The sequence below is a fragment of the Ochrobactrum sp. PL_is501 genome (assembly GCF_055816895.1).
The window spans coordinates 222,805-280,475 of record NZ_JBVPGR010000035.1; the positions used below are offsets into that span (position 1 = coordinate 222,805).

At 54.7% G+C, this 57,671-nt stretch carries 49 protein-coding genes, 1 pseudogene and 1 riboswitch (2 of these 51 only partly in view); of the genes and pseudogenes, 32 read left to right on the forward strand and 18 right to left on the reverse strand.

The annotated features are described in order from the left end of the window. Positions 1 to 33, forward strand: partial view of an RHE_PE00001 family protein gene (locus AC0TOF_RS12390; protein ID WP_473768465.1) — the 3' portion only. Its footprint begins 1,041 nt before the window's first position; 33 of the gene's 1,074 nt are visible here — the last part of the coding sequence; its start codon lies beyond the left edge, outside the window; it ends in the stop codon at positions 31 to 33. Here AC0TOF_RS12390 and AC0TOF_RS12395 read toward each other — a convergent pair. Next, entirely contained in the window at positions 30 to 935 is a 906-nt protein-coding gene (locus AC0TOF_RS12395; protein WP_473768466.1) for a hydrogen peroxide-inducible genes activator, read from the reverse strand. The two genes, AC0TOF_RS12390 and AC0TOF_RS12395, sit on opposite strands and share 4 nt — an antisense overlap. A 162-nt stretch (positions 936 to 1,097) precedes the next feature. On the opposite strand from AC0TOF_RS12395, the gene AC0TOF_RS12400 reads away from it, so the two are divergent. Continuing rightward, positions 1,098 to 1,652, forward strand: coding sequence for a peroxiredoxin (locus AC0TOF_RS12400; RefSeq protein ID WP_006469087.1), 555 nt, complete (start codon positions 1,098 to 1,100; stop codon positions 1,650 to 1,652). Positions 1,653 to 1,738: 86 nt separating this feature from the next. Continuing rightward, a complete protein-coding gene (gene ahpD, locus AC0TOF_RS12405) occupies positions 1,739 to 2,266 on the forward strand; it encodes an alkylhydroperoxidase, AhpD family (RefSeq protein ID WP_473768467.1) in 528 nt (175 codons plus the stop codon). Positions 2,267 to 2,334: 68 nt separating this feature from the next. On the opposite strand, the gene AC0TOF_RS12410 is transcribed toward ahpD, so the two are convergent. Further along, the gene (locus AC0TOF_RS12410) at positions 2,335 to 3,612 is read right to left on the reverse strand and encodes an MFS transporter (RefSeq protein WP_122001908.1); all 1,278 of its coding nucleotides are present in this window, start codon (positions 3,610 to 3,612) and stop codon (positions 2,335 to 2,337) included. 241 nt (positions 3,613 to 3,853) lie between these two features. On the opposite strand from AC0TOF_RS12410, the gene AC0TOF_RS12415 reads away from it, so the two are divergent. The 3 genes from AC0TOF_RS12415 (at position 3,854) to sodC (ending at position 6,594) form a co-directional block, all read left to right on the forward strand. Next, positions 3,854 to 4,279, forward strand: coding sequence for a hypothetical protein (locus AC0TOF_RS12415; protein ID WP_473768468.1), 426 nt, complete (start codon positions 3,854 to 3,856; stop codon positions 4,277 to 4,279). 58 nt (positions 4,280 to 4,337) lie between these two features. Next, positions 4,338 to 5,951 carry a multicopper oxidase CueO gene (gene cueO / locus AC0TOF_RS12420; protein ID WP_473768469.1) on the forward strand — a complete coding sequence of 538 codons (1,614 nt, stop codon included), beginning with the start codon at positions 4,338 to 4,340 and terminating at the stop codon, positions 5,949 to 5,951. A gap of 121 nt (positions 5,952 to 6,072) precedes the next feature. Continuing rightward, entirely contained in the window at positions 6,073 to 6,594 is a 522-nt protein-coding gene (sodC, locus tag AC0TOF_RS12425) for a superoxide dismutase [Cu-Zn] SodC (protein ID WP_473768470.1), read from the forward strand. Positions 6,595 to 6,609: 15 nt separating this feature from the next. On the opposite strand, the gene AC0TOF_RS12430 is transcribed toward sodC, so the two are convergent. After that, positions 6,610 to 7,938, reverse strand: a complete 1,329-nt coding sequence (locus tag AC0TOF_RS12430; protein ID WP_473768471.1) for an NAD(P)/FAD-dependent oxidoreductase — start codon at positions 7,936 to 7,938, stop codon at positions 6,610 to 6,612. A gap of 210 nt (positions 7,939 to 8,148) precedes the next feature. Between AC0TOF_RS12430 and AC0TOF_RS12435 the strand changes: the two genes are divergently transcribed. The 5 genes from AC0TOF_RS12435 (at position 8,149) to AC0TOF_RS12455 (ending at position 15,382) form a co-directional block, all read left to right on the forward strand. After that, the gene (locus tag AC0TOF_RS12435; RefSeq protein WP_473768472.1) at positions 8,149 to 9,243 is read left to right on the forward strand and encodes an ABC transporter ATP-binding protein; all 1,095 of its coding nucleotides are present in this window, start codon (positions 8,149 to 8,151) and stop codon (positions 9,241 to 9,243) included. A 113-nt stretch (positions 9,244 to 9,356) separates the two neighbouring features. Then, positions 9,357 to 10,373, forward strand: a complete 1,017-nt coding sequence (locus AC0TOF_RS12440; protein ID WP_473768473.1) for a Fe(3+) ABC transporter substrate-binding protein — start codon at positions 9,357 to 9,359, stop codon at positions 10,371 to 10,373. A gap of 69 nt (positions 10,374 to 10,442) precedes the next feature. Continuing rightward, positions 10,443 to 12,122: an ABC transporter permease gene (locus tag AC0TOF_RS12445; RefSeq protein ID WP_473768474.1), complete on the forward strand. Its 1,680-nt coding sequence runs from the start codon at positions 10,443 to 10,445 to the stop codon at positions 12,120 to 12,122. Positions 12,123 to 12,282: 160 nt separating this feature from the next. Further along, a complete protein-coding gene (locus AC0TOF_RS12450; protein ID WP_473768475.1) occupies positions 12,283 to 14,643 on the forward strand; it encodes a bifunctional diguanylate cyclase/phosphodiesterase in 2,361 nt (786 codons plus the stop codon). Between the two features lie 394 nt (positions 14,644 to 15,037). Then, positions 15,038 to 15,382 (forward strand): hypothetical protein, encoded by a 345-nt coding sequence (locus AC0TOF_RS12455; RefSeq protein ID WP_122001899.1) that lies wholly within the window; start codon positions 15,038 to 15,040, stop codon positions 15,380 to 15,382. Positions 15,383 to 15,451: 69 nt separating this feature from the next. Here AC0TOF_RS12455 and AC0TOF_RS12460 read toward each other — a convergent pair whose 3' ends face one another. Continuing rightward, complete coding sequence (locus AC0TOF_RS12460) at positions 15,452 to 15,796, reverse strand: protein tyrosine phosphatase family protein (protein ID WP_473768476.1); 345 nt, start codon at positions 15,794 to 15,796, stop codon at positions 15,452 to 15,454. Positions 15,797 to 15,909: 113 nt separating this feature from the next. Here AC0TOF_RS12460 and fdhD point away from each other — a divergent pair, with 113 nt between their 5' ends. Next, a complete protein-coding gene (fdhD, locus tag AC0TOF_RS12465; RefSeq protein ID WP_473768477.1) occupies positions 15,910 to 16,731 on the forward strand; it encodes a formate dehydrogenase accessory sulfurtransferase FdhD in 822 nt (273 codons plus the stop codon). Positions 16,732 to 16,750: 19 nt separating this feature from the next. On the opposite strand, the gene AC0TOF_RS12470 is transcribed toward fdhD, so the two are convergent. Further along, positions 16,751 to 17,227: a 6,7-dimethyl-8-ribityllumazine synthase gene (locus AC0TOF_RS12470; RefSeq protein ID WP_122001896.1), complete on the reverse strand. Its 477-nt coding sequence runs from the start codon at positions 17,225 to 17,227 to the stop codon at positions 16,751 to 16,753. A 76-nt stretch (positions 17,228 to 17,303) separates the two neighbouring features. Further along, positions 17,304 to 17,464, reverse strand: a riboswitch (FMN riboswitch). 580 nt (positions 17,465 to 18,044) lie between these two features. Here AC0TOF_RS12470 and AC0TOF_RS12475 point away from each other — a divergent pair. The 5 genes from AC0TOF_RS12475 (at position 18,045) to AC0TOF_RS12495 (ending at position 24,412) form a co-directional block, all read left to right on the forward strand. After that, complete coding sequence (locus AC0TOF_RS12475) at positions 18,045 to 19,310, forward strand: ABC transporter substrate-binding protein (RefSeq protein ID WP_122001895.1); 1,266 nt, start codon at positions 18,045 to 18,047, stop codon at positions 19,308 to 19,310. Between the two features lie 282 nt (positions 19,311 to 19,592). Further along, positions 19,593 to 20,474 carry a carbohydrate ABC transporter permease gene (locus AC0TOF_RS12480; protein ID WP_473768478.1) on the forward strand — a complete coding sequence of 294 codons (882 nt, stop codon included), beginning with the start codon at positions 19,593 to 19,595 and terminating at the stop codon, positions 20,472 to 20,474. Beyond that, positions 20,471 to 21,352, forward strand: a complete 882-nt coding sequence (locus tag AC0TOF_RS12485) for a carbohydrate ABC transporter permease (protein WP_473768479.1) — start codon at positions 20,471 to 20,473, stop codon at positions 21,350 to 21,352. Before AC0TOF_RS12480 ends, AC0TOF_RS12485 begins: the two co-directional genes overlap by 4 nt. 6 nt (positions 21,353 to 21,358) lie before the next feature. Then, positions 21,359 to 22,474, forward strand: a complete 1,116-nt coding sequence (locus AC0TOF_RS12490; RefSeq protein WP_473768480.1) for an ABC transporter ATP-binding protein — start codon at positions 21,359 to 21,361, stop codon at positions 22,472 to 22,474. Positions 22,475 to 22,975: 501 nt separating this feature from the next. Then, the gene (locus AC0TOF_RS12495) at positions 22,976 to 24,412 is read left to right on the forward strand and encodes a DHA2 family efflux MFS transporter permease subunit (protein WP_473768481.1); all 1,437 of its coding nucleotides are present in this window, start codon (positions 22,976 to 22,978) and stop codon (positions 24,410 to 24,412) included. Positions 24,413 to 24,414: 2 nt separating this feature from the next. Here AC0TOF_RS12495 and AC0TOF_RS12500 read toward each other — a convergent pair whose 3' ends face one another. From AC0TOF_RS12500 to AC0TOF_RS12525, 6 genes are all read right to left on the reverse strand, one after another. Beyond that, complete coding sequence (locus AC0TOF_RS12500; RefSeq protein ID WP_122001890.1) at positions 24,415 to 25,137, reverse strand: RlmE family RNA methyltransferase; 723 nt, start codon at positions 25,135 to 25,137, stop codon at positions 24,415 to 24,417. Positions 25,138 to 25,139: 2 nt separating this feature from the next. Then, a complete protein-coding gene (locus AC0TOF_RS12505; RefSeq protein WP_473768482.1) occupies positions 25,140 to 26,681 on the reverse strand; it encodes a Ppx/GppA phosphatase family protein in 1,542 nt (513 codons plus the stop codon). Positions 26,682 to 26,901: 220 nt separating this feature from the next. After that, a complete protein-coding gene (locus tag AC0TOF_RS12510) occupies positions 26,902 to 27,663 on the reverse strand; it encodes an amino acid ABC transporter ATP-binding protein (protein ID WP_473768483.1) in 762 nt (253 codons plus the stop codon). Then, entirely contained in the window at positions 27,660 to 28,340 is a 681-nt protein-coding gene (locus AC0TOF_RS12515; RefSeq protein ID WP_122001888.1) for an amino acid ABC transporter permease, read from the reverse strand. Before AC0TOF_RS12515 ends, AC0TOF_RS12510 begins: the two co-directional genes overlap by 4 nt. Before the next feature lie 176 nt (positions 28,341 to 28,516). Then, entirely contained in the window at positions 28,517 to 29,290 is a 774-nt protein-coding gene (locus AC0TOF_RS12520; RefSeq protein WP_122001887.1) for an amino acid ABC transporter substrate-binding protein, read from the reverse strand. Between the two features lie 272 nt (positions 29,291 to 29,562). Continuing rightward, positions 29,563 to 33,186 (reverse strand): hydantoinase B/oxoprolinase family protein, encoded by a 3,624-nt coding sequence (locus AC0TOF_RS12525; protein ID WP_473768484.1) that lies wholly within the window; start codon positions 33,184 to 33,186, stop codon positions 29,563 to 29,565. A gap of 139 nt (positions 33,187 to 33,325) precedes the next feature. Here AC0TOF_RS12525 and AC0TOF_RS12530 point away from each other — a divergent pair, with 139 nt between their 5' ends. The 6 genes from AC0TOF_RS12530 to AC0TOF_RS12555 all read left to right on the forward strand — a co-directional run bounded on the left by AC0TOF_RS12530 (position 33,326) and on the right by AC0TOF_RS12555 (position 40,939). Then, the gene (locus tag AC0TOF_RS12530) at positions 33,326 to 33,934 is read left to right on the forward strand and encodes a winged helix DNA-binding protein (RefSeq protein ID WP_473768485.1); all 609 of its coding nucleotides are present in this window, start codon (positions 33,326 to 33,328) and stop codon (positions 33,932 to 33,934) included. 13 nt (positions 33,935 to 33,947) lie between these two features. Further along, complete coding sequence (locus tag AC0TOF_RS12535) at positions 33,948 to 35,783, forward strand: ABC transporter ATP-binding protein (RefSeq protein WP_473768486.1); 1,836 nt, start codon at positions 33,948 to 33,950, stop codon at positions 35,781 to 35,783. A gap of 36 nt (positions 35,784 to 35,819) precedes the next feature. Continuing rightward, complete coding sequence (locus tag AC0TOF_RS12540) at positions 35,820 to 37,349, forward strand: ABC transporter substrate-binding protein (protein ID WP_122001884.1); 1,530 nt, start codon at positions 35,820 to 35,822, stop codon at positions 37,347 to 37,349. Positions 37,350 to 37,413: 64 nt separating this feature from the next. Then, positions 37,414 to 38,337 (forward strand): ABC transporter permease, encoded by a 924-nt coding sequence (locus tag AC0TOF_RS12545; protein WP_122002253.1) that lies wholly within the window; start codon positions 37,414 to 37,416, stop codon positions 38,335 to 38,337. Between the two features lie 5 nt (positions 38,338 to 38,342). After that, complete coding sequence (locus tag AC0TOF_RS12550; protein ID WP_473768487.1) at positions 38,343 to 39,197, forward strand: ABC transporter permease; 855 nt, start codon at positions 38,343 to 38,345, stop codon at positions 39,195 to 39,197. Next, complete coding sequence (locus AC0TOF_RS12555; protein WP_473768488.1) at positions 39,194 to 40,939, forward strand: peptidase M14; 1,746 nt, start codon at positions 39,194 to 39,196, stop codon at positions 40,937 to 40,939. The genes AC0TOF_RS12550 and AC0TOF_RS12555 overlap by 4 nt, the downstream gene beginning before the upstream one ends. Here the strand turns inward: AC0TOF_RS12555 and AC0TOF_RS12560 are convergent. The 6 genes from AC0TOF_RS12560 to AC0TOF_RS12585 form a co-directional block, all read right to left on the reverse strand. Further along, positions 40,936 to 41,694, reverse strand: coding sequence for an iron ABC transporter ATP-binding protein (locus tag AC0TOF_RS12560; protein WP_473768489.1), 759 nt, complete (start codon positions 41,692 to 41,694; stop codon positions 40,936 to 40,938). The two genes, AC0TOF_RS12555 and AC0TOF_RS12560, sit on opposite strands and share 4 nt — an antisense overlap. Next, the gene (locus tag AC0TOF_RS12565; protein WP_473768490.1) at positions 41,691 to 42,644 is read right to left on the reverse strand and encodes an iron chelate uptake ABC transporter family permease subunit; all 954 of its coding nucleotides are present in this window, start codon (positions 42,642 to 42,644) and stop codon (positions 41,691 to 41,693) included. The genes AC0TOF_RS12560 and AC0TOF_RS12565 overlap by 4 nt, the downstream gene beginning before the upstream one ends. Then, positions 42,637 to 43,599 carry an ABC transporter permease gene (locus AC0TOF_RS12570; RefSeq protein ID WP_473768491.1) on the reverse strand — a complete coding sequence of 321 codons (963 nt, stop codon included), beginning with the start codon at positions 43,597 to 43,599 and terminating at the stop codon, positions 42,637 to 42,639. Before AC0TOF_RS12570 ends, AC0TOF_RS12565 begins: the two co-directional genes overlap by 8 nt. 182 nt (positions 43,600 to 43,781) lie before the next feature. Further along, on the reverse strand, positions 43,782 to 44,711 hold the full coding sequence (locus tag AC0TOF_RS12575; protein WP_473768492.1) for a siderophore ABC transporter substrate-binding protein: 930 nt from the start codon (positions 44,709 to 44,711) through the stop codon (positions 43,782 to 43,784). A gap of 70 nt (positions 44,712 to 44,781) precedes the next feature. Next, complete coding sequence (locus AC0TOF_RS12580; RefSeq protein ID WP_473768493.1) at positions 44,782 to 45,678, reverse strand: alpha/beta hydrolase; 897 nt, start codon at positions 45,676 to 45,678, stop codon at positions 44,782 to 44,784. A 62-nt stretch (positions 45,679 to 45,740) separates the two neighbouring features. Continuing rightward, positions 45,741 to 47,981: a TonB-dependent receptor domain-containing protein gene (locus tag AC0TOF_RS12585; RefSeq protein WP_473768494.1), complete on the reverse strand. Its 2,241-nt coding sequence runs from the start codon at positions 47,979 to 47,981 to the stop codon at positions 45,741 to 45,743. A 123-nt stretch (positions 47,982 to 48,104) separates the two neighbouring features. Here AC0TOF_RS12585 and AC0TOF_RS12590 point away from each other — a divergent pair. Beyond that, positions 48,105 to 48,344: pseudogene (locus AC0TOF_RS12590) on the forward strand (helix-turn-helix domain-containing protein); the annotation flags it as partial. A 66-nt stretch (positions 48,345 to 48,410) separates the two neighbouring features. Here AC0TOF_RS12590 and AC0TOF_RS12595 read toward each other — a convergent pair. Then, positions 48,411 to 48,635 carry a hypothetical protein gene (locus tag AC0TOF_RS12595; protein WP_473768625.1) on the reverse strand — a complete coding sequence of 75 codons (225 nt, stop codon included), beginning with the start codon at positions 48,633 to 48,635 and terminating at the stop codon, positions 48,411 to 48,413. On the opposite strand from AC0TOF_RS12595, the gene AC0TOF_RS12600 reads away from it, so the two are divergent. The 8 genes from AC0TOF_RS12600 to AC0TOF_RS12635 form a co-directional block, all read left to right on the forward strand. After that, the gene (locus AC0TOF_RS12600; protein WP_473768614.1) at positions 48,612 to 49,607 is read left to right on the forward strand and encodes a glycosyl transferase family protein; all 996 of its coding nucleotides are present in this window, start codon (positions 48,612 to 48,614) and stop codon (positions 49,605 to 49,607) included. The genes AC0TOF_RS12595 and AC0TOF_RS12600 overlap by 24 nt on opposite strands. Before the next feature lie 196 nt (positions 49,608 to 49,803). Further along, complete coding sequence (locus AC0TOF_RS12605) at positions 49,804 to 50,844, forward strand: isopenicillin N synthase family dioxygenase (protein WP_473768615.1); 1,041 nt, start codon at positions 49,804 to 49,806, stop codon at positions 50,842 to 50,844. Between the two features lie 427 nt (positions 50,845 to 51,271). Beyond that, a complete protein-coding gene (locus AC0TOF_RS12610; protein WP_473768616.1) occupies positions 51,272 to 52,894 on the forward strand; it encodes an amidohydrolase in 1,623 nt (540 codons plus the stop codon). 144 nt (positions 52,895 to 53,038) lie between these two features. After that, a complete protein-coding gene (locus tag AC0TOF_RS12615; protein ID WP_473768495.1) occupies positions 53,039 to 54,634 on the forward strand; it encodes an ABC transporter substrate-binding protein in 1,596 nt (531 codons plus the stop codon). A 93-nt stretch (positions 54,635 to 54,727) separates the two neighbouring features. Beyond that, positions 54,728 to 55,663, forward strand: coding sequence for an ABC transporter permease (locus tag AC0TOF_RS12620; protein WP_122001871.1), 936 nt, complete (start codon positions 54,728 to 54,730; stop codon positions 55,661 to 55,663). A gap of 4 nt (positions 55,664 to 55,667) precedes the next feature. Continuing rightward, entirely contained in the window at positions 55,668 to 56,489 is an 822-nt protein-coding gene (locus AC0TOF_RS12625) for an ABC transporter permease (protein WP_122001870.1), read from the forward strand. Then, complete coding sequence (locus AC0TOF_RS12630; protein WP_473768496.1) at positions 56,486 to 57,466, forward strand: ABC transporter ATP-binding protein; 981 nt, start codon at positions 56,486 to 56,488, stop codon at positions 57,464 to 57,466. Before AC0TOF_RS12625 ends, AC0TOF_RS12630 begins: the two co-directional genes overlap by 4 nt. Then, positions 57,459 to 57,671 carry the beginning of an ABC transporter ATP-binding protein gene (locus tag AC0TOF_RS12635; protein ID WP_473768497.1) on the forward strand. Its footprint extends 774 nt past the window's final position, so only the first 213 of its 987 coding nucleotides appear in the window; its start codon is at positions 57,459 to 57,461; its stop codon lies beyond the right edge, outside the window. Before AC0TOF_RS12630 ends, AC0TOF_RS12635 begins: the two co-directional genes overlap by 8 nt.

Below are 57,671 nucleotides of genomic sequence, written 5' to 3' on the forward strand. Positions count from 1 at the left end.
CGAGGGCGTTTCCGGGCCTGGGGAATTTTTTAGCCGGTTTTCATGCATTTTCCGCGAAGGTGGTCTGCGAAAAGCTGAAATTCATTGCGGCGGGCGGCGTTGGAGCGCCAGACGAGAACCAGCGACCGGTAGTTGTTTTTGCCATCATAGGGAACGATGCTCAGTTCCGTTCCGCGTGTCGCTCCAGCTTTAACGGCGACCTCCGGCAGCAGGGTAATTCCCATCCCGAAATCCACCAATTGCACCAATGTCATTATGGATGTGGCGTGAACATCGCCGCTTGCTTGTGCTGGTGTGGAACCTATGGCGGCCATGACGTGTTCACGAAGACAATGCCCGGTTTCCAGCAGGAGAAATGGCTGGTCCTGCAAATCCTCGGCATCGACTCGGTCGCGGTTGGCCAATGCATGGTCGCGTCGTACTGCCAGATAGAAGGGGTCCCGCCCAAGCTCTGCGACCTCGAACTCGTCAAGATCGTAAGGGTGGGCCACGAGTGCAACATCCAGCGATCCGGAACGCAAACTTTCAAGCAGCGAGCGCGTAAGGCCTTCACGAATGGTAAGCTGGAGTTCGGGAAAAGCTCTGGACGTGGCAGGCAGAACTTTTGGCAGGAGAAAAGGCGCTATCGACGGGATAACGCCCATCCGCAATCTCGTCGTCAGTGGGCGTTCTGCCTGCCGGGCATGTTCAGGTAGTTCTTCGATGAGCGCTACGATAGCACGGGCTCGCTCCATAAAATCTTCCCCCGCCGGGAGAAGCTGCATTCGTCTGCCTGAGCGGTCGATCAACGCTACGCCAAGTTCTGTCTCAAGGGACTGAATGGCCGCACTCAAGGTCGATTGGGTTACGCCCACGACTTCGGCCGCTCGCGAAAAGGAACCCACTTTGACGAGGGCCATGAAATAGTGGAGTTGACGGACACTGATATTGAGCATTGAAGCTTCAGACCCTACTCCATCGTTAAAATCGATGGAATTTATCGATATTATCGCTTTGACCGATTTGGCAAGAAACCCTATATACGAGTCGCAGGATGGAAAATTCTGAAAATTCAGAAATTTCCGCATAACCATTGAATTTTTACAGGCAGGTATAAGATGCTCGGTATCGGCGACAAGCTTCCCTCCTTCAAGGTCACCGGCGTAAAGCCCGGTTTCAACCATCATGAAGAGAATGGCGTTTCGGCATTTGAGGAAATCACCGAAGCAAGCTTCGCGGGCAAGTGGAAGGTTATCTTCTTCTACCCGAAGGATTTCACCTTTGTTTGCCCGACCGAAATCGCCGAATTTGCGCGCCTTGCTTCGGATTTTGAAGACCGTGACGCGGTCGTTCTGGGCGGTTCGACCGACAATGAATTCGTGAAGCTCGCATGGCGTCGCGACCATAAGGATCTCGACAAGCTGCCGATCTGGTCGTTTGCTGACACCAATGGCTCGCTGGTAGATGGTCTCGGCGTTCGTTCGCCGGATGGCGTCGCATATCGCTACACCTTCGTTGTCGATCCAGACAACACGATCCAGCATGTTTACGCGACCAACCTTAATGTTGGCCGTGCTCCCAAGGACACGCTGCGCGTTCTCGATGCGCTGCAGACCGACGAACTCTGCCCATGCAACCGCGAAGTCGGTGGCGAGACGCTCAAGGCGGCCTGATTGGCCCCCTGATTATCGACGAAAAGGCGGGTTCAGGCCCGCCTTTCTTTTATTGAGTATCCAAAATGACAGATAAAGAGGGTTCCATGTCCATTGATGATCTGAAATCAAAGATCCCGGATTTCGCCAAGGATGTTCGTCTCAATCTTTCGTCCATGGCAAGCGACGAAACACTGACGCCGCAACAGAAATACGGTCTGTTCGTCGCCTGCGGCATTGCCTCCCGCAATGCCGACCTGCGCAAGGCGCTTATTGCTGAAGCGGCGGCCAAGGTTGACGCTTCAGTCATCCAGGCAGCAAAGTCGGCTGCGTCGATCATGGGCATGAATAACGTCTATTACCGCTTCGTTCATCTTGCGACCAACAAGGATTACCGCACCATGCCGGCGAAGCTGCGCATGAATGTGATCGGCAATCCGGGCGTCGACAAGGTTGACTTCGAGCTTTGGTCGCTTGCCGTGTCGGCGATCAATGGTTGCGGCATGTGCATTGATGCTCACGAAGATGTTTTGCGCAAGGCCAATGTGACGTCGGAAATTATCCAGACTGCCGTGCGCTTTGCATCAATCATACAGTCGGTGGCTATCGCACTGGAAGCCGCTGATACTGAGTAAGACGACATCGAAAAGAATAGCCCGCGCGGAGTGATCCGCGCGGGCTATTTTTGTTTCTGCGGCTGTTACTAGCCGCGTTTGAACGAAATGAATGCAAATCCGATCAGCGAGACGACTGCGGCAACAACCATGTAATAGCCGACATAGTCGAAGCTATAATGCGTGGCGAGCCAGGTCGCAATGTAAGGTGCAACCGAAGCGCCGAGAATGCCTGCCAGGTTGAAAGTCAGCGACGCGCCGGTATAGCGAACGGATGTCGGGAAAGGTTCGGCGAGCGCCGCGCCGATGGGGCCATAGGTAAGGCCCATTAGGCCAAACCCGATGATAAGGAAGGCGAGAACGCCAGCCGTGCCAGCCATGAACAAAGGCGCCATGATGAAGCCATAGAGGCCGATCAGGACGGTGACGATGACCATGACCGGGCGCATGCCGAAGCGGTCGGACAGCAATGCTGCCACCGGGATCATGAGGCCGAAGAAGACCACGCCAATCATTTGGAGAATGAGAAATTCCTCACGGCTGTAACCAAGCGCGCGCGTACCCCAGCCGAGTGAAAATACCGTCATGAGATAGAACAGGACGAAGGTCGCGACCGCGCCGATGGTGCCGAGGAAAAGGCTCATCTTATGCTGCTTGAACAGGGTTGCGACTGGAACCTCAACACGTTCAGCCTTGTCGATGGCCTTCTGAAATTCCGGTGTTTCGGCAATTTTCAGGCGAATGAACAGCCCGACGCCGACCAGAAGAGCACTGGCGATGAAAGGAATCCGCCAGCCGAAAGCAAAAAACTGTTCTTCTGTGAGAACCTCCGCCAGCACGAGAAATATGCCCGTAGCCAGAATAAAGCCGACCGGCGCGCCAAGCTGCGGGAACATGCCATACCAGGTCCGCTTGCCTTCCGGCGCATTCTCGGTTGCAAGCAGCACTGCGCCGCCCCATTCGCCGCCGAGACCGAGGCCCTGACCCAGACGGCACAGGGCGAGCAGGAGCGCTGCCCAGACGCCGATCGAATCATAGGTCGGCAGGAAACCGATGGCGACCGTGGAAATGCCCATGGTCATTAGCGCTGCAACCAGCGTCGCCTTGCGGCCAACCTTATCGCCGAAGTGGCCAAACAATGCACCGCCGATAGGGCGGGCAAAGAATGCAATCGCGAAGGTCGCAAGAGATTGGAGAAGTGCCGAGTTGCCGTCGCTTGCAGGGAAAAAGAGATGCGGGAATACGATCACCGCGGCGGTTGCATAAATATAGAAGTCAAAGAATTCGATCGTGGTGCCGATCATGCTCGCGGCCAGAACACGGCGCGCGGAATTTTTCTGCGGGGCAACCGCTACAGCGACAGTCATTGTTTCAAATCCAATATTTATGGGCCGTCAAGGTTTGGGAGAAGCCCAGATGTGGCTCCTTTAAAACCGCTAGAGATGGAATCGCAAGTGGAAAAGGACTTTTAAGCAATTTTCTAATTTCGAATGGGCCATTTTAGAAAGAAAAGCGAAAGTGGGTAAAATTCCCGTCAGCGCTCAGCTTGGCCTTTTAATTCTCCTGAGGGACGATTAGATTTCTGGTGTCGTTCGTTTGGAAGTGAATATGTATCGAACACAGTACGATATCGGCTTGAGGAATACGGCACAAGATCATGCGGTCTTGCGTGTGCCCTCCCGTACGCTGATGGCAGTGCTATCGTTCTTGTTTCTCATTTCGGTACAGCTTTGTTACGCAATGGCACATGATGTGCCGTCTGTGCAGCTGATTTCTGAATTTGATGCGCATGCGACGCATTACAGTGGCGCTTCTGAAATGTCGGTGGATGTGAGTAAGCCGGCACCGATGGATCATGGCGCCAAGACACCAAACGCTTGCGTCATGATGACATGCGGTTGTCTTTTCCAGATAGGCTCATGTTTGCATTCCTTTGTGATCGCACAGAACTTTGGCTTGCCTCCGCTCGTGACGGCGCTAAGCGGCCGATCTCCAGCGGGTGATCTACGGCCTCCCATCTCGCTTCAGGCTTGATCTGGAAATCGCCGCCGAAACTTTGGCGGCTATCATGATTATTGTCTGGAGACTTACCATGTCTGGAATTGCACGTCGCCGCCTGCTGACCTTAGGGGCAGGAGCCGCCGTTTTTGCTGCCGTTCGCCCTTTGGGTAGTCTGGCCCAAGGTGCGCATCATCAAATGGGACACGGCGCAGCAACCGCCGCACCAAACGCTTGGGCCGGTCGGCCTTTGCCTTTGCCACCTCTGGCTGAGCCCGATGCATCGGGTGTCGTTAAACTGAAAATACAGACGGGACGACATAGCTTTGAAGACGGAAGTGAAGCCGCATCCGCTGGCATCAATGGTGCCTATCTCGGCCCGCTGGTGCGCCTGAAGAACGGTGAAACAGTCACCTTTTCCGTCGAGAATAGCATGGATGAAGAGACGACCCTGCATTGGCATGGGCTTTTCGTACCGTCGGTCCTCGATGGCGGACCCCATAACCTGATAGCAGCGGGCGGAGAGTGGAAACCGAAAGTCACGGTCAACCAGCCAGTCTCGTTCAACTGGTTTCACCCGCATTTGCATGGAAACACTGCTCGTCAGGCGCATTTGGGTATTGCGGGTCTCATGGTTGTGACTGACGGCAGGGATGCCGAACGCGGACTGCCTGAAGATTACGGCGTGGACGATATTCCGCTGGTGCTTCAGGATCGCCGGGTGGTCGACGGCAACAAGGTTTACCAGCCCGACATTATGGACTTGATGCACGGTTTCCGTGGCGACAAGCTGATCGTGAACGGTGTCGTTTCACCGGAAGCACGTGTTCCTGCATCCATCGTTCGGCTGCGCATCTTGAATGGCGCCAATGCGCGGAACTTTCATATTCGGCTGAGCGATAATCGCCCGTTGCTCGTTGTGGCATCGGACGGTGGTTATATTGGAAAGCCTGAACCCGTTGAAAGACTGACCATTAGTCCCGGGGAACGCTACGAAGTTCTGGTTGATTTCTCCAGGGGCGAAGCGGCCGATCTGCTGACCTATGGCAATGACAGCGGTGGTGACGATTTGCACTTGATGCGATTTGTCGTGGATCCCGCATTGTCCGGGACGATTACGAAACTTCCAGATCGTCTGGATGGTCCTGATGCGCCGGACGAAAAACTCTCTACAAAGCGCCGCTCATTTTTCTTTGACGAGCGTATGGCGGAAAATATGAAGCTGATGATGGCGAAACCGTCAGCCGATCCTCATGCCGGGCATAATATGGGCGGCATGGACATGAGCTCGATGCAGTCCGGCACGATGGATCATGATATGCATGGTGCCAGAAGTTCCGCCGACACCGGCCCGGCACTTGAAGCGTTGACCTCCGGCGTGGAAATGGCAATTGCGGGCAAGCCGTTCGATATGGATCGCATCGATGTCGAGGCTAAACTTGGTTCCTGGGAAATCTGGGAGCTCACGACGAAAGAGATGCCGCATCCCTTCCATATCCATGGCGCGTCATTTCGCATCCTTTCAGCGAACGGAAAGGCTCCTCCAGCCCATCAATCCGGATGGAAGGATACCGCGCTGATTGATGGCAAGGCTGAAATACTTGTTCATTTTGACCGGGAGGCTGTGAAAAGCCACCCGTTCATGTTCCATTGCCACGTTCTGGAACATGAAGATGTGGGCATGATGGCTCAGTTCGTAACGGTGTAGCCAGTGACGGGCCGCGCAACTCTTTGTTGCGCGGTCCGCCATGTGACGAATTTATTTTCGAACAATTTCAGGCGGCGCGCGTTGTGTCTTCATCCCGAGTTCTCGTGATCAGGAGAAAACGATGCAACCCTTATTGATTGCTTCAGCCATGTTGCTTTTGACAGTTCCCGCAGTCGCAGCTGATATGAGTGTCAAACTCTACGAGGCTTTGCCGACTGGGCAAGGAAAGGAAATCGGCACCGTCACGATCTCGCAGACTGCCGGTGGATTACAATTCAAACCGGATTTGCGCGGCCTTCCTGCGGGCGAGCATGGTTTCCATGTTCACGAGAATGGAAGTTGTGCACCCGCTGAACAGGACGGAAAAACGGCACCGGCACAAGCTGCTGGTGGACATTTCGACCCCACCCATTCCAAGCATCACATGGGGCCGGAAGGCGAGGGTCATCTTGGTGATCTGCCTCTGCTTAAAGCCGATGCCAAGGGAGATGTGACGCAAAGCGTCACCGCCCAGCGTCTCAAGACGTTGGATGAAGTCAAAGGCAAGGCTTTGATGGTCCATGTCGGTGGCGATAACTATTCCGACAAACCCAAGCCGCTTGGTGGCGGTGGAGCACGGTTTGCCTGCGGGATAATCGAATAGTCCGAGTTGGAAGTGCTAACCCCAGTTCTCGATGCGGATTTTGGACCCATCGGAAAACCGAGATATATGAAACGCCGAGGGATCGACGATTGGCGTTTCGCCTGCAACCATGTCTGCCACAAGCTTGCCTGCGCCTGGGCCAATGCCGAAACCATGCCCTGAAAAACCCGTGGCAATGATCAAGCCTTCGATGCCGGGAAGGGGGGAAATAACTGGGATGACATCGGGCATTGTGTCGATCAGACCGGCCCATTCCTGCTCTATAACAGCCGACGCGAAGGAGGGGATTGTCTGCTTCAGTTTTGCAAATACCTGAGCATTGGCGGCCTTATGTGGAGCAGGATCGAGCATGCGGATTTTCTCGAAGATCGAGACCTGATCGGCAGGGCGGAGCTTCCATTGGAACGCTTCCTCGAAGAAGCGTTCGCCAAACCGGAACCGCAACGACCGCCATTCAGTGGAAAGTGACGGGATAAAATCGCGGAAGAATCGGAAGCTGTCAGGAACGATATCCGCAATGGATCCGCCAAGGCTTGCAACCGTATACCCGCCGTCGAGCCTTCTGCGGAGAGCGAAATCTGAAAAAGCAATCGCGGCTTCCACACCGGCATCGATTGGTGCCGTCCGAAAGACGGAGGAACGAACTTTCAATTGCGGCAGATGTGCATCGAAACTAGAGAGAATAAGTCTGGACCAGGCGCCCCCAGCGACGACGACTGCCTCGCAGCGCAGTCGACCTTTTTCCGTGAGGACGGCTGTGACGCGGCCATTGGTCGTCTCAATGTCACGTACGGCGCAGTTCTGTAGAATGACGGCACCATTTTCCTGCGCTTTCGCGGCAAATGCGGGCACGGCCTTTTGCGGTTCTGCTCGGCCGTCGAGCGGCGTCATCATGCCGCCAGTCAGACGACGATTGATACCCGGTGCAAGTGCGGCAGCCTGCTTGGCATTGAGAAGCTCTGTTTGAATGCCATGTTCGCGCGCTATTTTGATCCATTCGGCATAGAGCGCCATCTGTTCTTCTTTTTCGGCCGCATAGGCGATGCCGGTAACGCGGAAACCGGTTTCGCGCCCTGTGCGTTCGTTCATGCCTTCCCATAGCCGCATGCTTTCGACGATAAGCGGCATTTCACGGCTGTCACGCCCGGTACGACGACACCAGCCCCAATTGCGGCTGGACTGTTCTCCCGCGATCTCTCCCTTTTCAAGAAGAGTAACCGGGATGCCGCGTTCGGCCAGAAACAAGGCAGTGGAAACGCCTATAATGCCGCCGCCGATGACGGCGATTTTGGTTTCCTGCGGTAAGCTTTCGGCTGTCGCCACCTTATCCGTGACCGGCCCCATTCTGTATTCTCCTGCGAACCAACGTGGTGATTTTTGGCATGTGGAAGCATCGTGACCATCGCGCGCTTTTGGCTCACGATCAACCAGATACCCCGTTCAAAAAATACTTAATTACGATATTCCTGAGATATTCTGTCCTGTTTTGGTAGCTTTCTGAAGAATGTGTCTCTATATCGGCATGAACTGCAATCTGAGTACGCGATCTGGCTGATGGACGCACGCAACCTGCATAACGAACGACAGTTTTCCAGACATTCCGGTCCGGCGCTGACGCTATCCGGCATCAGTCGTCAATTTGGCGCGGTGCGTGCGCTCAATGATGTATCGCTTGATGTCCAGGCGAGCGAGATAATTTGTCTGGTGGGCCATTCCGGTTGTGGCAAGACTTCCCTGTTGCGCATTATCGCAGGCATCGATGTTCCGAACAGTGGAACGCTCACCATGGGGGGCAAGACGCTTGTCGGCCCGTCCGTCTTTATTGAGCCGGAAGCGCGAAATGTTGGCGTGGTCTTTCAGGATTACGCCCTGTTCCCGCATCTGACAGTCAAAGAAAACATCCTCTTCGGCTTGCGAAAAATGTCGCGTGATGAGGCGAATGCACGGGCAAAAGAGCTTTTGGAACTGGTCTCACTCTCGCATATGGCAGATCGCTATCCGCATATGTTGTCAGGAGGCGAACAGCAGCGTGTTGCCCTTATCCGGGCCCTTGCGCCGAAGCCAGACCTTCTGCTGATGGACGAGCCATTTTCGAACCTTGATCGAGGCTTGCGCGCCCGGGTCCGCCGCGAGACGGTGGCTTTATTGAGGGAACTCGGCACGACGGCGATCATCGTAACGCACGAAGCCGAAGAGGCGCTTTCTACCGGAGATCGGGTTGTGTTGATGCGATCCGGAGAAATAGTTCAGGACGGGCCCGCCCGCCAATTGCACGACCAGCCAACTAATCGTTATGCGGCAGAATTTTTTTGTGATTTCAATGTAATACCGGGAAAGATCCAGGGTGCCGAACTGGTCACTTCCTTTGGGCCTGTTGCCATAGCAGGACAATTTGAACCAAATATCGAAGCTTTTGCTTATCTGCGTCCTCGCGATTTTACGATTCTGACTGACGGTGAAGTCGGCAAAGCTTCAATGCGCGGTTATATAGAGTCACGCACATTTCTCGGCGAAAGCGAAGAGCTGGCTGTGAGAGTAAGCGGCACAACACAGCGTCTGATCGTACGTACGGAACGGCAGCTTCCGGAATCCGCTACGAATATTGCTCTATGTCCTCATTGGGATAAGGCGCTGATTTTTACGAAATGACAGAAAATATATGCAGTCAAAGCCCCGGGGTAATTGACCGTAATAAAGCCCTGGCATATAACTTGATTGCTTCGCTCATAATTACAAATTAAACAGATCCATCTGGAGGTAAAATGTTCAAGTTTGCGCGTTCTGGTCTCGCTCTCGTCGCAGTAACGCTGTTCGCAGGAGCCGCTCACGCAGATGAAGTGAACATTTACACGACGCGTGAGCCGGGCCTCATCCAGCCGCTGCTCGACGCTTTCAAGTCGTCCACTGGAATCACGGTGAATACAGTTTTCCTGAAGGATGGCCTGGCAGAACGCGTGGCCTCCGAGGGCGCGAATTCGCCTGCTGATATACTTATGACGGTGGACGCTGGTAACCTGGTCGACCTCGTCGACAAGGGCCTGACCCAGCCTGTCGACTCGAAGATTCTCAAAGAGGCTGTACCGGAGCAACTTCGCGATGCGAAGGATAACTGGTTCGCACTTTCCATGCGCGCTCGCGTCGTCTATGCCGCGAAGGACCTTGAGCTTGACAAGATCAACTATGAGGACCTGTCCGATCCGAAGTGGAAGGGCAAAATCTGCATCCGTGCCGGCCAGCACCCTTACAATACCGCTCTCTTTGCGGATTACATCGCGCATTATGGCCCGGAAAAGACCGAGGAATGGCTGAAGGGTCTGAAAGATAATCTGGCGCGCAAGGCGGCGGGCGGAGACCGCGACGGCGCCAAGGATATTGTCGGTGGTATTTGCGATATCGCTGTGGCCAATTCCTACTATGTCGGCCTGATGCGTTCAGGCAAGGGCGGTGATGAGCAGAAGGTCTGGGGCGAGGGCATCAAGGTTCTGCTGCCGACTTTCAAGGACGGCGGAACGCAGGTCAATATCAGCGGCGCCGCAATTGCAAAGAACGCTCCACACAAGGATGCAGCGGTCAAGTTGCTCGAATATCTGGTCTCCGATGAGGCTCAGCAGATCTACGCCAAGGCCAATTTCGAATATCCGGTCAAGCCGGGCGCGCCGCTTGATCCAATCGTGGAATCCTTCGGTGAACTGAAGATCGACAGTGTTCCGCTGTCTGAAATCGTCAGCCATCGCAAACAGGCAAGCGAACTGGTCGACAAAGTCGGTTTTGATAACTAAAAGCCGATTGAACTGATGAGACTAACGCCGGTGCAGTCCATGCGCCGGCGTTGCACTATAGAGAGACCGATGGAAGCCTTTGCCGCCGTGCGGAAACGAGTTTTGCAACCCGCAAGGGCAGGGCGCAGCTGGCTATGGCTCTCGGTTCTTGTCGCAGTTCTGGTTTTATTACCGGTTCTCGCCCTCGCATTGGAGGCCTTAAAAGGCTCTGCGGGCTTGTGGGCACATTTGTTCGCCACCAACTTGCCAAGCGCTTTTCTCGAAACGGTGATTTTGCTTGCCGGGGTCGGGATCATAGCGGCTTTTCTTGGAACATCGGCGGCATGGTTGGTGACGGCTTACGATTTTCGGGGGCGGGGTGTGCTGGAATGGGCGCTTTTGCTGCCATTGGCTGTGCCGACATACATTATCGCCTATGCCTATCTTGATATCCTGCATCCAATCGGGCCAGTGCAGGGCGCGGTTCGTTTCGTGCTGGGATATGATAGCCCACGCCAGTTCCGCTTGCCCGATATTCGCTCGATGGCCGGTTGCATCATCCTTTTGGGCTTCGTTCTCTATCCTTATGTCTATATTCCTACGCGGGCAATGTTTCTCACTCAGTCCGCCAGCCTTATCGAGGCGGCAAGAACTCTAGGGGTCAGCCGCAAAGGCATTTTCTGGCGTGTTGCATTGCCGCTGGCCCGGCCTGCCGTGGCGGTTGGGGTCAGTCTTGCCCTGATGGAAACCCTCAATGATGTAGGCGCTGCCGAATTTCTAGGGATTCGCACATTAACCGTCTCGATTTACACCACCTGGATAACGCGTTCGGATTTGCCGGGAGCTTCCCAATTGGCGCTTGCTCTCCTGTTTCTGGTGGTTGCTCTTGTTTCAATAGAACGCTGGGGACGCCGCAAGCAGCGCTTTGCTTCCAATATCCGCCATTCGCGCGGTTTCGAACCACTGGTGGTCGGAAAAGGGCGGGGTGCATGGTTGTTCTGCCTTTGCACGCTGCCCATTGTCATTGGATTCGTTCTGCCTGCGATCTATCTGGTCGTGGAGGCCATTAAACGGATTCGCTTCGCCGGAGTGTCGCCACGATTGATCGGAGAAGCATTCAATACTGTGGTTCTCGCTTCATCGGCGACGGTTCTGGTGCTGATTTGCGGAATGCTTGTCGCATATGCTGTCCGGCTTTTCCCGAGCACAATTTCGCGCTGGTCTTATCGCCTGTCGACAATGGGATATGCGGCACCGGGGACCGTTATCGCGATCGGCATTCTGGTGGTGGCCGGCAGCTTCGATCATCTTTTCAATCAGTTCACGTCGCATTTCCTCGGATACTCTGCCGGGCTGGTGCTCATCGGAACAGGTGCAGCGGTTGTCTACGCTTATGTCGTCAGATTCCTTGCTATCTCCGCGGGCGGGATAGATTCCGGACTGGAACGCATACCCGTCTCGCTGGACCATGCATCGCGCACGCTCGGGCGTGGAGCCACCCGGACTTTTTTTGCAGTCCATTTGCCATTATCCAGAACAGCCATCGTAGCGGCTGGCCTGCTCGTGTTTGTTGACTGTGTGAAAGAACTGCCTGCAACGCTTTTGTTGCGGCCGCTTAACATTGAAACGTTTTCGACGCATCTTTATGGGGAAGCCGCGCGCGGAACTTATGAAGAAGCGTCTATTGCTGCGCTGGCTATCGTAGCGGTCGGAATTTTGCCCGTGATATTGCTTGCCCGCGTCGGGAAGCGTTTTGCAAAGCGTGTCTGATTTCTCCTGCACCACCGGCGGGCATTAATCGGTATATTCGATAATTCAGAAATACTTAAATAGTTGCCGATATTTTTATTCGGTAAGCCAAGCGCAGTCTCGGCAGTATTTTTGGTTGTATTTTATAAGAACTGCACCTGAAGCGGGCGCAGGGGGCGACATGTTTAAAGTCCTGGAATGCGTGACAGTACAGCACGATCAGCCTTTTGTAGTGTTGGCTGCATCCATTTCATTTGCAAGCATGTTTGCATTTTTCCTGTTGTTTGCCCGTGCACGTGAATGCACGGAAAGCCGCCGCGACAATTGGCTTGCAATCAGTGCATTCGCGGGAGGACTGGGCGTATGGGCAACCCACTTCGTGGCCATGCTCGCCTATACCGGCACAGTCGCAATCGAGTTTGATTTCACCATCACCGTTCTTTCGGCTGTGATCGCCGTCCTAGGCTTTTGGTCGAGCCTTCGCTTTCTGAAGGGAACTACGTTCAAATACGCCCTGACTGCGGGCATTTCGGCGACACTATCGATAGCAGCGATGCATTTTATGGGTATGAATGCAGTCAAGGCGGCCGCCGATGTTCGTTATGATCTCCCGCCAGTGATCGTCGGCTGCATAATATCGGTCCTGTTTTTGCTGGCCGCTTTCTGGTTCGTGACGAATGCCTCAGGCTGGATGCGTATTCTGCTCCCGACCTTGGGAGGAGTATTGGCGGTTTGCACGCTCCATTTCACAGCGGTTGCATCCACCGAGCTGGTTCCAAATCCTGCCCTTCCTGCCGCTGACCCTCTCGGTGTCGGTCGGGTCTGGCTGATCGGGGCCATCGCCACCGTGGTATGCATCGCAGCGCTGATGACGATTGTTGCAGTGTTCATAGATCGTTACATGACCGACTTGAAGGGATTTGCGAACGCTACGCTGGAGGGGCTGGCTGTTATCAGGGATGGCAGGATAGTCGAGATGAACGACCGTTTTTCCGATCTCATGCGGCGCAGCGAAAAGGCACTCCTGGGTGTTGCTCCCGATAAGCTGTTGCTGGCGGCTGATGGACTTCCTGTCTGTGCTTCCCGCCAGGATGCAATCGAAGCCGCGCCGCGATTCCCAAATGACGAGCGCATCTTTGAATTGGCGGTTCATACGATTGAGTATCAGGGGCGCCCTTGCGAGGTGCTTGCTGTGCGGGACCTTACTGAAAAGCGCACGGCCCAGCGCCAGATCGAGTATATGGCGCGGCATGATGCGCTGACCGATTTACCCAATCGTGTGTTTCTCGAGGAACGGCTTGCGAATGCCGTCGCGCGTCGCAATCGCGAACCTTTTGCCGTGCTGGCGCTTGATCTGGACCGGTTCAAGGCTGTGAACGACATTTTCGGCCATGCCGAAGGTGACCGGGTATTGAAGACGGTCTCCAGCATTCTGAAACGCTGCATCAACGGTATAGATACGGCCGCACGTATTGGCGGTGACGAGTTCATTATTCTGCAGGTTGGTGTACCCCAGCCCAGAGGTGCGCGGAAACTGAGTGAGAAGATACTGGAAACTTTTCGGTCAGAACTGAATACAGTACTCGATCCAACTGCTGTCGGTGTCAGCATTGGCGTTGCTCTATATCCGAATGACGGCAAGGATGCAGCAGCCCTCCGGCATGCTGCAGACGTTGCGCTTTATCGAGCGAAGACGGAAGGGCGCGGTTTGGTGGCATTCTATTCGCCGGAAATGGATCGTGAGATAAGCGAACGTCGCCAGATGGAGGCTGATTTGCGCCATGCCATGCTTCGTGGCCAGATCAGTATTGCATATCAACCTTTGTTTGCCACCGCCGATGGACGTTGCACGGGCTACGAGGCGCTTGTTCGCTGGAACCATCCCGAACGTGGTCAGATACCACCGGAAGTTTTCATTCCTATCGCGGAGGAAACCGGAGCAATCGTTGCTCTGGGCGAGTGGGTTTTGCGTGAATCTTGCCGCACAGCTGCCGGATGGGAGAAGCATCTGACTATCGCGGTCAACCTGTCACCCGTGCAGTTTCGTCTGATCAGTCTGCCGGATACTGTCAGTTCGATCATCACAGAAACCGGCCTTGATCCGACGAGACTGGAGTTGGAGATAACAGAATCCGCTCTGATGAAGGATCGATCGACGACACTTGAACTGCTGCGCCGCATGAAGAAATCAGGCGTCCGTGTTGTTATGGACGATTTCGGTACCGGCTATTCGTCACTCAGCAATCTTCAAAGTTTCCCATTCGACAAAATCAAGATCGACCGCAGTTTTATTACCAGCATGGAAACGGACGTCAGTGCGAGAGCCATTGTCCGAGCCATCGTCGGGCTGGGGCGCAGCCTGGACCTGCCGGTGGTGGCAGAAGGGATAGAAACCTTCGACCAGCATCGCATGGTAATTGAAGAGGGTTGTGAACAGGTTCAGGGTTTTCTGTTCGGACGTCCTGCAAATGCACCAGCTTCCGTAGACCCATCGGCGGTAATCTTATCGCAAAAGGGCGGCGAACAAGTAAAAGCTGTCTAATAGCGTGTGCTTGTGAATAATTGCGAATTCTGGAGGGCTTCCAGAAGCGGTTTTTCTCTGCCGAATTGTTACAAAGCTGTTACCCTGCGTGGTCGCACATGCAACATTGCGTCCAAAAACCAGCAGCGTGGAACCACAAATTCCTCAATCTCTCGAAGGGCTTGCGAGGTGCCTGATCCGTCGGGGCACTTAAAATAGAGCAATGTTTTCAACACGATATTTCGCGTGATCGCAATAATAAGTGAATTTATCCGAAGGAGCTTTCCGTGCTTGTAACACGTTGCGGCCACAAAGCGAAAGCTGAATAGGACGAACAGTAACAGTACTCGGATCGCAAGATAAATCCGTAACGGGTTTCTTCGTACGAATGTTGGTTAAGTGGATGATGGAAACGATGCTTACTTCGCAACAATGGCTTCCGGTCGAGTTGCTCAATATCGGCCTGGCCGCGGCTCTTTTTTTCGCCTGCCTTGTTCACTCGTTGTGGAAAGCCGTCTTTGACGAACTCAATCCGGTATTCTGGCGTCGCACGGCTGCTCTGCTCTGGGCGGGTATTTTTATCGTGGCGCTCAGCGGCGGGATTGAAAGCTTTAACTGGCCACAGGCCATTGGCTGGCTTCTCGTTCTTGGCGGTGTTGTCGCGACGGTGGCGCGCACCGGCATGAGCTATTATCGTCAATATTGCGCCCACACATCGCGTGCGGTTCATTCGGGCCGAGCCCGGCTTTCAGGACGATGATTGCCATGTTTGCAAAGACTGTAGAAATGCCTTTGCGGCTTCACCGTCCTCATAGCCTGCGCTCGTTCTTTATCCGCGCCTTTGCTGCTGTACGATCCCGTAAATATTCGTAGAGCGTGCACCCGATCGGCAGTAGCCAAGAATTGGTCCTTCGGCTTCATCCAGTGCTGCTGCCATCGCATCTACATCTTCCTGCGTCAGCTGTCCGCCGATAACCGGGATATAGTAGGTTGCCAAGCCAGCCTTTTCTGCAACGCGTGCAATCTCGGCGAACTCGGGCTGATCTGGCCCGCCTTCATGATCGGGCCGATTGCAGATGATTGTGCGAAAACCCTCCGCCGCGATGTCGCGCACGTCGTCAGGTTCGATCTGGCCTGAAACCGAGTAATTATCGTCTATCTGCCGAATATCCATCTCTTCCTCGCTTGCCCCGAACCGTGGGGCTTGTTTGGTGGCACCTTACATAAAAGCTGATTTCGTGCCACATGAAACTGTTGGGTTCATGACGCGTGACGGACGAGAATGAGATGATGATCCAGACGACAAGCCGAAAGGTGCCGTATCTCGCGCATCGCGCGTCGGGCTTCAATGAAAGCATGCGCACAGTGCCGGAAGAGGTGCCGGTGGCTATAAGTTACAATGGCTCGACACAGGCCGTTATGATGGCGACGCCGGACGATCTTGAAGACTTTGCCATCGGTTTCACTCTGACTGAAAATATCGTTGATCATATTTCCGAGATCGAAGCGGTTGAGGCTGTTGCCTTTGAAAAGGGCATAGACATTCAGATCAGACTGGCCGAACCACAGGAGCAGCGGCTTGCTGCAAGGCGCAGGTTTATGGCGGGACCCGTAGGTTGTGGGTTGTGCGGCATAGATTCGATCGAACATGCGTTGCGACCGCTAAACGTTTTGAAAAATGCGGAAAGGCGGTTTACGGCAGGAGAAGTGCGAGCGGCTATAGCTTCGCTCGCGGAAGGGCAGCGACTGAATGCAGAAACCAGAGCCGTTCATGCGGCTGGATTTTATACACCGGAAAACGGACTCGTCGCGGTCCGCGAAGACGTCGGACGTCATAATGCGCTCGACAAACTTGTTGGCGCAGTTTCCCGCACGAATGTTAAACCGGCGATAGGAATTGTAGCCATTACAAGCCGTGTATCGGTGGAGATGGTGCAAAAGGCTGTGCTATTCGGCGTGCCGGTTCTGGCCGCCATTTCGGCACCGACCGCACTGGCCATTCGGACGGCGGAGGACGCTGGCCTGACGCTTATTGCGTTGGTTCGAGGCGATGATTTCGATATTTATACCCATCCGCATTCTATCGTGAAGCCTGACCGGCCTTTTTAGGTGCCGGTCAGGCCAGCACTTATACGAGCGCGTTAATGCGGCTGCGTTCGCCGACAATCTGCAAAGCGGCATGGGCTGCTTCCACGCCTTTCACCTTGAAATGTGCATGGAAGAAATCACGATGCTCTTTGCTTTCATGGAAATGATGCGGTGTCAGGACAACGCTGAGAATTGGAACTTCGGTCTCAAGACCAACCTGCATCATGCCGTTGATAACCGCAGTTGCGACAAAATCGTGCCGGTATATACCACCATCCACGACGAAGGCCGCACCGACTATCGCAGCGAATTGCCCGGTTTTGGCCAAGGTTTTGGCGTGGAGCGGAATTTCATACGCCCCGGGAACATCGAAGATTTCGACTTCTACGTTGGCGCCGGCCTTTGCTGACAGTTCTTCGATAAAACTCTTGCGGGCTTCATCGACAATATCGGCGTGCCAACGAGCCTGAACGAATGCAATTTTGAAGGAAGTCTTGTTCGGATAGCTCTGGTTCATAGGTTCCTCACGAAACTAGAATCAGGGCGCACAAAAGAACGCTAGACGGCACCGAAATGGCACAATCCTGGCGATCAATTGCTCTCTTCCATCCGGACTTTAACCGTCGGCTCCGGCATTTCACCGGATCTGCTGACCCTGAATTGAAGCCGAATCGACCCCTATCAGGCGCTCGCGGGCTTAAAGCTTTTGCTTCATACCGCCGGTGGGGAGTTTCACCCCGCCCCGAGAACAAACCCGCACACTATTATGCGAGCGGCGCGAACTTATGCCCTTGTCGATGGCTTGTCCAGTAGGAGAGGAGGGAATTTCTACGGCCGCTGCCACCTTTGAAGTTCACTGCATCAGAACCATGTAAATAACCGTCTTTCAAAGGGTAACCCATTCTTTTCCAATGGTTTTTGAGACTGTTGGTTCTACTTGTAGTTTTAATCGATTGGGCTTCTCCCGTTTTGTCGGATAGGAACTATTGACAGGCTGGGAGGGTTGGGGCCTATCCTACGTGCCATACCTTGTCTGGAGGATATTTCGCATTCATAAAAGACAACGTTGTCAATTGGGGCGAGGCGGCGTAAGAGTGAGGTGGAGGATTTCAGGAAAAACGCCGTCAAAGGATGGTCGGGGCGCAGGTGAAAGCGGGAGCTTTCGCATCATATTGCGGCAGTGACTAACAGAAAGAGGCTGTGTGGTGCAGTCGGTTTCTGGTCCGCACCGAGGAGGTGCGGATAGGAATGACGAAGCGGATTATTGCGCATAAGCAGAGGCTTGGCCGAGTATCCGATAGTTTTAGTTTCGTTTGTTTCTACGGGAGGTAGACATGCATAAACTTTTGAAGCTTGCTGCGATGGGTACGGCCGCCTGTGCCTTGCTCGCCGGAATGGCGCCTGTTGCTAATGCACAGGACAAGCAGAATGTCGAAGTTCTGCACTGGTGGACGGCTGGCGGTGAAGCTGCCGCACTTGATGTTCTCAAGAAGGACCTTGAAAAAAAGGGCATCAGCTGGACTGATATGCCGGTTGCTGGCGGCGGCGGTACAGAAGCCATGACGGTATTGCGCGCGCGCGTTACGGCGGGCAATGCGCCGACGGCAGTGCAGATGCTCGGCTTCGACATTCGTGACTGGGCAGAGCAGGGGGCTCTTGGCAACCTCGATGAGATCGCTACCAAGGAAGGTTGGGAAAAGGTTATCCCGGCCCCCTTGCAGGAATTTGCCAAGTATGACGGTCACTGGATCGCGGCTCCCGTCAATGTTCACTCCACAAACTGGATGTGGATCAATAAGGCAGCGCTCGAGAAGGCTGGCGGTAAGGAGCCAACCAATTGGGACGAATTGATCGCTTTGCTCGACAAGTTCAAGGAACAGGGGATCACTCCGGTCGCTCATGGCGGGCAGCCATGGCAGGACGCCACGATCTTTGACGCCGTCGTGCTCTCCTTCGGCACTGATTTTTACAAGAAAGCCTTCGTCGACCTTGATCCCGATACGCTCGGCAGTGATACGATGAAGCAGGCTTTCGATCGTATGACGAAGCTGCGCTCCTATGTTGATGACAATTTCTCCGGTCGGGATTGGAATCTTGCTTCGGCGATGGTTATCGAAGGCAAGGCCGGTCTCCAGTTTATGGGCGACTGGGCAAAGGGCGAGTTCATCAAGGCTGGCAAGAAGCCGGGTGAAGATTTTGTCTGCATGCGCTACCCGGGTACGCAGGGCGCAATCACATTCAATTCCGATATGTTTGCTATGTTCAAGGTCTCGGAAGACAAGGTTCCGGCTCAGCTTGAAATGGCATCGGCGATTGAGAGCCCGGCTTTCCAGTCGGCATTCAATGTGGTGAAGGGATCGGCTCCAGCGCGTACCGATGTGCCCGATACGGACTTTGATGCTTGTGGCAAGAAAGCTATCGCTGACGAAAAGGAAGCGAGTGAAAAGGGTACGATGCTGGGCTCAATGGCACATGGCTATGCCAACCCGGCAGCTGTCAAGAACGCTATCTATGATGTCGTAACCCGTCAGTTCAACGGTCAGCTTTCTTCGGAAGATGCCGTCAAGGAACTGGTATCGGCTGTTGAAGCTGCGAAATAACCGCAGAGAGGCGTCCAGGAAACCTTCTGGACGCCTCGTATCTCAAGCACTTCGGATATTGGCCACATATTTGAAGGTGACGACGATTGCAGCCAGAAATCAAAACAACAATTGCATGATGAAGCTCTGCATGTTTCCATCGGAAATTGCAGCGGATTGAACTTCTTAGGTGCATTCGGCCCGTATCTGGCTGAGGCGCCAGAATGCCCATCAAACTGATGTCTGGAGCCGCGTCTTATATTGGACGTAGAGCCCCAACTGCGCAAACAGGGTGACGCAAATATGCAGCGTAACAGCCGATTACAGGAACTGGTGCCAAAGCTGGTGCTGGGTCCGAGCTTTCTCATAGTGCTGGTGTTCGTCTACGGTTTCATCATCTATACCGGCGTTCTCTCGCTCACCAACAGCCGAATGCTGCCATCCTATGGCTTCGTCGGACTCGCGAATTACACCAAACTCTGGGCCTTGCCCCATTGGTGGCGGGCAATCACCAATCTGGCAATCTTTGCGTCGCTTTATATTATTATCTGCTCGGTTATCGGACTTTCTCTTGCGATCCTTCTTGATCAGAAAATCCGCGGCGAAGGTGTTCTGCGTCCAATTTATCTCTATCCAATGGCACTGTCTTTCATCGTGACCGGAACGGCATGGAAGTGGTTTCTCGATCCCGGAATTGGTCTGGAAAACACAATGCATCTATGGGGTTGGGAGAGTTTCTCGTTCAACTGGATCAAGAGCAACACGATGGCAATCTACTGTCTGGTTATTGCCGCCGTATGGCAATCATCCGGGTTCGTGATGGCGATGTTTCTGGCAGGATTGCGCGGTGTCGACAACGAGATCATCAAGGCAGCCCAAATTGACGGCGCTTCAACGGGCACCATCTATCGCCGCATCATCATTCCGTTGATGCGCCCGGTTTTCCTGTCAGCGTTCGTGGTTCTCGCTCATCTGGCGATCAAGGCCTATGATCTGGTGATCGCATTGACCGGTGGTGGACCGGGTCAGGCTACGGAATTGCCTGCGACCTTCATGTATTCCTATACATTCACCCGGAACCAGATGGGTATCGGTGCTTCATCGGCAATCATCATGCTGGTGATGATCTTCTCGATCATCATTCCCTATCTTTATTCGGAAATTCGCGGAGGGTCGCGGTCATGAGCGCCCAGTCGCAAGACAATGCCATCAGCAGCGGAAAGCTGACACGCGCGCTGATCTACACGGCACTGCTGATCTTTGCATTCTACTATCTGCTGCCGCTCTATGTGATGCTGGTCAACTCCTTCAAACCCCTTGATGAAATCCGTCAGGGCGGCATGTTGAATCTGCCACAGCAATGGACCATCGAGCCATGGCTGTCCGCGTGGTCGACGGCGCAGATCGGCGTACAGCCAACCGGCCTGAAGCCGTTCTTTATCAACTCAATCCTGATGGTCGTTCCAGCCGTTGCGATCTCGACCATCGTCGGCGCTTTAAACGGTTATGTGCTGACCAAATGGCAGTTCCGCGGATCGAATATCTTTTTCGGCCTGTTGCTGTTGTCGTGCTTCATTCCGTTCCAGATCGTGCTCATTCCGATGGCGCGCGTACTTGGTTTTCTAGGAATCGCAGGCACGATCTGGGGGCTGATCCTCGTGCATGTGGTCTATGGTATCGGTTTCACGACGCTTTATTTCCGTAACTATTACGAGGCTTTTCCGACGGAATTGGTTCGGGCAGCCCAGATCGATGGGGCGAGCTTCTTCCAGATATTCTGGCGAATTTTGCTGCCGTCGTCGGGGCCGATCATCGTGGTGTCCGTGATCTGGCAGTTTACCAATATCTGGAACGACTTTCTGTTCGGCGCTTCTTTCTCGGGCGCGAATTCAACACCGATGACGGTAGCGCTCAACAATCTCGTTTCCTCCTCCACCGGCGTCAAGGAGTACAATGTTCACTTCGCAGGTGCCATATTGGCGGCCCTGCCGACGCTGATCGTTTACATTGTTTCTGGCCGCTATTTTGTTCGTGGCCTGATGTCCGGTGCCGTTAAGGGATAAGTTGCAATGTCTTTTCTGAAAATTTCCGATCTCTATAAGTCCTACGGCAATGTTTCGGTTTTGAAGAATATCAATATCGAGATTGACGAGGGCGGCTTTCTCGTCCTCGTCGGCCCGTCCGGCTGTGGCAAGTCAACATTGCTGAATACTATCGCCGGGCTTGAACCAATCACGTCTGGCGATATCGCCATCAATGGCAAGTCGGTTTCCGGTTTGCATCCATCCCAGCGCGATATTGCAATGGTTTTTCAGTCCTATGCGCTTTATCCAAATATGACTGTTGCCGGAAACATCGCTTTCGGCATGGAAATTCGTAAAGTTCCAAAGGCCGAACGTGACAAGGCCATTCAGGAAGTTGCCGATATTCTGCAGATCGGCCACCTGCTGGATCGCAAGCCGAGCCAGCTTTCCGGTGGTCAACGTCAGCGCGTGGCAATGGGTCGTGCTTTGGTGCGCAATCCTCAGGTCTTCCTGTTCGATGAGCCGCTTTCCAATCTTGACGCCAAATTACGCGTCGATATGCGCACCGAAATAAAGCGGCTGCACAGCCGGATGAAAACGACAATCGTTTACGTAACTCACGACCAGATCGAGGCGATGACGCTCGCGACCAAGATCGCTGTTCTCAAGGACGGCGTCTTGCAGCAGTTTGGCACGCCAGCAGAAATCTATAATAATCCGTCCAATATGTTCGTTGCAGATTTCATGGGATCTCCTGCCATGAACCTATTGACGGTGCGAGTCGAAAAGAACGGTTCGAGCTATGCGATTAATCTCGTGCGCGGTGACGGCGAGCCGCTCAAACTACCGTTGAAAGTCGCCCCTCAGGGGCTCGGTGCATATGATGGCAAGGATATCGTGTTCGGCATCCGCCCCGAGGCGCTGACCGATCCAGATGGAGCCGATCGTAACGCCGATGCCGTGGTGGAAGGCGATTGCCTGATTGATGTTGTCGAGCCTGCCGGGTCGGACACGTTTGCGGTCACGCGCCTGGGCGGCAAGCATGTTGTGGCGCGTCTGCGTGCCGACGCCCGCATCGCTGCAGGACAACCGGCGAGGCTTGCTTTCAACCTGGACAAGTCTGTTTTCTTTGACCCAGGCAGCCAAAGTCGAATTCTCTGACATCAAACGAGACTCCAAAAGGAAAAGAGCGCTTCCATTGAATTGGAAACGCTCTTTTTCATGCATGCCTGGAGGGCAAAAAACTTTTTCAGGGGCGCGTTAACGCAGGAAGTCGAGTCCTAGCAGCCCTACTGCAAGTGCAGTGTTGAGTGAAATGATCATCATGCCATAGACAATGGCGGTTCTTGTAATATCGTTCATTTCCTACCTCCTTGAACCGGAGCGGTGCCCGCGCGGTTCGAAGTCTCGTGAAACTGTAACGAAATGTAACAAGCTGTTACGGGAAGCGCAACCCCGATTTACGCAAATGTGAACGAGTGAAATCTTGCGTGAGATATTTGGCCCATTTGCGCGAAAGCGGCCTGATCGAACTGAACCGGCGAGAAATCGCCGATTTTATGCATATTCACTGCAATGTGACGCCGTTTCGGCTAGCAATAATCAGCTTGGCGCTACATAGGATGGTCAGATCTTTCATATCCGTTGTATCGGAATATTATCGTGAATCGCATCATTCCGCTTGTATTGGCCATAGCCCTTTTCATGGAGCAGATGGATTCGAACGTCATCTCGACCTCGCTTCCCGCTATAGCCGCCGATATCGGCACAAGCCCCATTGCGCTCAAGTTGGCGCTGACGGCTTACCTTGTTGCTCTTGCGGTGTTTATTCCGGTCAGCGGCTGGATGGCGGATCGCTTCGGAGCCAAGAATGTCTTCCGCGCGGCAATAGCGGTATTCGTGGTGGGTTCTGTTGCCTGTGCCGCATCGAATTCATTGGCCTCTTTCGTTGTTGCACGGTTTTTGCAGGGGATGGGCGGTGCGATGATGACGCCGGTTGGGCGTCTTGTGCTTATCCGTTCCACCCCACGTAGCGAGCTTGTATCAGCCATGGCCTGGCTTACGATCCCGGCAATGGTTGGGCCGTTGGTCGGGCCGCCTGTAGGCGGTTTCATAACCACCTTCCTTACCTGGCATTGGATTTTCCTGATTAACGTGCCGATTGGCGTCGTCGGCATCTGGTTCGCAACGCGCTTTCTGCCAGACACTGACGAGCGCATTGTGAAGCGCCTCGATTGGACGGGCTTCTTTCTTTCAGGTATTGCGATGTCAGGCGTCGTTTTCGGGCTGTCAGTCGTCAGCCTTCCGGCCTTGCCACCTGCGGTAGGGTTCACAACCCTTGCTATCGGTATTGTCTGTACAGTCCTTTATCTTCAACATGCCAAGAGGGTCGATGATCCTCTGCTAAACCTGAAGCTTTTCGATAACCAGGTTTTCCGTTCTGCGGTTGTTGGTGGCAGCATTTTCCGGTTCGGGATCGGCGCTATTCCGTTTCTGCTGCCATTAATGTTTCAGCTTGGTTTCGGGCTCACGCCTTTTCAATCCGGTATGATGACTTTCGTGTCGGCGATTGGTGCAATCAGCATGAAGTTCGGTGCAAAGCGCATTTTCGTTCGCGTCGGCTTCCGGCGTGCGCTGATGGCAGGTTCGCTGATTTCGGCCTGCTTTATTGCGGTCAATGGCCTGTTCACGCCAACAACGCCATACTGGATCATTATCGGGTTTCTGCTTGTGGGTGGCTTTGCGCGCTCATTGTTTTTCACCGGCGTCAACGCGCTGGCTTTTGCCGAAATCCCCGATGAAAAGACCAGTCAGGCGACGCCTATTACAGCCGTGGCCCAACAGGTTTCTATTGCTATTGGCGTCGCTCTGGCAGGCGGTATTTTGGAAATCAGCACATCCCTACGTGGAGCCCACCTTGAATTGGTGGACTTCCACATGGGCTTTTATGTAGTTGCTGCTGTTTCGGCCTTGGCCTTTTTTTGGTTTGCGCGGCTTGCACCGGATGCGGGCAAGGAATTGGCGGCACCAACCGTTGTCAAACACTCCAGCAAGGAGCGCGCGGCTGTGGACGCTGCGAACGCTTCTGCAGGAAAATAAGCTCAGCCTTTGAAATCTCGAGCGAGCAGGTAAAGCTCGACGGATTCGGCGCGGGACGCCGGAGGCTTTACGTGATGCACGGAGCGGAATTTCTGCTTTAGCAACGCCAGAAGTTCGTTTTCCGTGCCGCCCTGAAAAGTCTTGGTAAGAAAATGTCCGCCGGGCTTCAGAACCGAGATGGCAAAATCAGCAGCGACTTCGCAAAGATGCACGGTACGCAGGTGATCAGTCCTGCGGTGACCGGTGGTCGGCGCAGCCATGTCGGAAATGACGAGATCGGGCTTGTCGCCGAGCGCATCCATTAGTTTTTTTGGCGCTTCATCGTCGAGAAAGTCCATTTCCAGCAAGACAACGCCGGGCAGCGGATCGACGTGAAGATAGTCGATGCCGACGACGTGTGGGTTCTCATCCGTGGAACCGACGATTTTGGCCGCGATCTGCGACCAGCCGCCTGGCGCAGCACCAAGATCGATGATCTTCTGCCCTTTTTTGAGCAGGTTATAGCGATCATTGATTTCAATGAGCTTGTAGGCTGCGCGCGAGCGATAGCCATCCGCTTTTGATTTGTGCACATAGGGATCGTTCAGGTGACGTTCCAGCCAGCGGCGCGACGATTCCTTGATTGTGCCGGCCTTTTTCTTCACGCGCACCTGCAGATTGCTGGAGCCAGCGCCACCGCGACCACCAGTCTTCACTCCGCCCTTGTTTCCGCCTGCCTTGCTCATTATCAGTGCCTGTTTCTAGCGCCTGTTGCGCGATTGTGTCTCCATGCGCCATCGCGCGACATCAGTTCGGTCAAAATGCCTTCACGCAGACCACGGTCGGCAACGAGTAGTTTTTCGCTTGGCCATACCTGGCGTATCGCGTCGAGAATAGCACAGCCTGCCAATACCAGATCGGCACGATCCGCACCAATGCACGGGTTGGCTACGCGAGCTTCAAAATCCCATGACAGAAGACGGTTGGTCATCTGGGTCACGTCTTCGGCGCCCATCCACATACCATCGACCCGACGCCGGTCATAGCGGTCAAGACCGAGATGAATTCCTGCCAGCGTGGTCACCGTGCCGGATGTACCTAACAGGTGGAAGCGGGGGCTGGCGGTCAAATTCCCGAGGCACTGGCGTTCGGCAAATTGCGCGAGCAGATCAGTCACATGCGATACCATGGACTGAAAACTTTCCTGTGTGACATTGCGCCCCCCAAACCGTTCCGCCAATGTCACGACACCGACCGGAAGGGACGTCCAGGCCATGATGTGTTCTGCAAGCCGAGGGGATCTACGGCGGGAAACATCAATCAGCGCGATTTCAGACGAGCCGCCGCCAATATCGAACAACACGACGGCATCGGTCTCACGGGTAACGAGCGTGCCGCAGCCTGAGACGGCCAGCCTGGCCTCTGTCTGGCGATCCACAATTTCGAGTTCCAGTCCGGTTTCTGCACGAACCCGCGCCAGAAACTCCTCGCCATTGGAAGCTGAACGACAGGCCTCGGTCGCAATCAATCTCGATCGCCTGATTTTCTTGCCTGCCAGCTTGTCGCGGCAGATTTTCAACGCTTCGACGGCGCGGTTCATCGCATTGTCGCTGAGCCGGCCTGTAGCGCTTAATCCTTCGCCCAGTCGTACGATGCGCGAAAAGGCATCCACAACGCGGAACTGGCCCGGTCTGGTTGGCGAAGCCACCAACAGTCGGCAATTGTTGGTTCCTAGGTCCAAAGCCGCATAAAGCGGAGCATCAGCCTTTTCAGGATGCGAACCATTGGCAATCCGGAGAGTTTGGCTGTTGCCGCTCTTCCGTTTGCCCTGTGTCAAAGCATGCTGATGATCGGTGCGCACGGGATTATGCGGAGCCTTGACCGCTGCTTCGGCAATCAAAGGCTGTCCGCTTTGCTGCCGCGCCTGCTTTTTCTTGCGGGCACGCCGACGGCGATTCGAGATTTTACCGGATGGCCGTTGCTGGCTGTTATCTGCTTCAATCCTGGTTGGCTGTTGGGCAGCAGCTTCAATACCAGATACAGATTTGCCACGCCGACGCCGACGCGCACGTTTGCGCTGGCTCTGCGGGCCTGCACTTTCGGCCTCGTCCTGTGATTTCGAGCGTCCTGAATCGGATGCACTACGGGCATTACCGATATCTGTAACGGCTTTTTTGCGCGGTCTGCGCTTACCGTTATCGGACGGACTCCGGGCCTGCGAATTGCCCGATTGTCCGCCGGACGCCCCTTGATGCACCATTTCGGCGGTGCGCTCGTCGGGGTTCTTCAAGGTTCTTGTCCTTATGGCGCCGCGCGAACCGATGAGGACGCAAGCAAGGCGCTTCAATTTCTACGTTGTGCATAATGTAACAGTGGTTTTCTGTTTTACCAAGGGGCAGGCTGTCGGGAGCCGCCGGAAAATTTTGAACGCACGTACGAAATTTGAGCCAACGGCGTGCCGAGGGCTTTCGCTGGTGGCGAAAGCCCTTACGGGTCTATATGTTTAAGGCTTATATGTCGTAAGTATGAGCGGCGTTGATCGTCGCAACGAATTGTTTGGTGCGCTCGTGCGCAGGGCGCGAGAAAATCTCATTCGCAGCGCCTGTTTCCACGATATTGCCTGACTCGAGAAAGACCACGTTCTTTGCAATCTTGGAGGCGAGCCTTAGATCATGTGTGGCGATCACCATGGTTGTGCCCTCCTTGGCCAGCTTGCTCAGAACATCAACCACTTCGGATGCAAGCTCGGGATCAAGTGCTGAGGTAGGCTCGTCGCACAACAGGACGCGCGGTGATGGTGCCAGTGCACGTGCGATGGCGATGCGCTGCTGCTGCCCACCGGACAGAGTTGAGGGCCAGGCATCGGCCTTATGCGCCATTCCCACCTTTGTGAGCAGTTCCATCGCACGTTCTTTTGCCTTGTCCTTTGGCCAATTCAGGACCGTAACAAGACCTTCCATCACGTTCTGGATCGCTGTCTGGTGCGGGAAAAGCTGGAAGTTCTGAAATACCATGCCTGTCTGGCGGCGGATTGACTGGATTGCTTGCCAGCTCGGCTTACGATCCGGCTCAAAGCTGATGCTCTGCCCTCCCAGAACAAGAGTGCCCGAAGTCGGAATCTCAAGTAGGTTTATGCAGCGCAGCAATGTGCTCTTGCCGCCGCCGGACGGGCCTACCAGGGCCGTTACCGTACCCTCCGCAATCGCAACGTTGATATCGTTGAGAATAACTGCGTCATCAAAACGCTTTACGATATGTTGCAGCTCAATCATGCGTTTGTCTCCAGCGTACCGCCATAGCGTCCGAAGCGCTTTTCAAGCCGCACTTGCAGCGCCGACAGAACGGAACTCATCACCAGATAAATCAGGGCCGCTTCGATATAGAGGATGAGAGGCTCATAAGTGGTTGCGACGATACGCTGTGCGGATTGGAAAAGCTCCGGCACGGTGATAGCCGCAGCAAGCGACGTGTCCTTCACCAGTGAAATGAAGGAATTGGAAAGTGGCGGCACGGCCGTCCGGGTCGCCTGTGGCAGAATGGTGCGCGCGAGAGCCTGTCTCCAACTCATGCCGATAGAGTATGCAGCTTCCCATTGGCCTTTGGGGACGGCGGATATCACAGCCCGGATGATTTCTGAGCTATAAGCACCGACACTGAGTGTGAAGCCAATCACCGCTGCGGGAAATGCATCAAGATAAATGCCTGCGCTCGGCAGTCCGTAAAAGATCACGAACAGCTGTACGAGCAAAGGTGTGCCGCGGAATATCCAGACATAGAAGCGCGCAACAGACGAAAGCCAAAGCGGGGCGAACAGCCGCACGAGCGCAGTCAGGAGTCCCAATGTGAGGCCGAAAGTAAAGGACAAAAGGGTGAGCGGGATGGTGAAAATCAAGCCTGCCCACAAAAGAGTAGGCAGGGATTCCGCCATCAGTTGAAGCCAATCGGGCACTTTTTCGGCTCCTCAACAAAGCAAAAGATCAGACTGAAATGAACTTGCGCGGATGAACCTGCGCGGCGTTATCTTATACAGTCTGACATTCATGTCTTGGGAATAGTTTTTTATGATCACAATAAAACGAAGCCGGAACTGGTTTCCGGCTTCGCTGCATGAGCCTGAGACGACGCTTACTTGGAAACGTCCTGACCGAAATATTTCTGGGCAATTTTGTCGTAGGTGCCATCGGCCTTGATTTCATCCAGAGCCTTGTTGATGGCTGCAACGAGATCATCGTCACCCTTGCGAACGATGATGCCTGAAGCGTCAGCGTTTTCCTTCTCCGCCACAATCTTTACCGGAGCCTTCGGCTGGTGTTTTTTGAAGTCGAGGAAGGACAGGCTGTCGTTGAGCGTTGCGTCAGCGCGGCCTGTCAGAACGAGCTGGATCGACTGGTCAAAACCATCGGTAGCTACGAGTTCTGCGCCAGCTTCCTTGGCGAGCTTGCCATAATTGCTGGTGAGCGACTGTGCTGACTTCTTGCCCTTAAGGTCTGCAAAATCTTTGATCGTATCGTTCTTGTCGCCGACGATCAAAACGACCTTGGAAACAATATAGGGATTGGAGAAGTTGAATTTCTTCTTGCGTTCTTCGGTGATGCCGACCTGATTGATAACAGCATCATAACGGTTGACGTCGAGACCGGCGATCAGACCGTCCCACTTGCCTTCGACGAATTCCGGCTTGACGCCGAGCTTGGCGGCGACAGCTTCACCGATTTCCACGTCGAAGCCGACGAGCTTATTGTCCTTGTCGTGATAGGTGAAAGGCGCATATGTGCCTTCGGTACCAATCTTCAGAACGCCCGCCGACTTAATCGCGTCGAGATTTTCTCCAGCCATTGCGCCGGTGAAGAGAGCTGTCTGAATGAGGCCTGCGGTAGCTATGATCTGAGCGAATTTCATTTTCGGTATCCGTGAACTGGTTGATGTTCTATTGATCGCAGAAATTTAATTCTAAAGATGCGTTTAAAACGACCGTTCAGGCTCAATTATTAGGAACTCGTCCTAATTATTTCCCGAATTTGGGTGAATAATTCTAACACTTTCCGGAAGCGGTCGGAAGAGTGGAAATAGCATTCGCTCATTGACGAGATGGACTTAGCAGATTTGTTCCAGTCGAACGCAAAGCGCCGCCAGAGTGTTGCTGGCGGCGCTTTGCTTTCAGATAGGAACGATTATTCGGGCTTGCCGTAGCCGCCGCCAGTCGGCGTGACGACGGTGAAGGCTTCACCGGCTTCCAGAACGGTCTGGTCGCAGCCCTTCAGGATATCGACCGAACCATCCGTACGGCGCACTTCGTTGCGACCGGTTTCCCCGGCTTCGCCGCCTTCAAGCCCGAATGGATGCACACGGCGATGGCCGGAAAGAATGGCGAATTCGAGCTTTTCCAGAGCGCGGATTGTGCGCTTTGTGCCGTTGCCCGCATGAAACTTGCCCTTACCGCCCGAACCTTCCCGGATATGAAAATCTTCCAGCAACACGGGGAAGCGGGTTTCGAGGATTTCCGGGTCGGTGAGACGGGAATTGGTCATATGGGTATGCACCGCTTCCGCGCCGTGGAAACCCGGCCCGGCAGGCGCGCCGGAACAGATGGTTTCATAATATTGATATTCGTCATTGCCGAAGGTCAGGTTGTTCATGGTGCCCTGTGCCGCCGCCATGGCTTTAGTGGCGCCAAATAGACAGTTGGTGACCGCCTGACTGACCTCGACATTGCCCGCGACGACCGCCGCCGGATAGCGCGGCGACAACATCGAGCCTTCCGGCACGACGATGCGGATCGGACGCAGGCAACCGGCATTCATCGGAATATCGCCTTCCACCAACACGCGGAAGACATAGAGCACGGCTGCGCGGGTGACGGGTTCCGGCGCATTGAAATTATCGGGGCGCTGCTCTGACGTGCCGGTGAAATCGACCGTCGCTTCGCGCTTGTTCCGGTCGATGGTCACGCTGACCGCAATCCGGCAGCCCTGATCCATTTCATAGGTAAATTGACCGTCCGGCAGCTTGTCGAGCACCCGGCGCACGCTTTCGGCGGCATTGTCCTGCACATGGCCCATATAGGCCTTCACGACATCCTCGCCGAAGAGCGCGATCATCTTTTTCAGTTCCGCCACGCCCTTTTCATTGGCGGCGATCTGCGCCTTCAGATCGTTGACGTTCTGCGTCAGATTGCGGACGGGATATGTCGCACCAGTGAGGAGCGCGGCCAGCGCGTCCTCGCGGAATGTGCCCTGATCGACCAGCTTGAAATTGTCGATATAGACGCCTTCCTGCTCGATATTGACCGCAAGCGGTGACATGGAACCGGGCGCGATGCCGCCAATATCGGCATGGTGGCCGCGGCTTGCGACCCAGAAACGGATCTCGCGGTTGTCTTCGTCAAAGACCGGCGTGCAAACGGTCAGATCCGGCAGATGCGTGCCGCCATTGTAAGGCGCATTGATAAGGAACACATCGCCCGGCTTAATCACCTTGTTTTCGCGAATGGCGGTGGCGACGGAAGCATCCATGGAACCCAGATGCACTGGCATATGGGGCGCATTGGCGACCAGATTGCCCTCGGCGTCGAAGACCGCGCAGGAAAAGTCGAGGCGTTCCTTGATGTTGACCGAATAGGCCGTGTTCTGAAGCGTCACGCCCATCTGTTCGGCAATCGACATGAACAGATTGTTGAAGATTTCCAGCATTACCGGGTCGGCTTCGGTGCCGATGGCTGTGCGGGCAGGGAGCGCCTTGATACGGGTCAGCACGACATGGTTGTGTTCGGTCAGCCGCGCCTGCCAGCCGTCTTCGATGATAATGGTCTGATTCTTCTCGATGATGATCGCGGGGCCTGTCACCGTCTGGCCGCGCTGCATGTCTTCGCGCAGTACTACGCCTGCATCGCGGAATTCTCCTTGCGAGAAGAAACGCGTGTGCTTTGCGGCTGTGGCTTCCCTGTCGCTGTCCAGCGACAGGGCGCTTTCGATCTCGCTTGCGCCGCCGCCGACTGCTTCCACTTCCACAGCATCGATAACGAGCGCCTTGTTTTCGGCGATGAAGCCAAAGCGGCGCTTGTGCGCGGCCTCGAATTCGGCGCGCAGACGAACTGCATTATCCGGCGCGGGGAAGGTGGCTTCAATGGAGAGCACCGTATCGGTGCCCGCATAGCGAATATGGGCGCGCAGGTGGCGCTTCACGGCGTCGGCCTCGATGCCCTGCGCGCCAAGCTCGGCCACGCAGTCTTGCGCCAGTTCTTCACCAAGCGTCTTCAGGGCCGCAGGCGCGTTTTCGTCCAGCGGCACACCCAGCGCTTTTTGGCGTGTGGCGCGAATATCGGCAAGTCCCATGCCATAGGCGGACAGAAGGCCGGACATGGGATGCAGGAGAATGTTTTTCATGCCGAGCGCATCGGCCACGAGGCAAGCATGTTGGCCGCCTGCACCGCCGAAACAATTGAGCGCATAGCGCGTCACGTCATAGCCGCGCTGGACGGAAATTTTCTTGATCGCCTCGACCATATTGGCGACTGCGATGCGGATAAAGCCGTCCGCGACGGCTTCCGGCGAGCGACCGTCACCGATTTCACTGGCAAGATCGGTGAACAGTGCGCGCACGCGCTCCACGTCCAGAGGCTTGTCCTGTCCAGGGCCGAATATGGCTGGGAAGAACTCCGGCATAAGCTTGCCAAGCATGACATTGGCGTCTGTGACGGCAAGTGGTCCGCCGTTGCGATAGCAGGCCGGGCCGGGATTGGCGCCAGCCGAATCCGGGCCGACGCGAAAACGTCCGGCATCGTAATGCAGGATCGAGCCGCCGCCAGCGGCCACCGTATGGATCAGCATCATCGGCGCGCGCACGCGCACGCCCGCAACTTCGGTTTCAAAGGCGCGTTCATATTCGCCGTCGAAATGGGCGACATCGGTGGATGTGCCGCCCATGTCGAAGCCGATGATTTGTGGAAAACCGGCTGTTTCACCAGTGCGGGCAAGGCCGACTACGCCGCCCGCCGGGCCGGACAAAATGGCGTCCTTGCCCTGAAACAGGTCGGCGGCGGTCAGGCCACCCGATGACATCATGAACATCACGCGCGCGCCGGTGCGCTCCACGTCCAGTTCATTGGAAACCTGTGCCACATAGCGGCGCAGAACCGGCGACAGATAGGCATCGACGACCGTGGTGTCGCCGCGCCCGACCAGTTTGATCAGCGGCGAAACCTCGTGGCTGACCGAAACCTGCTCAAAGCCCATGTCGCGTGCAATGCGAGCGATTTCAGCCTCATGCGCCGGAAACTTGTAAGCATGCATGAGAGCAATAGCGATGGACTGATAACCCGCATCCTTCAGGTCGCGAAGCGCTGCTTCTGCTTCTGCAAGGTCGAGCACTACTTCCACCGTGCCATCGGCGCGAATGCGCTCGTCCAGTTCGACCACCCGGTCATAGAGCGCTTCCGGCTTGATGATCTCGGTCGCAAAGATGTTCTTGCGTTCCTGATAGCCGATCTTGAGCGCGTCGCGAAAACCCTTGGTCGTGACGAGCGCTAGCCGTTCGCCCTTACGCTCCAGAAGCGCATTGGTGGCCACGGTTGTCCCCATGCGCACTTCACCGATGACACCGGCCGGAACCGGTTCGCCGGTCTTCAGGCCAAGATGCAGGCGAATGCCGTGAACGGCTGCGTCCTTATAGGCAGAGGGGTTTTCCGACAGAACCTTGCGGGCATGGAGCTGTCCGTCGGGATCGCGCCCGATGACGTCGGTAAATGTGCCGCCGCGGTCGATCCAGAAGTCCCATACTCCGCGTCCCGTTCCGCTCATCGCTGGCTCCCTCACACAATAATCCAGATGCATTGAGTTGTGTATTCTGAAAACACTTCTGAAATTGATAGTCACATTTTATTGACAAAATGTCGATAAGATGATGACATAAAATTCACATAAAAGCGGGAGCGCCTAAATGGGTAAAGACAAGGCTTTTGAGGAAGAGCTCAAGACCGGAGACGACATGCAGGAGGCAGGCTTCGATGAAGTCACGCTGCCGCAGCATTTGCGTCCGGTTGCCTCAATAGGCCCCATCGTTTCCTCCGCTCACCTTGCCGAAGGCGGCTCGCCCGGCATGTCCGAGGTTGAATATGGCCTCATTCTTGCTTCGCATGCTTTTTCGCGCTGGATGGTGCGCTGTATGGCTGCGGCAGGGTTGCCGGGGCTTTCTCCCATTGAAGTTTTGATTCTCCATTCGATCCGCCATCGTGATCGGGAGAAGAAGCTTGCCGATATCTGTCTCGTTCTCGACATTGAGGACACGCATATTGCCACCTATGCCATCCGCAAGCTTGAAAATGCGGGCTTGCTGACGACCGGCAAGGCGGCAAAGGAAAAGACGGTGAAGATCACCGCCAGGGGCGCGGATGCCTGCGCGCGCTACGCGCAGATTCGCGAACGCCTTCTGGTTGCATCGACGGCCAATGCGCGCCCATCAGAAGAAACGCTTTCGGAGGTGGCAGCGCTTTTGCGTTTCATGTCCGGCGCGTTCAATCAGGCCACGCGGTCTGCCATCACACTTTAAGAGGGTTGGAAGTTTGAGCGGAACCGAGTTGAGCGAGCGAGTTTCAAAACCCCTGCTGACCGTCGATGGCCTCAGCGTCGAATTTGGCGCGAGCCGCGTCGTTGACGATTTGAGTTTCTCGGTCCATCCGGGGCGCACGCTGGCCGTGGTGGGGGAATCCGGTTCAGGCAAGTCCATCACGTCGCTTTCCATCATGCGGCTCGCCGATATGAGCGGTGCAAAGTTTCCGTCCGGTCGTATTCTGTTTGGTGAGCGCGATCTGCTGAAAGCCGATCAAAAGACGATGCGAAATATTCGCGGCAAGGAGATCGCCATGATCTTCCAGGAGCCGATGACTTCGCTCAATCCGGTGTTCACCATCGGCAACCAGATATCCGAAGTGCTGATGCTGCATGAAGGCATGACCCAGCAGGCGGCACTTGCCGAAGGGAAGCGGCTTCTCGAAATGGTGCGGCTGCCGGATGCGGAAGGACTACTGAAGCGTTATCCGCACCAGCTTTCTGGCGGTATGCGTCAGCGTGTTATGATCGCTATGGCGCTTGCCTGCCGTCCCAAACTCCTGATCGCCGATGAGCCAACGACCGCTCTCGATGTAACCATTCAGGCCCAGATACTGCACATTATCAGAGAGTTGCAGCAAGAGCTTGAAATGGCGGTTATTTTCATCACGCATGATATGGGTGTGGTGGCGGAAATGGCTGACGATGTCGTTGTCATGTGGAAGGGCAAGAAGGTAGAGGAAGGGCCGGTCGGGCAGATTTTTTCCAAGCCGGAACATGCCTATACCAAGACATTGCTGTCAGCGGTGCCGAAACTTGGCAGTATGACGGGAGAAGCCTTTCCCAAGCGAATGCCAGTCATGACCATGCGTGATGGCCTGCCGGTTTTGGCAGGTGAGGAGCGCATTCAGGATACTGCGCGCTATGATAGCAAGCCATTGCTGTCCGTGGATGATCTCTATGTGCGCTTTCCAATCAAGAAGAACCTGTTCGGCAAGGTCACGCATGTCTGCAATGCGGTGTCGAAGGTTGCCTTCGATATTTACCCGGGTGAAACCCTGGCACTGGTCGGTGAATCCGGCTCGGGCAAGTCAACCATCGGCCGCACTATCCAGCAATTGCAAACGCCGCTTTCCGGCGATATTCGCTTCAACGGCAAGGCCTATTCGGCCATGAGCGCTGCCGAACGCTACGCCATGCGTCGCGAAGTCCAATATATCTTTCAGGACCCGTTTGCATCGCTCGATCCGCGCAAGACGGTTGGCTTTTCCATTGCAGAACCGATCCGTACGCATGGCCTTCTCGATAACGACAAGGCGATCAATGCGCGCGTTGCAGAATTGCTGGAACGTGTCGGTCTTAGCCCGGAACATGCCAAGCGTTATCCGCACGAATTTTCAGGCGGTCAGCGCCAGCGGGTCTGCATTGCGCGTGCGCTCGCTTCCAAGCCGAAGCTCATTATCGCCGATGAAGCTCTGTCAGCGCTGGATGTCTCCATTCAGGCACAAGTTATCAACCTGTTCATGGATCTTCAGAAAGAGCACGATCTGGCCTATCTGTTCATCAGCCATGACATGGCAGTGGTGGAAAAGATGAGCCATCGCGTCGCGGTGCTCTATCTCGGTCAGATCATGGAGCTTGGCTCGCGCCAGCAGGTTTTTGAAACCCCATCACACTCTTACACGAAGCGGCTTCTGTCGGCTGTGCCAATTGCTGACCCCACTGCACGGACCAAACGGCCTGCACTGGAGGGGGAAATTCCAAGTACCACACGCCGGATCGATGACAAGCCGACGATCTATGGCCACCGTGAGGTCGCAGCCGGACATTTTGTAGCTGAAACCGCCTGAACCATAAAAGTTCAACGAAACCCAAAGGGGAAAACAATGATAAGAAAAACTTTTAAAGCCGTTCTCATGGCTTCCGCTCTGTCGGCGGCTGTGCTTGCATCTGCCCCAGCTTTTGCTGCTGGAAAGCTGACCATTTCGTCGCCGCAGGACCCCGGCAGCTGGGACCCGATTGACACGTTCCTCGTCAACTGGGCTTCGGTTGGCACCAACATTTTCGACGGTCTTGTTTATCGCGGCCCTGATCTCAAGATTGTCCCGGCACTCGCCACTTCATGGGAAGAGCTGGACGAGGGCAAGCGCATTCGCTTCCATCTGCGTGAGAACGTCAAGTTCCACAATGGGGAGCCTTTCGATGCGGAAGCCGTCAAGTTCACCTTTGAGCGTCTGCTCGGTGATGAAGGCGCGAAAGGTCCTCAACGTTCAAACTATATTGCAATCGAAAAGGTGGAAGTCATCGATGGCAAGACCGTCGATTTTCATCTGAAAGCGCCTGATCCGGTTCTGATTACAAAGCTTGCCGGCTATGGCGGTATGATCGTTCCGCCGAAATACATTCAGGAAAAGGGCGACGATTATTTCAATATGCATCCGGTGGGTACCGGGCCGTTCAAGTTCGTTTCCTATGAGCCGAAGGTAAACATCAAGCTTGAGGCGTTCGCGGACCACTGGGGTGGCGCGCCGAAGCTTTCAGAACTCGAATATCGCTTCATAACCGAGCCTTCGACCGCTGTTGCCGAACTTCAGGCCGGTCGCGTCGATCTGGTCATTCCGCCGACCATTCCGATCGGCATGATCCCGACTATCCAGGGCGATCCAAAGCTGGAGCTCGTCACCGCCTCGGGGCCGACGGTTTATGCCTTGCGTTTCAATACGGCTGACGGCATCACCAAGGACGAACGCGTGCGCAAGGCGCTGATTATGGCTGTGGATCGCGATGCGATCATCCAGTCCATTCTGGCGGGTCAGGCGGAAGCGATCGCCAGCTTTCAAGGCTCGCTATCCTTCGGCTTCGATCCGAATATGAAGCCGCTGCCTTACGATCCGGAAGGGGCGAAGAAGCTCCTCGAAGAAGCGGGCGTTCAACCCGGTGCAACCGTGCAGATTGATGTGCGTGGGCAGGACGCAAGTTTCAATGAAGTGGCACAGGCTGTCGCAAGCTTCCTGCAAATGGTTGGTATCAACGCAACCATCAAGCCTTACGATACCAATGTTCTGCTGAACGATATCATCCCGCAAGGCAAGACAGGCGCCATGTTCCAGCAGTCCTGGGGCGGCTGGACCTTCGACTACGATAACACTGCCTATTCGATGTATCATTCCGGCGAAAAGTGGAATCCTTACGACAAGGATGAAAAGCTCGACAAGATGCTGGAAGCGCAGCGTTCGGTGCTTGATCGCGGCGAGCGCGAAAAGCTCCTGCAGGAAATCGCGCATTACGCTGCCGGTCGCGCACTGGAAATGCCGCTCTACAATCTCAAGGCGATCTTCGGCGTCAACAAGCGCGTGAAAAATTTCGTGCCGGTTCCCGATAGCCGTCTGCGTCTGACGGACGTCACCGTCGAGTAAGCAAGAATGACAATACGGCAAGCCGGATATGTCCGGCTTGCCGCAGCATTTCGGAGGCGCACTGGTGGCCGGATTTCTGATCAAACGAGTTTTGCAGGCGTTGTTCGTGCTTGTCGCGATGACGCTGCTTGTCGCTTTCGCGGTCCGCCTTACGGGCGATCCGGCTTTGATGTTGACGCAAGGCGCGGGCAGTATCACCGAAGCCGATCTTGCACGCATCCGCGAAGGCCTCGGTCTCAACCAGCCGTTCTTCGTTCAGTACTGGCAGTTCCTGAAAGGGCTGTTCACGATGGATCTGGGGCGCAGTTTCCTCGGCGGCACGCCCGTATCGACGCTGGTGGCTGGCGCTTTGCCTGCCACGCTGATGCTGGCTTTCGCTTCTCTGTTCGTTTCCATCGTGATTTCGGTTCCGCTTGGGATCAAGGCAGCCGTGTCGCGCGGCAAATGGGCCGATCAATTGATCCGCATCTGCTCGCTGGTGGGCCTTTCGTTTCCGAATTTCTGGCTGGCGACCATGCTGGTGTTGCTGTTCGGCATCTCGCTGCAATGGCTGCCACCGAGCGGCATGGGCGGCATCGCGAGCTTCATCATGCCAGCGCTCACCATGGGCATCATCCTGACCGCAACGAATGTTCGTCTTGTGCGCACGGCGATGCTGGAGACGCTGCAATCGCAATATATCATGGTGGCGCGCGCCAAGGGGCTCAGTGAAAACAAGGTTCTCTACAAGCACGCCCTGCGCAATTGCGCTATTCCGCTGATCACCTATCTCGGCCTTCAGTTCGGTGGTCTGCTCGGCGGTATCGTGGTGGTAGAGCGAGTTTTCAACTGGCCGGGCATGGGTACGCTTGCCTTTGACGCTGTGGCAGGGCGCGATTATCCGGTTCTGCAGGCCACCATCGCAATTCTTTCCATGCTGATCATCGGCGTCAATCTTCTCGTGGACATCGCCTACGGCCTTGTCGATCCGCGTATCCGCACGGAGTAGGACCTATGGCAACCAAGACCTCATCCGTTCTGTTTTCGCGTTTTGCGAGCCTTGAGTTCATCGTCGGTGTCGTGCTGATCGGCTGTATTTGCCTAGCCGTGATCTTCTCCGGCTATTTGTTTCCGGGCGGCGCCAACAAAATTGATCTGCTGGCCCGTCTGACACCGCCATTCGTCAATCCAGCCCATGTTTTCGGCACCGATCCGCTGGGGCGCGATGTGCTGGCACGTGTCATTACCGGCGGCAAGATTTCGCTGTTCGTCGGTTTCGTTTCGGTGATCGGCTCTGTGGTTATCGGCACCATCATGGGGCTGGTCGCTGGCTATTATCGCGGCTTCTGGGACATGGCGCTGATGCGCTTTGTTGATGTGCAGCTTGCCATGCCCTTCATCCTGCTCGCAATCACCGTGATGGCTATTCTGGGGGGCGGGCTGTTCAACACCATCATCCTGCTGATCGTGTCGCAATGCGTGCAGTATGCGCGACTGGTGCGCGGCTCGGTGCTGTCGCTGCGCGAGCGCGAGTTCATCCTATCTGCTCGCGCTATCGGCGTGAAGGATTGGCGTATCATTTTCCAGCATCTGCTGCCGAACCTGCTCGGTCCGGTGATCGTGCTGATGACGCTCAATGTCGCCAACAATATCCTGCTTGAATCGAGCCTGACCTTTCTTGGCCTTGGTGTTGATCCGACTATCCCGAGTTGGGGAGGCATGCTGGCCGACGGACGCACATACCTCCAGACGGCTTGGTGGGTGAGCGTATTTCCGGGCCTTGCCATCCTCTTCACCGTGCTTGGGCTCAATCTCCTTGGAGATTGGTTGCGCGATAGCCTCGATCCAACGGGCAGGACTTCCCGATGAAAGTGCTTTTTGAAAAAAACTATCCGCGCACCGTTCATGCGCTTGTTGAACGCTTTCTGAAACCCGAAATGCGCGGTGCGAAGGTGGAAGCCTGGCTGTTCGATGACCAGCCGAGCCGCTTCGCCGCCGAAACGAAGCTACGCGAGGCAGGTGTCGAGGCACGGTTCCGTTCTGCCTATAAACCGCTCCTGCATTTCTTTCTCGAAGAAGTGGACGGCGCTACGCTGAAGTCGGCTGCGATCCGCTATCCTCGTCACGACGCCTGCGTGCAGAACCGCTTCCTGCTGGAGACCTATCCCTTATCCGCGCTTCTGCCGCAGGTGGAGATAGTATTCTTGGCCTCCGGCAAAGACGATTTTCATTATGAAGTCGATCTGGTCTTTACTAATGGTCGCAGCGAGAGCCATCGGGTCTTTGCCCCAAACCGCGTGCATGAGGATTTCATCGGTGAAACACTGGTCTCACCCACTGGTTGGCTTGCCATCACGCAGCATGGCAAAATCGATAGCGAACGCTTTGAAACATCATATGAAAAGCTGTTTCATGACACCGTCTCAACCATCGCCGCTCATGACTGGAAGCGTGGCGAACCTTATTTCGACGAGCTGAACATCGCAGTCAGCCTGCCGATCACTGACCGCCGCCTGTCTTACGATGAGGAAAGGCTGAGCCTCACCGAAGCCATGCACGAGGATATCTATTTCTCGCTGCTCGAAGTTTTTCAGAAAAAGTCCGGTCGCCCGGTCGGGGATCGCGGCTTGCAACCGGGCCAGATCGTGCCGGAAATCCGCTTTCTCGATGCCGAACCGTCTGTCAAAGTGGAAACGCGACCGCTTTCTACCGACGACGCGCTGACGGCAGAGCAGGTTCTGGAGACAGCTCAGGCGCCGCTTTCCGCCGATCAGATCCGTCGTGAAATTGCCAGACTGGGCGGTACGCCTTTCGAGGCAAAAACCCGTTCGGGCAGAACGGTGCGCGCGACTTATCGTAAGGGCAGCGAAGCCGCTATGATGATCAGCGCCGGTCAGCATGCGAATGAAACGACGGGTGTTGTCGGCGCGTTGCGTGCTGCCAACCGCCTTGCGGCCCGCGGCGGCGCGCATTTCACGATTTCCCCGCAGGAAAACCCCGACGGATACGAGATACACAAGCGGCTTTGCGCACTCCAGCCCCTTCATATGCATCACGCCGCCCGATATACGGCGCTCGGCGACGATCTGGAATATCGAAGCGGAGAGGGGCTCTATGAAAAGGCCATTCGCGTGGAAGCCGAAAAGCGGACCGGCGCGAAGCTGCATGTCAACCTGCATGGTTATCCCTCGCATGAATGGACGCGCCCGCTATCCGGCTATGTGCCGCGTTCCTTTGCGATGTGGACATTGCCCAAGGGGTTTTTTCTGATCATTCGCCACCATGCCTCCTGGGAGAGGCAAGCGGAGGAGCTGATCGATCGCGTGACCAGGCATCTGGCTGCCATTGATGGACTGGTTGCCTATAACAACGCCCAGATCAGGCTTTTCGAGCAACATGCGGGCGAAACGGGTTTCCGTATTATCAACGGTTTTCCTTGCCTCGTCGGGGTTGACGACCGTCACACCGTACCGCTGACGCTCATCACCGAATATCCGGATGAGACGATCTACGGTGATGCGTTCGTCAGGGGGCATACTGCTCAAATGGAAACCGTACTGGCATCATATGATGCCTTGCAGGCACTGTTTCCTTCAGATGCAGTTGCCTAAAGATAATAGACCCCGATACGCTTGCCGCCGATGATTTCGACGGCAATCTCCATTTCGTAAATGTCTCCGAGGATTTCCGGATGAATGAGTTCATCCGGGCTTCCCTGATGTGCGACCTCGCCTTGGCGCATGGCGACTATATGGTCGGAATAACACGACGCGAAATTGATATCGTGCAGAACCAGAACGACGGTTTTTCCAAGTTCGTCTGCAGCTCGCCGCAACAGCTTCATCATTGAAGCGGAATGCTTCATATCGAGATTGTTGAGCGGTTCGTCCAGCAGCACGTAATCTGTATCCTGGCATAGCACCATTGCTACAAAGGCACGCTGGCGCTGTCCGCCTGAGAGTTCATCCAGAAAACGTTCGCTCAGATCGTCAAGGCCAAGATAGCCGATAGCCTGCTCGACATGTTTGCGATCATCGTTGTTCGGCCTGCCTTTGGAATGGGGATAGCGGCCAAAGGTTACGAGGTCGCGCACGGTCAGGCGAGAGTTGATTGCATTTTCCTGCCGCAGGATCGACAGGCGTTTTGCCAGAACGTCACCAGAGGTCGTCGAAACGTCGAGTCCGTCTACGGTCACCCGGCCCTTGTCCATCGGCAGGAGACGGCTCACCATCGAGAGCAGCGTCGATTTTCCCGCTCCATTCGGCCCGATGATCGAGGTTATGCCGCAAGCAGGCAGTTTCAGGGTGATGTCATCGACAACAAGCGTGCCGTTGTAGGATTTGCTGACCTGACTGATTTCTATCAACGCGCGTGCCCCCTGACGAGAAGGATGATGAAGACAAGGCCGCCCAGAAACTCGATAATGACGCTGAGTGCGGCGTTGAACGAGAAAACACGTTCAAGAACGGTCTGTCCGCCAACGATGCAGAGGATTGCAAGCAGGATGGCAATAGGCAGGATAAACCGGTGTTTTGCCGAACCGGCAAGCATGTAGGCCAGGTTGGCCACCAGCAAACCGAAGAAGGTAATGGGCCCCACCAGTGCGGTGGAAACGGAAACCAGCACCGTGACCATGAAAAGAATTTTGCGCACGATGCGCCGATGATCAACGCCCAGATTGATTGCGGGATCGCGCCCGAGAGACAGAACGTCAAAAACGTGAATGAAGCGCAGTCCGTAGAGCGAAATCGCAACCACGATGACGACCGACATAATCAGAATGTCGCTGTTGATGGTATTGAAGCTAGCGAAGAAACGATCCTGCAGAACAGCGAAGAGATTTGGATCAAGCATTCGCTGTATCAGGTTGGAAATGCTGCGGAAAAACACTCCGCAGACGATACCGACAAGCATTACGAGGTGCAGGCTACGGGTTGCTCCCGAGAATAGCCAGTAATAGAGCGTGCCGGCGAAAACCACCATGATAGTGGTTTCAGCGAGAAATCGAATGTTTGGTCCAAGCCAGTCGATCTGAACGGCGCCGAAGAAGAAGACCACCAACGTCTGAATCAGGATATAAAGCGCGTCGAAGCCCATGATCGATGGGGTCAGGATGCGGTTGTTTGTTACGGTCTGGAACAACACCGTTGAAACGGCAATCGAGTATGCGACCAGCACCATGGCCGCAAGTTTGGTGCCGCGGAAGGACAGGATGAAAGACCAGCTTCCCTTCGCGCCGATTGTCATGAATGCGGCCGTTGCAACAAAAGTAAGGGCGCAAAGCAGTAAAAGAACTACACGCGGACGCTTAAGCAAGGCGTGAACCCCGCCGCAACAATAGGTAAAGGAAGATGGCGCTCCCTGCGACGCCCATCATCGTGCCTATCGGGATTTCGTAAGGGAAGCGGATCAGCCGCCCAACGATGTCACAGGCAAGAACGAGTCCCGCGCCGAGAATTGCCACCCATGGCACCGCGCGCCGCATATTGTCGCCAATGAACATGCTGACAACGTTCGGGACGATAAGACCGAGGAAAGGTATCATGCCGACGGTCACAACGACCGATGCGCTGACCGTCGAAACAATAACGAGGCCGAACGTGACCACGCGGCGGTAATTGAGACCAAGGTTGGTGGTGAAATCCTCACCCAGTCCAGCGACCGTGAAGCGGTCGGCGGCTATATAGGCGACGACCGTCAGGAGAAATGCCAGCCATAGGAGTTCGTAGCGGCCACGGAGAACGCCGGAAAAATCTCCGGTTGTCCAGGAATTGAGCGATTGCAGCAGATCGAAGCGGTAAGCGATGAAGGTGGTTATCGCATTGATGACGCCGCCAAGCATGATGCCGACTAATGGCACCACAAGAACGGATCGCAATGGAATTGCCCGAAGAATACGAAGGAAGAGGGCGGTTCCGGCAAGCGCTGTTACAGAAGCAACCAGCATTTTACCGATAACAGGCGTTTCAGGTGCGAATAATATGACCAGAAGGATGCCGAGACCGGCAGATTCAACAGTGCCAGCCGTAGATGGTTCAACAAAACGGTTGCGCGTCAACATTTGCATGATCATGCCCGAAACAGCCATGGACATGCCCGCCAGAATGATTGCAAGTGTGCGTGGAATGCGGCTGATGAGTAGAACTCCGGCCGCGCGGTCGGTGCTTTCGGCGCCAAAAAGTGTGGCTAGCGACACATCGCTAACACCGATAAATAGGCTTATGACAGCCAATACGGCAACAACGGCTATGGCTGCTGCAAGTCCCTTCACGCTAATTTCCTGTTCTAGAGCCGGGTCCTGTTAACGGGAACATTGGAACCGCTCTATCCATTTGTTTTTTCCGCATTTCCGAACGCAAAACCGTTTCACACTTTTGCTGGAAATGCTCGTTTGCCTGATCACGATTTCGGGCCACCCCACGGTGGCCCGACCGGATTGGGTTTGAAAGCCCGTTACTTTGCCTTGTCGAAAGCCTGCGAAAGCTGATCAATGGTGCCGTGAAGCGCGCCGAGACCGCCGCCGATCAGGTACCAGTTCTGAGCGTTCAGATAGACAAGCTGATCCTTTTTCCAGGCATTGGTCTGCCGCACGAGTTCATTGTCGAGGACCTGCTTGGCCGAATTGCCTTCACGGCCGATGGCAGCATCTCGGTCGATGACGAAAAGCCAATCAGGATTGGTTTCAAGGATGAACTCCGAGCTGACGGGCTGACCGTGATTGCCGACAGACAGATCAGGGGCGGCAGGTTTCACGCCGAAGCTGTCATGCAGAACGCCGAAGCGTGATCCCGGGCCGTAGGCACTGATCTTGCCGCCGGAAGTAAGAATGAGAAGGCCGTTACCCTTTTGGGCAGCCTTTTCCCTTAACGCGGCAAGTGCGACATCAAGCTTCTCGGCTTCAGCCTTTGCTTCTGCTTCCTTGCCGAAAATCTGGCCGAGTTTCTCGATATTGGCTTCCGTGTCGGTGATGAAACTCTTCGCATTGGTGGTCAGATCGATTGTCGGAGCAATCTTCGAAAGCTCGCCATATTTTGCAGCAGAACGCCCTGCCACGATAATCAGGTCCGGTTCTGCGGCATTAACTGCTTCATAGTCGGGTTCGAACAGCGTGCCGATTTTCGCATAATCGTCACTCTGATACTGCTTCAGATACTCAGGGTAGGATATGCCGCTTGGAACACCCGTAACCTTGACACCAAGGCGGTCCAGATTGTCGAGAGTGCCGAGATCGAACACCAATACCTTGGCCGGTGATTCTGGCACCACTGTCTCACCCTGGGCATGCTTGATGGTCAGATCAGCAGCATTGGCAGTTGCAACAATGCCCAGCGCCACAGCGGCGGCACCACATAGCCGGGTAACGTGTTGAGCGATATTCAGCATGGTTCGATCCTTTCATCAATCCTGTGCTTTATAGTCAAGTATCTTCTCCGTCAAAGTCCGGAGATAAAATTCAGTTGTTTTTTGGCCGAGGGGCTTGCTTGAGCAGGATAAAATTGAGGCTGTCTTCTACCGTTAACGGTATCATTGAGCCGTGGCTCTCATCCTCGAAACGGTGAAAGGTTGCGTCCATTTGGGGAAGTTCGGAAAGCTCTTTGAAAACATCCGCACCGGAAGGTCCGCCGCGCAATTTCTTCAACCGATCATCGTCCTGTTTCATCTGGCCAGGACGGCTACCGCGTTTGCCGGAGGTTTCTATGAGCAAACGGATCGGGTGAGGCGTGTTTTTGAAAGTGGAGACGAATTGATCTTTGTCTTTCAAAATTGAGCGATCATTCCACCAGATCGACGGATCTGCCGCACTGTAAGTCTGGAAAGAATCTCGATGATTGAACAAGGCATAAAGGGTGAACAGCCCACCCAATGAATGGCCGAACAAGGCTTGTTGTTTTTTATCGATATCGAAACGCTTTTCGATTTCAGGTTTTACCTGATTGTCGATGAAATCGAAGAATGCATCCCGTCCTCCGGTCTTCGGCACATTAAAGTGAACCGGAATCAGTTCGTCCCGCGTGGGCGGTGTAAGGTCGAAGTATCTCAGGCGAACAATTTCATCCTGATTGTCGGTTGGATAGCCGATGCCGACAAAAACGGCTTTTAAGGCAGCATTTTCTGCCATGAGTTTTGCCGCAATCGGCAACATGCGATTGCCGTCGATCATGTATATAACCGGATAACCGCCCTTTGGGGGCACCTTTTTTGGTGTGGCGGTGAATATACGATAGGTGATGCCGTTGGCTTCCATGTCGAAGGACGAGATGGCACGCTCAGCAGCTTGCACTGCGGACGCTGTAAGTATCCCCGCCATGATCAAGCACACCTTTTTTACGATATTCGTCACTACGCTCATAAGAGCATCCAATCATGGAAAGGGCGCCCGCCATTGCTGGCAGGCGTCACGGTGTTGCGATCCTAGAAGCGGGAGGTCATACCGACCCAGAGACGGCGACCATCGACAACCGTATTGAAGTCGTCCACATCGACCTTTTTGTCGAAGATATTGTAGACGGCAGCGTTCAGGGTGACATTCTCGCTGAAGTCATAGGAACCGCCGATATCGAAGGTCGCATAGGGCTTATACTTGGCGGCGATAATTTTGCCGTCGCGATAGATCGGCGTTCCAGCCGGTGTCGTACCCAGTCGTGCGCTGGCGTTGATTTCTTCCCCGTGATAGTTGCCCGCAGCCCAAGCTTTGAGACCATCAACAGGGGTAATCCAATCGGCGCGCAGGCTTGCCATATGCTTCGGAGTGCGGGCGAGCGGCAGACCAGCAAAATCGCCAGTCTTCTGCTCCGAGTCCGTGTAGGTATAGTTACCGCGAATGGTGATGCTGTCTGTAGCTTCCCAGTTAAAGGTCAGCTCGACACCCTGCATGACTGCATTGTCGATATTGAAGGCATACCAGAGGCGATAATTCGGATCTTCATTCCAACGAAGCGGGTTGCCGTTGGCATCGGTAACCAATGCGTTAGAAATCTTGTCCTTGAAATCGGTATAAAAATAGGTTGCGCCGAGACGCAGGCCCATCTGGTTGTCCCAAAGCGCGCTGGCTTCGTAGCTGGTGCTCTTCTCCGGTTGCAGATTTGGATCGCCGATAATGACGCCGCAGGTACCGTTCGGGCCGTAAGAACAACCAGCGCCGCCAGTCGTATAGGCATAGCCGGGAGCAATGGTACGGATTTCCGGAGCGCGGAAACCGGTCGAGATGCCACCCTTGAAGGTCAATTGCTCAGTAGCGTGCCAGACTGCGTAACCGCGCGGGCTGAAATGCGATCCGTAGATTTCATGGTCATCCATGCGGAGACCGCCGGTAAGAGCGAAATCCGGCGTGATCCACCATTCGTCCTCGGCGAAGAGCGCCCACTGGCGAACACTGAATTCTTCATCCAAGTTGGTGCGGCGTCCTGGATTCTGGTCGGTTAGCACTGATTGTGTGAACTGTCCGCCGGTTACGAGCGTGTGATTGCCGTAGAATTCGAACGGTGTAGTGAACTTGCCATCAAGCACTGAATTGCGGATATGCGGCGAACGCAGATTTTCCACATAGCTCTTGGTCTTGTTGTCCCAGTTAAAATTGGTACGTTCGGCCCATTCCTGCATGAATGAGAATTCCGACGTGGTAGGACCCCAGCGGCCAGTGTGGCTGATCGACCAGTGATCGCGATCATTGTAATTGTAAGCGTCAACGGGATTGCGACCGCTGGCGTCGATCGTGTTGCCCACGGTCATGTCGCGGCGAAGGCGAGTCTTGCCCAACTCGAGCAAGATATCGTGATCTTCATTCGGGGTCAGCGTAATGCGACCGGTAATGTCGATATCCTTCTGCTCAGGCGTGCCACCGATAACACTGTCCTCCTGGCGCTTGAGGCCGCGCCCCCAGACCTGAACGCCGACAAGATTCGGAACCAGCGGCCCGGTCATGTAATAGGAACCTTGCAACGAGTTCCCGAATTTGGAGTGCTGTTGGACCGTGCCATCGACCGTAAAAGATCCGCTCCATGTGTCGGATACTTTTTTGGTGATGATATTGATGACGCCGCCCATGGCGTCCGATCCGTAAAGCGAGGACATAGGGCCGCGGATGACTTCGATCCGTTCGATGGCATTGGCGGGTGGCAGGAAACTCTGTTCGAAGCCGGAGTTACCGTTGGTGCGTGCATCGCGCGTGCTCTGGCGTTTTCCATCAACGAGCAGCAGCGTATAGGAACCGGGAAGGCCGCGAATGAAGATGTCTTTTTCGGCGGCAGGGCCGGTCACGGACACGCCTTGTACATCTTTCAAAGCGTCCGACAGATCGCGATAAGCGCCCTTTTCCAGCTCTTCGCCAGGAACCACGGTTATGCTCGCCGGGGCGTCAGTAATGTTCTGTTCGAACCCGGTGGCTGTGACGACAATCTGATTGAGTTTGACGGCTCCGTCGGCGGTCGTTTCGATGGCCGCTTCTGGCGCCTTTTTCTTCTTGGCGCTTGCCTCGTCCGAGATTGCTTGCTCTGTTGCTTTGGCTGCTGTTTGCGCGGTCGCCATCGTTTCGCTCAGAAGCAGAGTGCTGGAAAGACAGGTCCCCGCAAGGATCACCCGGTAAACAGGCGATTTTCCCGCCAAACGCCTGTTTTGTGTACTTTCAGTCCACAATCCCCGAAACAAGCTGGTCATTTTCGTCACCGTTTAAAGTTGAGTTTCGTAGTCTCCTTATGTATGGCAATAAGGTGAGGTCAATCGTCATGTTTTATAAGCGTTCTAAATTTCAAAAACTGCAAATGAGCGGGTACTAAAGTGATGTCGGGCAAGCAGCCGGAAACTCAGCGACATTCGCAAAAAGGCGAAAGTGAAAGCCTTCGTTTGGGGCAGTTGCGACTGTTGATTGCTCTTGATGCACTTCTGGTGGAAGGCAGTGTCGGCGGTGCCGCAAAGCAGATGGGGTTGAGCATCGCAGCCATGAGCCGACTGCTCGGTCAGATTCGCGAAAAATTCAATGATCCCATTCTGGTTCGCTCGGGCCGAAATATGGTCGCGACCCCAAAAGCAGAAGCACTGCGGGGGCGACTGCGGCGGCTGGCAAATGAAGCCGAAACACTATTGAGTCTAGACCTTACTGAAGTGCCGAAATCGGGCTGCACCGGGCATCACGGATGGAAGAGAAGCGCTATCGTGGCGCCGCCGCCGCTCGGTATACGCAAGGTGATTGAGCTTGAAAATCACCCGACGCCGGAACAGCTTGCGGCGCAGTTCGCCCGCATTCAGGATGAAAATGATCCGGTCCGGAGGCTTGCCAAATATATCGCTGTGGTAGGGCGAAAAGTTGGGCATACCCGTCCGCTTGAAATGTCGGAAGCTGAAGATGCATTCACCACGATCTTTGCGGGCAAAGCCGATCCCATGCAGATCAGCGCACTACTCCGGCTTATTCATTATCGTGGAGAAACTGCTACCGAACTTGCTGGCATGGCGCGTGCGGCGAGGCGAATTTATTCACTGGAGACGGGATTGAACATTCCCGCTCTCGACTGGCCAGCTTATCTGTCGCCCAATTCCATGCAGTCTCCATGGTTCATGCTCTCAGCTTTGCTGGTCGCTCGAGCCGGCTATCCGGTTGTCTTGCATGGCAACTGCGGAACAGGGGAAATCTCTGGCAAGCTGGAGATGGCGGCTGAGGCCATCAAACTACCAATTGCGACGTCACATATCTCGGCGGAAAGTGCTTTGAGGGCGCATGGAATCTGCTTCATGCCGATGGCTGGTTTCGCGCCTCAAATTCATGCGTTGCTTGCGCTCTATCCACTGTTTGAGTCCCGTTCATCAATGAATAGCCTGGTCCATCTGCTAAACCCGATGAACCTCAAAGCTTCATTTCTGGGCGTTACACAACCCGCATATCGCAAATTGCATCGCGATGCGGGAGCGCTTCTCGGCCTGCCTTCGATTTCGGTTGTTTCGACCAGCCGTGATGTCGCGGAACTCGTCCCGCATAGAGCGCATATGATCTACAGGCTTCTTGACGGTCGTGAAACCGATCTGGTGCTTCCAACACTTTCCCGGGAAAGCGGTGACAAGCACTCAAACTTCAGCTCATTTGAATATTGGTATGGTGTCTGGTCTGGCGCTGCCGTGGATAAACGTGCAGAAAATACAATCGTTGCCACAGCTGCCATGGCGATGATGACAGCTGCATCCGCCGACAATGAAAGCCATGCGCTGTTCTTCGAAAAAGCTGAAGAACTTTGGTGCAACCGGCACCGACCGACTCGCTGCTTCAAAAGCAGCGGCAATCGCGGAACGTGAAATTGTTTCACGTTCCGTAATTCATGGAAAAGCTTTTCCTGAAGCTCTCGAGTATGGCACGCCCATGCTTTGGCTACTCATTTCGGAGGCTTTATTTTCTCCCGTAAGTTTGATTGTAGCAGTGAGGCATCGCTGCCCATCCTGCCAATCATCGCGTCGCACGCCGCTCACGTTGAAAATCTTCCGGGAGATACCATTGACTATACATACCGCGCCAATCAATCTGCCTTTGCTCGATCTATCGCGTTTCAACGGGAGAGCTGACGAGCGTGCCAACTTTGTCGCGGAACTGCGCCAGACGCTTCACGACCATGGCTTCTTTTATCTTACTGGCCATGGCGTCGATCCGAAACTCGTGGAAGACGTGGTAACCACGGCAAAGAAGTTCTTCGCGCTGCCCGCGGAAGAAAAACTCAAAATAGAAATGGTCAAGTCGCCCCATTTTCGCGGTTACAATCGCGCTGGCTTTGAGCGGACCCGTGGCCAGCAGGATTGGCGTGAACAGCTGGATATCAACACGGAATTGGAACCGGTTATATTAGGTCCGGACAGTCCGGCATGGAAGCGTCTGATCGGCCCGAATCAATGGCCTGAGGCTTTGCCCGAGCTCAAACCCTTGCTGCTTGCGTATCAGGCTGAGGTGACGCGTGTTGGCATTGATATTCTGAAAGCCATCGCTGCCGCATTGGGGCAGCCGGAAGATTTTTTTGCCCAGATTTATGAACCGCATCCGTCTCAACTCTTGAAGATCATTCGTTATCCGGGCCGCGACGTCGCTGAAAGCGAGCAGGGAGTGGGGGCCCATAAGGACGGTGGCTTCGTTACTGTTCTCTTGCAGGATGTCGTTCCCGGCTTGCGCGTCCAGCGCGAAGATGGCGAATGGATCGATGCGCCTCCGGTTCCTGGTACCTTTGTCATCAATACCGGCGAACTACTTGAGCTTGCCACTAACGGGTTTGTGCGGGCTGATGTACATGGCGTCGTCGCGCCTCCGGCGGGTGTTGAACGTTTCTCCGTCGCTTTCTTTCTTGGCGCCCGATATGATGCGACCATTCCAGTTATCGATTTGCCTGATGAGTTGAAGATCAAGGAACGCGGCGTGACCGTCGATGCCCTAAATCCGATTTTTCGTGAGGTCGGCGCAAACAACCTTAAGAGTCGCCTCCGGTCCCATCCAGATGTCGCGCGCGTACATCATGCAGATTTGCTGACGCCTGAACAATTGGCAGAACATTAAGGCGGAGCGGCATATTGAGCGGCTGATACACCATGTTTAAACCCCTTCCTTGGCGGCCGATTGTGCTGGTGGCCATTGGTCGCCAAGGAAGGGGTCGGGGGTATGCCGTTATTCGGGGTTTTGATTTGTGACGCTCAAATGAGTCCCTCTGCGGATATTTCGTCTGTTGGCGGGCATTTAAAAGCTGCGATTGCTGACAGGGCAGAAGCATCGAGTGCCCAATTTGGCAGCAGGCTTTGTCGATTTGATCTGAAAGCGCGGCTCCGCTTTGCGAAAATTTCGGCAAATTGACCGTATAGTTGTCATTTTGAACAATTTGCTCCCTAGAAATTTAACAAATCCACGGCTTGATCGTTCAATGCATCAATGAAAATCTCCCTAAACTTATAAAGCGTGACTTAGGGAGGGGATCGCTGAAATGCCTGTAATGCCCGAATTGTATGCCGATACCATAATTTATAACGGTACGATCTGGTGTGGATATGAGGAGGGCACGGTCGAAGCCTTGGCTATCTGGCAAGGCAAGGTGCTCGCGACAGGCACAAAGGACCAGATTTGGTCATTGAAAGGCAGCAATACACGTCTGATCGATCTGAAAGGCCGCTTCGCCACGCCCGGACTGAACGATGCCCATCTACATCTTATTTCGGTTGGGCTTACGCTAAAGTGGATCGACGCGACGCCGCAGGCAGCACCGACCTTGCAAAGCTTGCTCGATGCCATTCGAGACAAGGCGGCTTCGGTCCCTCAGGGAACATGGATCAGAGCCCGCGGCTATGATCAGACCAAGCTTGATGTAGGCCGCCATCCGCATAAGTCCGAACTTGATGCGGTTGCTCCAAACAATCCTGTCATGCTTGTACGGGCTTGCGGTCACGTATCCATTTTTAATTCGAAAGCGTTTGAACTGGCCGGTATCGATGAAAATTCGCCGGTGCCGGAAGGTGGACTGATCGAGCAGAAAAATGGTGTTCTGACCGGAATGGTTGCGGAAAATGCCCAGGGAGCCGTTCGTAAGGCAATCCCTCAGGCAACCACGGAAGAAATGATTGAAGCCATTGAGGCCGCAGGCGAACTGCTTCTTTCCTATGGCATTACCAGCGTTATGGATGCCGCTGTCGGCCAGGTTGCGGGCTTCGATGAGATTCGTGCCTATAATCTCGCCAAACTGGAGAAGCGCTTGCCGGTACGTACCTGGCTTGTGCTTCTTGGCGACCCCGGTCCTTCCATTGTCGAGGAATGCTATAAAGCTGGTCTTGTGTCGGGTGTAGGCGATGACATGCTGACGGTCGGTGCCGTCAAGATTTTCCTCGACGGCTCGGCAGGTGGACGGACTGCGTGGATGAGCAAGCCTTATCTCGGCGATGATAATAATATCGGTGTCCAGATATTGCCGGACGCGGAATTGGAAGCGTTGGTGCTGGATGCTCACAAGAAGGGCTACCAACTGGCATGCCACGCTATCGGCGACGCTGCGATCGGCCAGCTCATCACAGCCTATGAAAAGGCACTCGCCGCCTATCCCGATCCGGATCGCCGCCACCGTATCGAACATTGCGGCTTTTCCACGCCGGAACAGCACGGGCGGATGAAAAAGGCTGGTATTTATCCATGCCCGCAGCAGGTTTTCATATACGATTTCGGCGATGCCTATATTTCGGTTCTGGGTGAGGAGCGAGCTCTCTCAAGCTATCCGCTGAAGACCTGGAAAGAGCTTGGTTTCAAGCCAGCGACCGGCAGCGATGCACCGGTATGTCACCCGAATCCCTATCCGAACATCTATTCGATGCTGACCCGCGAAACTGGCAAGGGAACCGTGATGGATGCCCGCGAATGCGTGACCATTGAAGAGGCTCTTCAGGTTTACACGGAGTTCGGAGCCTTCTCTCAGAAGCTGGAGAATGTGAAGGGCAAGCTCGTACCCGGACAGGTTGCCGATATCGCAGTTTTCTCGCGCAACATGCTCACGGCCAAGCCGCAAGAAATTCTCAACGATACGCATTGCGTTCTTACCATGCGTGGCGGTGAGGTTGTGTTCGAACGGTCGTGAAGAAATGCCTCCATATCTGGAAGCAACAAAAAGAATTGAAGTGTAAACGCTTCGGAGAAAATTCGGTCAACTTGGTTTCTACCAAGCTGACCGAATAAACGGTTCATCTGGATCGCAAGAACAATACTTATGAAGGGGAACAATATGAGAAAATTCACTTTGCTGGCCGCGCTGTCCGCGGTTCTGTTGGCCGGAACGGCTGCTTATGCTGCCGACGAGCCGCGTCCGGGAGGTGTCATCAATTTCGTAGCACCTTATGGCGACAGCTTCTCGACGCTTGATATTCAGGCGTCGCCTGCCACGCAGGATGAGTTTTACGCGAAGGCTATCCATCGTACGCTCTATGATTGGGACGCTGATCTGAACAAGCCGGTACTCGGTCTTGCCACCGACGTCACGGTGTCTGACGACAGGCTCGTTTATACCTACAAACTTCGTCCTGATGCATTTTTTCACAACGGAAAGCCACTGACTGCCGATGACATTATCTGGAGCTACACCCGGATAATGGACCCCAAAAAGGCATTTCCACCGGCACGTTATATTGCAGAAATCAAGGGTGCCGAGGAATACACGCAGGGCAAGGCCAAGGAAATTTCCGGCCTGAAAAAGATTGACGACCATACCCTCGAAATCACGCTGAAGCAGCCGATTGACCCAGGCTTCCAGTTCATGCGCAATAATACTGCCATTTATCCGGCAGGCGAGGGGGATAGCGAGGAGTTCCAGCGTCACCCTATTGGTCTTGGACCTTACAAATTTGCGGAATATGTTCCCGGCTCCCGCCTGACGGTCGAGAAGTGGGATAAATACTATGAAAAAGGTAAGCCTTACGCCGACAAGGTCAATATATTGATCATGGGTGACGCTGCGGCACGCGACGTTGCGTTCCGCAACAAGGAAATTGACGTGGCTGTGCTTGGGCCGGCGCAATACACGGCCTACCTTGCCGACCCCGAAATTGCCAAGAATATGGTTGAGGTGGCTGAAGTTTATACACGGGCCGTCGGCTTCAATCCGGATTTCAAACCGTTCCAGGACAAGCGTGTCCGTCAGGCAATCAACTACGCCATTGATAGTGATCTCATCATCAAGCGCCTCGTCAAGGACAAGGCTTATCGCGCAGTCGGTTGGCTTCCAAACTCGTCGCCCGCCTTCGACAAGGATGCAAAGCCTTATCCATATGATCCTGAAAAAGCGAAGGCTTTGCTTGCTGAAGCCGGATATCCTGACGGCTTTGAGTTTGAGTTGACCGCGACGCAGAACGAAAGCTGGGGTTTGACCATCGTTCAGGCGATCATTCCGATGCTCGCCAAGGTCGGCATCAAGGTGAAGGCAAAGCCGGTCGAAGCGTCTGTGCTGGCCGATGTGGTTCCTGCTGGTAATTTCCAGGCTTATATGTGGTCACTTGAAAGTGGCCCGGATGCGCTGACGGCCATGCAGTGTTTCTATTCCACGACACCACAATCTGCATGTAACTATCAGAAGTTCTCCAATGCCGAGTTCGACAAGATTGTCGATGCAGCAAAACTGGCCAAAACCGAAGAGGAAAAGAACGAGCTTCTGAAGAAAGCCAACAACCTGTTGCAGGAAGAAGCGCCGGTATGGTTCTTCAATTACAACAAGGCTGTTATGGCGCATCAGCCATGGTTGCATGGTTTGCAACCAAATTCGGCGGAACTCGCAATTCAGTCCTACGAAAAACTTTGGGTTGACGACACGGTTCCGTCTGGTCGCTAACTTCGGCTGATCTGGATCGGCCCGCTCGATTTCGGGCGGGCCACTCATCCCCTTTGCTCGGGCGTTTTTGCGCTGATCCAAAAGGAGGACCATGTGCTCTATTTTATTCTTCGGCGCGTCCTGCAGATGATACCGACGGTTGTCGCGGTGTCTCTGCTGATCTTCGTCATTTTCAGTGTTGTTCCCGGCAGCATCGCCTCCGGCCTTATTGCCAATGGCAAGGGGATGAACGACCCGAAGATGGTCGAAAAGATCACTCAGGAGTTCGGCCTCGACAAGCCTGTTCATGTCCGTTTCGGCAATTACCTGGTTCAGCTGGCGCAGTTTGATCTCGGCACGTCCTATCGATCAAGGCAGCCGGTTGTCTCGCTTATTCAGGAGCGCATGTGGCCCACGCTGAAGCTCGCTTTTGCAGCCATGGGATTTGCGATCCTGATAGGTGTGCCACTTGGGTTTCTCGCCGCGCTCAAGCCGGGAAGCGTGCTTGACAGCGTCACCATGATAGGAGCGGTTTCTGGCCTCTCACTGCCGCAGTTCTGGCTTGGCTTGCTGGCTATGTATCTCTTTGCACTGACACTTGGATGGTTGCCAAGCTTTGGCTATGGCGACGGCGGCATCAGAAACATCATTCTACCCGCATTGACGCTGGGGGTTGCACCTCTGGCTTTGCTGGCAAGGACGACGCGTGCAGCGGTGCTTGAAGTGATGGGGGCCGATTTCATCCGTACTGCCCGTTCGAAAGGTATGAACAGTTTCAAGCTGGTGAAGTGGCACGTCATGCGCAATGCGCTGGTGCTGATCATTACGACAATCGGTTTGCAATTCGGATCGATGATGGGGCAGGCCGTGGTGGTGGAGAAGCTGTTCTCCTGGCCGGGCCTCGGCTCTTTGCTTATCGATAGCGTTTCTTTGCGCGATATTCCCGTCGTGCAGGGGGCAATTCTCGTGATCGTTTTGTGGTTTCTGGTGATCAATACGATCGTTGACATTCTCTACGCGGTTATCGATCCGCGCATAAGCCACGAGTGAGCCCATGAAGCTGCGTTTCAATCTCGTATTCGGTGGGTTCGTGTGTATAGTCATCGTGGCGGCGGCCGTCTTTGCGCCGCTGCTTGCCCACTATAACCCGGTCCTCGATGCCGATCTGATGAATGCCGAATTGCCGCCGGACGCACAGTTCTGGTTCGGAACGGATGCACAAGGTCGCGATGTCTATTCGCGCATTCTCTATGGTGCGCAAGTGTCTTTGACTGTTGGCGTCGTCTCGCAGTGCATCAACACGGTTATTGGCCTCTGTTTTGGCATTTCCGCCGGTTATTTCGGCGGCTGGTGGGATGACTTCGTCAATGGCCTGACCAATCTGATGCTGGCAATACCGTCGCTGATCTTCGCTTTGGCGATCATGGCCGTTCTCGGCCCCGGTTTGCCGAGTCTTTTACTCGCACTTGGTCTCACGAACTGGTCGTGGACTTGTCGCATTGCGCGCAGTTCCACCCTCTCACTCAAGAAACAGGGCTATATTCAGGCCGCCAAGATGCTTGGCTATAGCGATGTCCGCATCATGATCACGCAAATTGTGCCGAACATGATCGGCCCGATCCTCGTTATCGGCACATTGGGAATGGGCGATGCTATCCTTGCTGAAGCCGCACTTTCCTATCTTGGCCTTGGCATCAGTCCGCCAGATCCAAGTTGGGGCAATATGCTTACGGATGCGCGTGAGTTGATCGTGAACGCGCCCTGGGCTGCGGTCTTCCCCGGCCTTGCTATCTTTTTCACGGTGCTTGGACTCAATTTGTTCGGGGACGGTCTTCGCGACTGGCTCGATCCGCATATGAGGACGCGCAAGGTATGAGCGAGCAAACACTTCTTGAGGTCGAGAACCTGCGGATCGACATTGTGTCCGGTTCGAGCAAACACAATGTAGTCGAAGACGTATCGTTCACCATCGATGCGGGCGAGACATTCGGACTGGTTGGAGAATCCGGTTGCGGAAAGAGCATCACCGCACTGTCGATGATAGGGTTGCTGCGCAAGCCACTGTCGATAACGGGCGGGGCTATACGCTTCAAAGGTCAGGATCTGCGATCCATGTCGTCGCGCGAAATGCAAAAGTTGCGTGGCAATCGTATCGCCATGATCTTTCAGGAGCCGATGACAGCCCTCAATCCGCTGTCGCCTGTGGGGCGGCAGATTGCGGAAATGTTCGTGCTGCATCAGGGCGCGACCTGGCATGAGGCGGAGCGTAAGGCGGTCGAAGCACTAGCCAATGTCCAGGTTCCCGCGCCAGAGCAACGCGTGAAGAATTATCCGCATCAGATGTCTGGCGGCATGCGCCAGCGCGTTATGATCGCTATCGCGCTTGCATGCAACCCGGATCTGCTGATTGCCGATGAGCCTACGACGGCGCTTGATGTGACGGTTCAGGCGGAAATCCTGCGACTGATGCAGGAACTTTGCTCGGCGCGCGGGACATCTGTTCTCATGATCAGCCACGATCTTGGGGTCATCGCAAAAATGTGCCGTCGCGTGGGTGTGATGTATGCCGGGCATTTGGTCGAAGAACGTATCACGGCGGGCCTCTTTCATCATCCGGCGCACCCTTATGCGCATGGGCTTCTGGCGTCGCTCCCGCAACTTGGTTCTCGCCAGAAAGAAGGCCAGTTGCGGCTTCAGGAGATCGAAGGCGTCGTGCCATCCATTTCCGCTTTTCCAAAGGGCTGCAGGTTTGAGCCGCGTTGCGCGCGCGCAACCGATATTTGCCGCGCACAAAAGCCGGGCTGGACACCGCTGGAGGATGCCGGCGTGGTGAGGTGTTTCCATCATGAATGATATGCATTCAACCAAATTGGCAGAGCCCTTGATCCACATCGATGACGTCTGCGTTTACTTCCCAGTAAGCGGTGGCATTTTCAGTCGCTCCAAGCAATTGCTGCGCGCGGTCAATAATCTCAGCCTGACACTCAATAAAGGCGAATGCCTGTCGATTGTGGGTGAATCCGGTTGCGGCAAATCCACGCTCGCTCTCTCTATAGTG

Coding starts and splice junctions, on each gene's coding strand:
- AC0TOF_RS12395 (WP_473768466.1), bottom strand. CDS start 935: ATGCTCAATATCAGTGTCCGTCAACTCCACTATTTCATGGCCCTCGTC.
- AC0TOF_RS12400 (WP_006469087.1), top strand. CDS start 1,098: ATGCTCGGTATCGGCGACAAGCTTCCCTCCTTCAAGGTCACCGGCGTA.
- ahpD (WP_473768467.1), top strand. CDS start 1,739: ATGTCCATTGATGATCTGAAATCAAAGATCCCGGATTTCGCCAAGGAT.
- AC0TOF_RS12410 (WP_122001908.1), bottom strand. CDS start 3,612: ATGACTGTCGCTGTAGCGGTTGCCCCGCAGAAAAATTCCGCGCGCCGT.
- AC0TOF_RS12415 (WP_473768468.1), top strand. CDS start 3,854: ATGTATCGAACACAGTACGATATCGGCTTGAGGAATACGGCACAAGAT.
- cueO (WP_473768469.1), top strand. CDS start 4,338: ATGTCTGGAATTGCACGTCGCCGCCTGCTGACCTTAGGGGCAGGAGCC.
- sodC (WP_473768470.1), top strand. CDS start 6,073: ATGCAACCCTTATTGATTGCTTCAGCCATGTTGCTTTTGACAGTTCCC.
- AC0TOF_RS12430 (WP_473768471.1), bottom strand. CDS start 7,938: ATGGGGCCGGTCACGGATAAGGTGGCGACAGCCGAAAGCTTACCGCAG.
- AC0TOF_RS12435 (WP_473768472.1), top strand. CDS start 8,149: ATGGACGCACGCAACCTGCATAACGAACGACAGTTTTCCAGACATTCC.
- AC0TOF_RS12440 (WP_473768473.1), top strand. CDS start 9,357: ATGTTCAAGTTTGCGCGTTCTGGTCTCGCTCTCGTCGCAGTAACGCTG.
- AC0TOF_RS12445 (WP_473768474.1), top strand. CDS start 10,443: ATGGAAGCCTTTGCCGCCGTGCGGAAACGAGTTTTGCAACCCGCAAGG.
- AC0TOF_RS12450 (WP_473768475.1), top strand. CDS start 12,283: ATGTTTAAAGTCCTGGAATGCGTGACAGTACAGCACGATCAGCCTTTT.
- AC0TOF_RS12455 (WP_122001899.1), top strand. CDS start 15,038: ATGCTTACTTCGCAACAATGGCTTCCGGTCGAGTTGCTCAATATCGGC.
- AC0TOF_RS12460 (WP_473768476.1), bottom strand. CDS start 15,796: ATGGATATTCGGCAGATAGACGATAATTACTCGGTTTCAGGCCAGATC.
- fdhD (WP_473768477.1), top strand. CDS start 15,910: ATGATGATCCAGACGACAAGCCGAAAGGTGCCGTATCTCGCGCATCGC.
- AC0TOF_RS12470 (WP_122001896.1), bottom strand. CDS start 17,227: ATGAACCAGAGCTATCCGAACAAGACTTCCTTCAAAATTGCATTCGTT.
- AC0TOF_RS12475 (WP_122001895.1), top strand. CDS start 18,045: ATGCATAAACTTTTGAAGCTTGCTGCGATGGGTACGGCCGCCTGTGCC.
- AC0TOF_RS12480 (WP_473768478.1), top strand. CDS start 19,593: ATGCAGCGTAACAGCCGATTACAGGAACTGGTGCCAAAGCTGGTGCTG.
- AC0TOF_RS12485 (WP_473768479.1), top strand. CDS start 20,471: ATGAGCGCCCAGTCGCAAGACAATGCCATCAGCAGCGGAAAGCTGACA.
- AC0TOF_RS12490 (WP_473768480.1), top strand. CDS start 21,359: ATGTCTTTTCTGAAAATTTCCGATCTCTATAAGTCCTACGGCAATGTT.
- AC0TOF_RS12500 (WP_122001890.1), bottom strand. CDS start 25,137: ATGAGCAAGGCAGGCGGAAACAAGGGCGGAGTGAAGACTGGTGGTCGC.
- AC0TOF_RS12510 (WP_473768483.1), bottom strand. CDS start 27,663: ATGATTGAGCTGCAACATATCGTAAAGCGTTTTGATGACGCAGTTATT.
- AC0TOF_RS12520 (WP_122001887.1), bottom strand. CDS start 29,290: ATGAAATTCGCTCAGATCATAGCTACCGCAGGCCTCATTCAGACAGCT.
- AC0TOF_RS12525 (WP_473768484.1), bottom strand. CDS start 33,186: ATGAGCGGAACGGGACGCGGAGTATGGGACTTCTGGATCGACCGCGGC.
- AC0TOF_RS12530 (WP_473768485.1), top strand. CDS start 33,326: ATGGGTAAAGACAAGGCTTTTGAGGAAGAGCTCAAGACCGGAGACGAC.
- AC0TOF_RS12540 (WP_122001884.1), top strand. CDS start 35,820: ATGATAAGAAAAACTTTTAAAGCCGTTCTCATGGCTTCCGCTCTGTCG.
- AC0TOF_RS12550 (WP_473768487.1), top strand. CDS start 38,343: ATGGCAACCAAGACCTCATCCGTTCTGTTTTCGCGTTTTGCGAGCCTT.
- AC0TOF_RS12555 (WP_473768488.1), top strand. CDS start 39,194: ATGAAAGTGCTTTTTGAAAAAAACTATCCGCGCACCGTTCATGCGCTT.
- AC0TOF_RS12575 (WP_473768492.1), bottom strand. CDS start 44,711: ATGCTGAATATCGCTCAACACGTTACCCGGCTATGTGGTGCCGCCGCT.
- AC0TOF_RS12580 (WP_473768493.1), bottom strand. CDS start 45,678: ATGAGCGTAGTGACGAATATCGTAAAAAAGGTGTGCTTGATCATGGCG.
- AC0TOF_RS12585 (WP_473768494.1), bottom strand. CDS start 47,981: ATGACCAGCTTGTTTCGGGGATTGTGGACTGAAAGTACACAAAACAGG.
- AC0TOF_RS12595 (WP_473768625.1), bottom strand. CDS start 48,635: ATGCCCAACTTTTCGCCCTACCACAGCGATATATTTGGCAAGCCTCCG.
- AC0TOF_RS12610 (WP_473768616.1), top strand. CDS start 51,272: ATGCCCGAATTGTATGCCGATACCATAATTTATAACGGTACGATCTGG.
- AC0TOF_RS12615 (WP_473768495.1), top strand. CDS start 53,039: ATGAGAAAATTCACTTTGCTGGCCGCGCTGTCCGCGGTTCTGTTGGCC.
- AC0TOF_RS12625 (WP_122001870.1), top strand. CDS start 55,668: ATGAAGCTGCGTTTCAATCTCGTATTCGGTGGGTTCGTGTGTATAGTC.
- AC0TOF_RS12630 (WP_473768496.1), top strand. CDS start 56,486: ATGAGCGAGCAAACACTTCTTGAGGTCGAGAACCTGCGGATCGACATT.